The sequence below is a fragment of the Actinomadura roseirufa genome (genome assembly GCF_900659635.1).
Lineage (GTDB): Bacteria > Actinomycetota > Actinomycetes > Streptosporangiales > Streptosporangiaceae > Spirillospora > Spirillospora roseirufa.
In genome coordinates this window covers 1-56,967 of the sequence record NZ_CAACVB010000021.1, presented here as the reverse complement: position 1 = coordinate 56,967, position 56,967 = coordinate 1, and the positions used below count along the sequence as shown (strand labels likewise).

Here is a 56,967-nt window from a genome sequence, read left to right as displayed (position 1 = left end):
TGAAACGATTTCCGCGAGCGCGCGGGGGGCCGCCGCTCGCGGTGTTCGTGACGGGGTGGGGTGCGCCGATGGAGCCGCTCGGGCCGGGGGATCCCCGCGAGGTCGGCGGTTACGCGCTGGCCGGGCTGCTGGGCGAGGGCGGGATGGGCCGGGTGTTCGCCGGCCGGTCGCCGGGCGGCCGCGCCGTCGCGGTCAAGCTGATCCACCCCGGGTACGCCCGGGACGCGTCGTTCCGCCGCCGGTTCCGCGACGAGGTGGAGGCCGCCCGCAAGGTCGGCGGATTCCACACCGCCCCGGTGGTCGACGCCGACCCCGACCCCGAAACCGGCCCGCCGTGGATGGTCACCGCCTACATCCCCGGGCCCACCCTGGCGGACGCGGTCGCCGAGCACGGGCCACTGCCCGCCGGCTCGGTCCTGACGCTCGGCGCCGGCCTGGCCGAGGGACTCGCCGCGATCCACGCCTGCGGCCTGGTCCACCGCGACCTCAAGCCGAGCAACGTCATCCTCGCGGCGGACGGCCCGCGCGTCATCGACTTCGGCGTCGCCAAGGCCCTGGACCGCACGGCCGTGACCATGGCCGGCGCGGTCGTCGGCACCCGCGCGTACATGCCGCCCGAGCAGGCGCGCGGCGCCGGCGTGGGCCCGGCCGCCGACGTGTTCTCCCTCGGCGCCGTCCTGGCCTTCGCCGTGTTCGGGGAGGGGCCCGGCACCGACGCCGGCGCGATGGCCGCCCGCCTCCTGGCGGGCGGGCCGCCGTCGTCCGCCCTGCCGGTGGAGGCGCGGCGGCTGATCGCGTCCTGCCTCGCCGACGACCCGGACGCCCGGCCGGGCGTGGCCGAGCTCCTGGCGGCCCTGGCCGTGATGAGGACCGGCGCGGCGCCGTCCGACGTGTGGCTGCCGCGGCCCGTCCTGCGGATGGTCGAGGACCGGGAACGGGACCTGGGCAGCCCGCCGCCCGGCCCGGACCGGCGGTGGTTCCTCGTCGCGGCCGCCACCGCCGGGGCCGCCGCGCTCGCGGGCGGCGGGATCTGGCTCGGCCGGAGCGGCGGGGGCCCGGAACGGATCTTCGGCGGAGGATGGGCGGACCTGTTCGCCGACAGAGGGATCCGGAAAGTCCTGCGCGACTACGGGCTCCGCGTCGGCGTCAACAACCTCTCCGGCATGGACATGACCGAGATCCACGGCGCGGAGCTGGAACGGTACGACTTCTTCCTCAGCCCTGCCGACAGCGTCACCGAGACCGTCAGGGAATCCTTCAGAGCCGCGGGTCACACGCCCCCCAACCCGGTACCGATCTTCGAGGACCGGATGGTCGTGCTCGTCCACCGGACATTGCTGGACTGCCTCGCCGAGCAGGACATCGTGCGGGCCGAGCACGGCTACCACGTCTTCGACGTCTGCAACTATCTGGACAAACGCCTGAACGAGTCCGGCTGGACGTGGGGCGCCATCGGGGGACCGGCGGGGGTCACGCAGAAAGACGCGAAGGTCGAGGTGGTCTCGGGCGCCCCCTGCCACGCCGGTGGCGGCGACCTCTTCCTGAGTCTGCTCATCCACGCCCACGAGAAGAGATACGACGTGAGCCGGGAACAGAAGGTCAGGGAGCTGGGGTCGCTGTACAAATCCAACTGGCCGATAAGCAGCTTCGACCTGCTGGGGCAATTCTTCTCCGGTTCCGAGTTCCCGATGGCCTTCGTGTACGAGCACGACGCGCTCAAGTATCTAGCGGAACACCGGGAGAACAGGCCCGTGGACTACCGGTTGCTCTACCCCGATCCGGGCGTGCTGTCCAAGCACATGTTCGTCGGCCGCGAGAGCGAGGGCGGGACGGCGCTGACCGGCAGGCTCCTGACGTCCCCACCGGTCCGGCGCGTCATGGTAGACACCTTCCACCTGCGCAGCGTCAGCGACCCCCGCCGCTTCGCGGCCGTGCTGAGGGCGCACGGGCTGGCGGCCTGTATCCGGACGGGCGGCACGGATGGCCTCCTCGATCCGCCGCCCCCATCCGACCTCGCCTCGTTCAGGCCGGCCATCATGCGTGGGCTGAGGAAGGACATCGTCGGCTGCAAACGGTGAGCCGGACGGCCTCGCGAACGGCCGGTGAACGGCGACGCCCTCAGCTGATGCGCTCGATGATGGCGGCCACCCGCGCGGGCATCGACAGGAAAGGAGAATGCGAGGAATTGAGCGCCACGACGTGCGTCGGATTCTCCGGGAAAGCGGCGTCGGCCTCGGTGATGAACCTTTCCTGGAGGCGTGGCCTGAGCGCCATGTCCTGCGCGCACGTGACATAGGTGCGCGGAATCGCGCCCCAGCCGTCCTCGGTCAGATGGGTGACGCCCCGCGTGATCTCCAACGGCGCGTCGGGGCTCAGCAGCCCCAGCGCGGCGTCGGCGGTGACGGGGTCGACGTCGCCGAGGAACGCCCGGCGGAGCTGGCGGCGGTACCCGGCGTCCGCCGAGGCGAGGTCGAGCCGCAGCGCCCCGATCACGGCGGGGTCGCCCCGCAGGGCCTCGCTCACGAGCCCGCCCGCGTTCTCGGGGGAGCCGGCGTAGACGTCGGCGGGCACCCCCGAGGCGGGCATGAACGCGGTCAGGTAGACCGCGTGCGCGACCAGGTCGGGCGCCTGCTGGGCCGCGTTCGTCAGCACGGCGCCGCCCATGCTGTGCGCCACGACCGTGATGGGCGCGCCGCGGCCGAGCCGCTTGATCTGCGCGACGAGCAGGTCACCGGCCTGCTCCAGGTGCACGTCCGAGACCGGCGACACCTCGGTGGCCAGGTCGTCCGGGTCGAACGGGCGGCTGGTCAGGCAGCGCGGCCGGCGGGCGCGCAGGCCGTGGCCCGCCAGGTCCACCGCGTGCACGGGACGTCCGGTGCTCGCCACGTGGCCCATGACCTCGGTCCAGCACCAGGAGCCGAACCAGAAGCCGTGCACGAACAGAAGCGGAGTGGAAGAGGAGGACATGCCGACTCCAGGGGGACGAAGGGGGAGCGGCGCCCGGGAGGGGCCGGGCGCCGCCCGGGACCGCTCTGCTGACGGTGACGTTCGCCAGGTCGAAATCACGTTCATGATCCTTGACAGTCGTCGTTTCGTCCGTTGACGACCGCCGTTGGGACAACACGGTAGAAGTCTCGCCCATGCCCTCCGATCCCGCTGACACGCCGAACTTCGGTACAGGAGCCTCTACCAGGCCATATCGAAGAGTCGCACAATGCATTTCCTCAGGAAATGCCAACACCGCACCGCACGCGGAGAAAGGCGAGACTCTCGGGGACGAGTGGCGCCGTGCCCCGGACCGTCGGTGGGAGGTGCGAGGATGCGACCTCCCCGAGCGATGAGGAAGATCCGTGTCCGACACCTTCTTGCTGGCCACCCGCGTCCCGATGAGCCGGGAGAACTTCGAGCGGTGGCTCGCCGCCCCGGTGCCCGGCCGGGGCGCCATCTCCAACCCGGAGGCGATGTTCGACGGCTGGCTCTGGGACGGCCGCCGCGTGGAGGGGGAGTGGGACATCGCGGCCGAGGGCGGTACGCCGCGCGAGTTCTTCGCCGACCGGGTGGAACGCTCCTGCACCGGCGACCCCGCGCTGACCGTCCTGCTGTACCGGGACGGCGCCCTGGAGGCCTACCTGGGCGACATGGGATACGACCAGTGGAGCATGCACATGGCCATGCGCATATTCGCCTCCGCCGGGCCCTTCAAGAGCGACCCCGAGGAGGACGCCGTCCTCTTCTGGGCGGAGACCGGCGGAAACCTGTGCGCCCCCGACTGGCCCGGCAGGCTCTCGGTCCTCCTGGTAGGCGAGGACCACGCCCGCTTCACTTCCGCCCTCGACCTCACCGGCCCCGTCACCGCCCTGCGCCCGGCCGAGGACGCCTTCTTCGCGATGATCGGGCAGACGGGCAAGGAGGAGGAGTCCTGGGACTGGAACTCGGGCAGCCCCTTCCGCTGCGAGGCGCCCCGCGCCCCGTCCTTCATCGACCCGTCCGTCCTCGCCTAGGCCCTCGGGACGCACTCGCATATGCAGATATGCAGCCGCATGGTTACTTTGCGTGACAGGTGGGGATGCCGTGGTGGGTCGCCGCCACCACACCCGGCCGGTGACCGGACGGTCGGCTCGCGCCCGGCGGGCCGGCGTTCGCGCCGTCTCGGCCCGCGCCCGGTGATCACGGGCCGGCACGCCGAGACGGCCCCGCACGTCCGTCCCGCCTGGTGAGCGACCGGTGACCTCGGTCGGAAGGCGGAGCCGGACGTGAGGGATCCGCGCCGGCGCCGCCGGCCGACGCCGTCCCGATGAGCGGTGCCTTCATGCGCCCGTGGCCGCGGGTGCCGGTGCCCTGTCCGCCCTTTCAGCCCGTGACCTGCTGCGTGTGGGCGGAAGCGTGCCCGGGGGCGCGCGGATCCCGAAGCGATGGTGACCGTGACACGACCTTTGGGGGATTCGACCATGACCATGACCACGACCGAGCGAGTTCGTGCCCAGCGCAGGCCGCGGCGTTCGCTTCAGCCGGCCGACGGGATGGACCTGACCTACCACCTGATGTTCGTCCGAGATGACGACGACCAGGGCTTCCAGCCGCTGGCGGGGCTGGAGCACCTGACGCTCAGCGACGGGGACCTGTACCTGGGCGAGATGCCGATCCGGACGGCGAAGTGGGACGATCACCTCGTCCGGTGGGTCCAGCAGACCCGTGGCCACTACAGCAGCGGCGTCCTCCAGTTCACCCATGGCGGGCTGCGTGTGAACGGCACGATCAGCCTGGGCACCACGGTCGAGGACGCGGTGCGGCTCACGCTGGTGGGCACCCTGCCCAAGCCGCATACGTACACCACTCAGATCACCAAGACGCGGTACCCGGAGAACCAGGACATCTCCCAGGTCCCCGAATCGGACTGGGCCGCCGGCCGCCGGCTGCGGATCAGTGACGTGATCAACGATCACGGCAGCTTCGACACGCTGATCGAGCTCACCGACGACCACGATCAGTTCCGGCCGATGAGCGAGTCCGACTTCCTCATCGAGGACGGCTTCTACGTGGTGAACGTCGTGGCCGCCGACATCGAGTGCGACGCGTTCGGCGACCCCGGCCTGTACAAGACCGCGAGCCTGCGATTCAGCACCAAGCTCGCCAACCCGCCCGGGGAAGGGGAGGTCAGCGCGCTCTGCGGCGACGAGGCCGGGACGATGGACGGGACGCTGGTGTGGCTGTGGAAGGCCGAGCTCCAGCCCGAGGCCGACCCGGCGGGCGACGGAGCCGGGGCGGAGTACCTCGCGCCGGGCCGGTTCCCCTCGCGCCCGCTGTCCTCGCAGGTGCTGCCCGGGGTGGACGCGGGCGCGGTTCTGCTCCAGGACGTCAACGACTATTTCGATGAGCTCTCATTGGACGAGCTCTATACCCTCATCCCGCCCGACGACATCGACCACGTCGACGAGAAGAGCAAGGAGAGCAGCCCGCTCAACAGCGAGATGCTCCGTGACATGAAGTGGGCGATGGGGCAGCAGGCCCCGGAGAGCGAATGGCTGTCGAAGTTCCTGCGGGAGGGAGCCCCCGTACTGGACGACGACCAGCGCAAGCTCGCCGAGAAGAGCGCCGACTGGTACCGCAAGTTCAGCAAGGCGTATCTGACCAAGTCGTTCGAGGAGTACAAGCGCAAGGACGGGCAAGGCTGGCTCAGCGACGCTCAGTACAAGAAACTGGACAACTACTTCAAGACCGGAATCGCCAAGGAGAAGGACTTCACCGTCCAGAACCAGGGCCTGTACATGGAGGCGTACATGCGCCTCGTCACCCGCCTCAGGGACTACACGGCCAATGGGGCCGGACCCGGCTGGGCCGCCAGGCTCCTGCCCTTCATCATCAACAGCTCGGGCTACTTCCAGCTGTTCAACAATTACCACAACCCCAAGAGCATGGAGGCCGCACTCAAGATCATCCGTAAGCAGGCGCTGCTTCTGCTGGCGCTCAATCCCGAGGGCACCGAGGCAAAGGAGTACTACCGGAAGATCACCGCGGGGCTGATGGGCAAGCTCCAGCCCGACGGCGTCAGCACCGACCGCGACCTGATCCAGAGCTGGCTGCCCACCACCCTGCTCCAGCTCCTCCAGAAGATCGCCGATGGCACCATCAAGGTCGAGGGCATCGACGCGGTCGAGGCCAAGGCGATGTACGACTACTTCCAGCAGCACATGGCCGAGGTCTCGGCCGACGTCGCCGACGTCCTCGTCATCTTCACGTCCGCGAAATCCATGTTCGACCAGGCCGCGCACCTCGAAGAGAGCTGGACGAACGGCAAGCTCTTCCAGAAGTGGCCGAAGCTGTCGCAACTGGGAAGACTGGCGTTCGCGGTCGTGTGGTGCGGGGCGCTCTACCAGATCATCACCACCCTGACCAGGGGTGACTGGAAGACCATGACCGACAAGGAGCGCGCCGAGACCGTCATCGAGGTCGTCGCCATCGCCCAGTCGGCGTTCAAGACGATCCCCCAGTTCTACAAGTTCACCCAGTTCGTCGCCGAGAAGATCTACGACATCACCAAGTGGTTCTGCTCGGAGGAGTCGCTGGCGAAGATCGACGCACTCGCCGGCAAGGTCAGCAAGGCCATCGACGGCTGGATCAGCAAGATCGGCGAGGTGCTGAAGCCGCTGCTGAAGGACAGCAAGATCCTCGAAAACAGCGTCTTCAAGGCCGTCTTCTCGGTAAAGGCCTTCAAAATCGCCATGAAGGCCCTCGGCGCGGCGGTCGCCTCGGCGCTGGCGATACTGGCGCTCCTGGACCTCATCGACGCCATCAACAAGGGCACCGCCATCGACATCGTCTGGAAGTCGGTGGACTTCGCCGTGGCCTTCCTGCTCGCCGCGGTCTTGATTCTCGACCTGTTCGTCGCCAGTACCATCATTCCCGTCATCGGTGTCGTGCTCGCCGTCGTCGGCGTGGTCCTGCTGATCCTCGAATGGTTCTTCGGCCCCAAGCCCGACGACCCGCTGGACGATTTCATGAAGGACTACGGAATCCCGTTCGTCAACAGCCTTCCCGAGCCCGAAAAGACCTCCAGGCCGTTCTTGTCGCGGCGGCAACTGCTACGCCCGGTGACGGTGTGAGCGGGCAACGCGGGAATCCCGGCCCCGGGGCCGCCACCGGAGCCGCCCCGTCGGCGACCTCGCGGGCGGCCCAGGCCACCATCGGCGGTCCCGGCGACACCAAGTCCCGCTACGTCACCACCCGGTCCACCACCCGGGGCGGCAGTGCCTTCACCGGCGGGCTCGACCTGACCCTGGTCAGCAAGGTCGGGCCCGATCCCGCCCGGCACGGCCCGGACGGCCAGGCGGACGGGGAGCCGCCCGGTCTCCCGGATGTGCGGGTCTTCCTCGGCGACCAGGAGATCAGCGGATGGTCGGAGTTCCACCTCGAAGACGACGTCCTGGTCCTGGGCTTCGATCTGAGCGCCGAGGCCGACGCGCTGTGCCCCGCCATACCGGGGCTGTACCTGACCGGTGAGGCCAGGTTCGAGAGCGCCGGGCACACCTTCACCGGGACCCTGTCCTCGATCTGCGAGGACCAGGACGGCACGCCCGCCTACAACTGGAAGGGCACGGGCACCGACCCGGCCGAGGGCGCCGTGCTCACCACGGCGATCACTCGCGGGCTACGGGGGACGGCCGTGCGCGGGCACGGCGGGGACGGCGTGGCCGCACGAAGCTCCGGCACCAGGTCGGCCGACGGCGCGAGATTCGGCGACGACGACTACGACCAGCAGCTGAGCAAATCAGTCGGGGACTACAGCGACTCCATCCATCTCACCGAGGAGGACCGGCAACAACTGGAGATCGCGCTCCGCCTGAGCGACGAGCCGAAGCTTCTCGACTACGTTCACAAGCAGCTCCAGGACGACGCGGCCGGTTACTCGTCCTTCCTGTGCTACTACGACCATTCGTTCACCATGTGGGAGCTGTCAAAAGATCCGACCGAGAGCGAGAAGTTCTGGGCGGAGATGGGGCGCATCCTGACCGGGCTGGCCCTGATGCGAACCACGAATTCCGACTGGCGCATTCTCGATGTGCAGAGGATGCACCAGGATCTCGACCGGCTCCTGAGGAACGAGAATCCGGCATTCGCGCACCTCGCCGAGGGGTACTACAGACAGTACGACATGGGCGGGCTATGCCTGCCCAAAGATACGGACACAACCTTCACCAAGGTGTTCCCGGAGAATTCCAGGCACACCTGGCAGCAGTGGGGCGAGCGTCTGGCCGGGCTGATGACCAGCCCGGAGTACACCGCCGTCGAGCAGGCCAGGCGGCAGGCGGGCGACGAGAAATGGTATCAGCGGCTCCACTGCAATCTCGTCAAGCTCGAAATACTCTACTGGGCGTCGCGAGAACCGGTGGAACAGTACTGGAAGAAGCAGCTCGGCGGATCGATACCGCAGCAGTGGCAGCCGGGAAGAAGGGCCGTCGCCCTCTACTTCCCGGACGACACCTACAGCTACGAGATCGATCTCGACAAGAGCGGCGACTGGGACTGGACCAAGCAATGGATCGACAAGTACGTCCCCGACTACAAGAAGTGACCGCGGCGGCCACCTGACCGTCCGGCAACGCAGGTCACGCGGATGACCGGTATCGGCGACCGTCCACCGGACGGTCGCCGATACCGAAGCACCCACCTTGCGAGGCGAACCCTACGACATAAAGGATCTCGGTTCCCGGCCGGGACGGCTTGCAAACTCGGCTCATTGGCCGAGGTGTTTCCCCTCTGAAGGGCGGCGATGAAGCCGCGGACCCTCGTCACGGATGGCGTGGAGGTGGATGTCACGCCCAATCTCGTAGAGATTCGCATGAGGTGTGCACGCAAGTGCCCTCGGGTAGTGATGCCTGACGAGGAGCCAGGGGGAAGGGAGAGGTCATGGTCGATCGAAAGTGCCGTATCGCTCTGATTACCGGAGTCATGTCGGCGACAGGTCTTGTCGCTGAGAATGCGGCGACGCCGGCCAGTGCGCAAAGTGCGGTGCAGGCGTCATCTCTCGGCTCATATCAGGGGTCCGACCCGCCATGTCCCTGGAAGCTGGGGTGCGAGAGCAGCGAGGACCGTAAAGTCGTGAAGAGGAAAATCCTACTCAACAATGAAGGCGACTTCACGTACGGATGGTGGGACTTTACCAGGAGCAATAGAGACAATTTCTGTGCAAATCTGAAGATGCAAGATAATATGGAACAATATTATGGCAGTTATTGCGACTATGATAGTCCGCCGATGTGATCTCCCGGCCGGCGACGTGACCGATCGAGACTAAAGGGCATGCCAAAATGTTCATGTAGCGCGACCGAATGCACTCGCGAGCCGTCCTTCGACCTCTACGTGATCGACGCGGCCCCGTTTCCGGCGGCCAGCAGTTCCCGGTAGCCGAGAACGACCGGTTCGGCGCGGCTCCGCGCCGGGACGGCCTCGGCGACCTGGCGGGCCAGGCTGCTCACCATGAGGGTCCGCTGCTCGGCGGGCTGGGCCTCATAGACGGCGTGCGCTTGCCGGACGCCCTCGCTCGTGTCACCGGCCCGCACATGCCCTGCCGCGCGCATCAGTTCGAGTTGAGCGTGGACGCGCCCATCGTCGGCGGGAAGCATCTCCCGGCCACGGGCGACGGCGGCATCGAGTTCGCCCTGCTCGCCGCTGTACGCGTGGCACCATGCCTGGGTGTAGCGCAGACGGTGCTCGGACCATCCGTAAATTGACCGCGTCTCACGGGTCACCGACGCGGGCAACCGCTGGAAGATCTCCCCGCACGCCCGCAGTTCGGCCGTCGCCTGGCTGGATGCCCCCTCCTGCGCAAGCATCTGCGCATGGGCGGCACGGACGTGGATCAGCCCTCGGCGAGGAGCGGCCGGTGCGCGGTCGATGATGCGGCTCGCCTGCCGCATCAGGACGACGGCGGGCCGACGCTCGTAGAGGCCGTGTATGAGCCGCTCTCCGCTGACCCACAGACTGAGGTCGGGGTCGCGCGAGGAGTCGGCGGCGTGCTGCGCGGTGGTCCACCAGTTCCGTGCCAACTGCGGTTGGTCCATGTTGCTCAGCGTCTTGGCCATGGGCAAGGCCAGGCCACCGGTCACCCGGTACCAGTCGGGCAGGTGTCGCAGGGCCGGGCGGCGGGAGGTGGTCCGCTGGATGGCCACCAGATCGGACGAGAGGTTCTTGAGCAGTTCGGCGGGCGGCACCAGCCGATAGGAGTGACCGTACTCGGCGACGGTCTCCTCCCATTCGTCGAGGTGGCGGTCCTCGCCGAGGCCGATGGCGTGATCGACTCCATCGCGGATCTGGTGAATGGCCTCCGCTGCCGGAGCCATCGTCACGCCGAGGGTCGCGAGAGCTTGCAGGAGGCGGCGTCGCTCCATTTCGTCGTCCTCATTCAGGGGGTGAGGGACTTCACTCCCCACGGTACCCACCGGGACGGCCTCTTTGGCAGTTGTCCTTAGGAGTTCCACGAGGCGGCCCCCGCCGCCGAGGATCTCGTCGAAGCGCTTGGCCGTTCGCTCCGAAGTGCGCTTGCGGTCAAGGCAGATCTTGGAAAGGTGCGAGGCGTCGCAAGGCACCTCCCTTGCCAGCGCGCGGACGCCGATCCCACGCTCGATCATGAGTTCACGGAGTGCCTTGTCGAACGTCTCGGGCATCGTTTCCCACCGTTTCGCGCTGGTGTGGACCGTTATGGGAAGCGGTCCGGGACCATTTCGTCCGCGCTAACGCCGTATGGGTTCTCGTGGTGAGCGGATGGCATCAAAGGGTGACCTGAACCCCCGGCCGGGCCCAATTCGCCGGGGCCCGGCCGGTGGCGACCTGCCGATCAAGGACGTGAATTCGTCACGTTTCTCGGGGATTCAGGCGAGGTCGAGTATGGGGATCAGTTGCTCTTCCTCATATGTCAGGTGCGCTTCGAGCTCGTCGACGAGCCGTTCGAGCTCGGTTCGCACCGCCTGCGGGTCCTCACCGGAGAGGGCCTGCTTCAGCTCCTCCACGAGTTCGGCGACACGCTCATGTTCTCTGGCCAGCCGCTCCAGGACGGGAGCGAGCGAGGGATGCCGCTCGGCCAGTCCGGGGAACATCAGGGTGTCCTCGCCCGTGTGGTGATGGTGCAGCCCCTGGCAGACGGTCAGGCAGTTGATCCGCAGCTGCACGCCCAGGCCGGGACGTCCCGAGTCGGACAGTTCCTTGCGGATCAGTGCCAGCTCGCGGCGGAAGCCGTCGTGCACCAGCTTGAGGTAGGCGCCGCCCGATGGGGCGTTGTCCCGGGGCGGACCGGCCACGCGAAGTGCGACGACCGGGATGGTGCGCGTCGTCTTGGCCTGGTATTCGGCCCAGCCGGGGTCGCTTTCCACCGCGCGGGCGAACGCCGCGTCGCGCTCGGCGCCCTCCAGGATCTCCGCCTCGACATCGAAGATCAGGACGCCGGTCTCCACGGTGGCGCGCGGGTCGGCCTTCAGATTGTGGTACCAGGCCGGGTCGTTCGGCGCGCCCCCGGCGGAGGCGATGACCAGCATGCGTTCGACGCCGTCGGCGAGGAAGCCGAGCGGGGTCGTGTGCGGCCTGCCCGAGCGGGCGCCCGTGGTGGTGAGCAGGAGCAGTCTCGCTCCCTCGAAACGCCCGCCGACGTGGCCGTTGCCGGCGCGGAATTCATCGATGACCTGCTGGTTGAAATTCACTCTTCTCCATTGGTGGTTTCGTTCGCCCTGCTGAATGGAGAAGAGGCTGGCGGGCCGCGCGCCCGCCCGGCGATCACGCCAAGGCCGGGCTGCTCTCTGGTGCGTGGCCCAAGGCCGACCCGGCAGTCACGCGAGGAAAGTTACTTCATCAAGATCTTTTCCACAAGATGGACGCCCTCTGATCTTCTGACGCGTTCGTCCGCCGCCTCGCCGGCGGACCGCCCCGCCGTTCAGAACACGGGTGGGCGGGGCGGCCCGCCGTCCGGAGGCCAAGGCCGGAGGCTCAGCGCGACGACTCCGGTCGGCTCGGCACGGAGATCGCGTTGTACGGCGTGTCGGGAGTCGGGGTCGTGTTGAAGCGGGCGTTGGGGAGGTACAGCCGGGATCCGAAGGCGGCCACGGTCGTCGGCACGTCGAACCGCGCGTCGGTCAGCCGCCGTACGAGGTGGGCGTCGGTCCCCTCCTCGTTCAGCCGCAGGACGGCCACGGTGTTGAGGCGGTTCTGCACCGCGAACAGCGTCCGGCCGCGCAGCAGGAGGCCGTCGCCGGCGGGCAGCGACTCGCCGTGCAGGTCCACCCGATGGGTCACGCCGTTCCGCTCGACGCGGAACAGCGAGCCGGTGTTCGACTGGATGACGATCAGGCCCTCGCCGTCCGGGGTCGGCGTGATCCCGTTGGCGTTGATGCCGGCGCCGTACACGATGTCGCCGGTGAGCGGGACCTTCTCCGCCGCGTCCGGCAGCTTGCCGTGCAGCGGCAGCTTGTAGAGCGCCGGGTTGGTGGAGTCGGTGTACCAGGCGGCGCCCCCGCTGAGGATGACGTCGTTGACCAGCGCCGGACCGGTGGGCGGATGGTAGGACGCCAGTACCTTGCCGTTCTCGTCGTCGACGACGCGCACGTCACCGCTCGATCCGCCCGCCACGAACAGCCGTCCGTGCCCGTCGTTCTTCAGGCCGGTGGACGACTTGCCGGGGCCGGGGCCGAGGATCGCGCCCTTCCCGGTGCGCAGATCGGCGCGGTAGATCGCGCCGTCCTTCAGGGACCCGAAGTAGGCGACGGGCCCGGGGCCGATCGTGATGCCCTCGGGGCGGAACCCGTTCGGCAGCGGAATGGTGGTCGGGAACCCCTCCGGATCGGCACGGGAGGCGGCGGGATGAACGGCGTCCGCGTGGGCCGGCACGCCCGTCACGGCGGCGAGCCCGATCCCGATCCCGAGCGCGGCCAACAGCTTCCGACGTCGCATGATGCTTCCTCCTTCGCCCCTGGACGGGGCCTGAGCAGCAATCGAACGAGCGGACCGATCACCTGGAAGCGGCCCGCCGGGGCCACCTGGGAGCGACCAGGCGGAGCCGCACCGGCCGGCCCGGGCGGAACCGGCCGGAGCGACCACCCCAGTGTGAGCCGGGGAACGCGCTCCGGCGTTGTCATGCCCTGCCGACCTCGCGGCGAGCAAGGTTTTATGGCGTCGTGGACAGGCCCAGGGCCCGCCCGATCTCCTCGGCCGCCTCCTCGGCGGTCGTGCCGATCTGCGCGCCGTGGTCGGGTTCGCAGTACCAGGTGTAGGCCGAGTGGTGGCGGGACCAGATGACGTAGCGCGGCCCCTTTCCCCGTCGGATCAGATGCAGGATCGCCGTGCCATGGGGGAGCATCGGTGCGACGTCGGGGAAGCGTCGGCGTAGGAGCAGCGCCAGTTCTTCCAGCCGCTCGGCGCTCATGAGCCGCCCATCCGCTCGGCCGCGTCCCGCCAGGGCTCGGCAACATGGGCGGGGACGAACAACTCGCGTTTCTGACCACGTGGCGTCCGGCACCGCCACCACCCGCCGCCGAGATCGACGAGCGTGCCACGAATGTCGCGCGTCGTCGGATCGACGAGGAAGTACAAGCCGTCACCGCCCTCGACGTCCAGGCGCGCTTCTTCGCCGTGGGGAGAACCGTCCGCGCAGCGGCTCTCTTCGAACCCGCGCTCTTGGGCGCTCATCAGACCCGCTCCGATACACGATCCAGGCCCGGGCGCCACAGGCAGCGGCGCCGTGTCGTTCTGTGCGGCATGCGATCTCCGAGACGAGAAGTCGAAGGGACGGACGGGAAGGTGAAGCGGTCAGGAGGGCGGTTCGGTGACCGGAGCCGCAAGAGCTGCGGCGATCAGTCCGGCCGTGTCCTCGGGGTCGTGGCCGAGCAGAGGACCGTTACCGGATGTGATGAGGCGGCGGTACTGGTCGGCAACCAAGTCCCAGACGATGGAGAACGGACCGCGCCGCCGGTAGGACGCCCGCACGCACTGGTGGCGCGGGCGAAGCGCCCGCCCCCCAGGCCGGTCACGTCGGGCAGGTCGGGCACAGGAACCTCCTTGATCGTCACGAACAAGGGAAGGGCGGGACGCACCGCGCGTCCGCGAGGTTGAGAAACCCGTGAACGCGCGGTGCGAGCCCATGGGCGCGGAAGCTGCCGCTCTCCCACGCCCACGCTGGAAACGGGGGGACGCGCTGGGACGTCGCCCCAGGTTCATGCAAGTCAGCCGAAGGGCGACGGATCGAAGGCGCGGTCGATCGCGTTGACAAGGTCGTCCCTGGTGGGAGCCTCGATCAGCCGGGCGCCGTGCGCGGCGCCCGGCCAGGGCACCATCGCCCACCACGAACCGGTCGCCAACCCCTGCCAGCACGGCACGCCTCGGTATCGCCCCCGCGACGCCCGCGACCGCCCCGGCCGCAGTGGCAAAACCGAGGTAGCCGCGACGATCGGAGCGGCCGGAACGACCGGCAAGTCCATGACGGTGTCAGCCGAGCCATCCCACAGACGCGGCACCACGGATCGGCGCTCGGAGGTCATCACGAGCACACCCGCCCGACCGCACCCAGCAACGGCAACCCCGCCGCCTCACCCGTGACCAACCCGTTCTTCCAGGCAGCGGCGGCCACCAGCCCCGGCGGCGCCAGTTGCAACCCCGTCATGAGGCCGGCGATCTCCTTACGGGAACGAGGCACACCGACCTCCAGGCCCTCCCGACACACCGGCGCAACATCCGAGCCACCGGCCTCGCCGTGCGTCACCACCACAAAGCTCCCGAACGCCAGCTCCTTCACCAGCTCGCGGACGATCCGCCGGGCATCACGCGTGAGGTCCAGAACTGCGACGAGCATCACCGCCACCGGCTGATCGAAGTCCAGCAACCCCCGCGCCGCATCGATTACCTCGGCGACGTGGTGCATGTCCGCCCGCGCGACCTGGGTGCGGCCATCCCTGACCAGCGTGCGGGCGTGGCTGACCACCAGCGGGTCATGGTCGATGTACACCGTCCGCGCCCAGGGGATCATGGTCTGGGCGGCGTGATGTGTACTGCACCGCGTGGGCAGCCCCGACCCGACGTCCAGGAACTGGGCGACTCCCCGCTCACCCGACAAGTAATGCACCGCCCGCCTCAAGAACGCCCGATTCTCCAGGGCGATCGCACGAGCCTCCGGTACCACCCGCAACAGCTGATCTCCAGCCTCCCGGTCAACGGCACAGTTGTCCCGGCCGCCGAGCAGGTAGTCATGGACCCGACCCGCGCACGGACGCCCATCGAACAGCGACGCCTCAGCGCCGTCGCCGCCCTTCACCGCTCTCCGCCCAGCGGCCGAGTGATCGCCACAGCCGCCCGCACCGAGTCGCCCACCGGCGCCAAGTCCGTCCCGCCGACCGACCGGTACATCCCCTCCGCGACCACCACGTCCACGCCCTGCCACGGCGGGTTCGGGTTCATCAGGCAGAGGACGAGCAACCCACGCGGCCACCGCTCCAGTTCTCCGACCCACCCACGCCCGACCACCGCAGCCCGCAACTCGAACAGCCCCCGCTCTTCCTCCCCGGGCAATTGCTGCGACTTGCCCATAACCAGACCCCCCTTCCGATAAAGTCCGGATCTTTCCTGCGCTCGCGCACCAGCGGGAGCAGCATCTATGTCCTGTGACACCGACCGACGCGAGAGCCCGCCCCGGCGTCCGGTCGAAGACGAAGCACGGGCTCGCGTCACCCTCACGGACCGCCAGCTCGCCCTCACCCTGAGGGCCACCAAGCCCATGGGACGGTCCCACCCACACCGCCCACCCCAATCACCCCCGAGCGGGCCGACGACCCCGACGCCCTCGTACACCCAGCCACGAGCCTTGAGCGCCTGGGTCAGTTGGCGCACGGTCTGCCCCAGATACGGGGGGGTTGCGGTCTGCCGACACTGTTCCGACTCCTGACCAGCCACCGATGAACTTGCGTCCCCCATAGTCAACGCTCCGTCATCGCCAGGGCGCGAGGTGTAGTGGACGTAGAGAATCTGCGACTTGGTCATGCTTCTGACCTGCAAGAACGATGAGGGCGAGGCCCTTTTCTTCGGGACCTCCGCAGAAATGTGCGGCGAAGGAGATGCGATCAATGGAGTCGTGCGGCGTAATGGACGCGGGACGAACGCTCATTGCAGGATGGCCAAAAGGAGTGAAATGGCCGAACCTCGCATAGCCGACCGGAGTACCAAGGCCGAGCGTGACGCGCTGCGCGAACGACTGCTCGCCGCCGGAGCGTCTCGCCGAGTGATCAAAGACGAGATGATGCGACGATGGGGATTGCGACCCCGGAGCGCGTGGCGGTACGCCCACGGGCTGACCCAGGCGGCGCTGGCCGCCAGGTACAACGCCCGTTTCGCTCCCGACGGGACGGCACCCATGTCAGGCAGCCGTGTCGCCGCGTACGAGCGTTGGCCGCGAAGAGGCGAACGGCCGAGCGTGCAGTACCTGGTCAGGGTGGCGGAACTCTTCGATACCGGGCTGGACCAAGTGGTCGATGGCGATGATCTCGCCCGGATGCCCGACTCTGATCGGCGTGCGCTGTGCCACCAGGGTGCCCCCGCTTCTCAGGCAGAGGAGTGCGAAGCAGTTAGCGGACCGGCATCTGGGCACAACACCTATGGCGATTGGGAGGAAACGGGCGTCCCGGGCGACCGGGATAACCTGCAAGAGGTGGTGGTGATGGCTGCGCACGAAGGCAGTGAGCACGCCGAACAAGCTGAACGGCGTGATATCGGCGAAGCGACCCTTGCGCAACTGCGTGCCGATGTCGAGAGGTTGTCCCTTGAGCACATGACTGGTGATCCTTTCCAGGTATTTCAGGACATGCGCAGGGTGCGGCAACGTATCTGGGATGTACTGGACCGGCGGCTATGGCCGCGTGACCAGACGGAGTTGTACTTCCTGCTCAGTGTTCTGCACGTCTTGATGGCTGCCGCAGCCAATGGTCTGGGCAACCGCCAGGCTGCCGAAGAACTGGTCCGCACCGGCTGGGCGTACGCCACAGCGATCGACCATCGGGGTTTGATGGGCCATCTTCGTCTTGAACTGGCCAACATCGTCTTCTGGCTGCGGCCGCGTGGCAGCCTAGAGTTGGCGCGCACCGGACTGGCGTATCTTTCCGACGGCCAAGGTGCCGCGCAGCTTCACCTCCGGCATGGCAGGGCGGCGGCCCGTCTGGGCGATGCTCACACGGCGCGCCGGGCCATTACCGCCGCACACGAGGCCCGCGACCGTCGCTACAGCGATGACGTCTTGGAGATCGGTGGCGAGTTCGGGCTTTCAAGGGCGACCGAACACTTCCTCGCCGGAGCCACACTGCTCGAACTTCCCGGCCAGGATGCACGCACAGAGGCGATCGGAGAACTCCGCCAGGCCGCCGACCTCTATGCGGCCGGCCCAGGCACGGGCGAAGACCACTACGACGGATACGTCACCTGCACCAATATCGACCTCGCCACGGCGCTGCTACGTGACGGAGAGCTTGAACACGCCGCCGCAGTCCTCGAACCGGTGCTTTTACTGACACCCGATAAAAGGATTGAAGCCGTACTCCGCAGAATTCAGCGGATGCGCCCGGAACTATCCGGGCAAATCTATGCTGGTCAGCCACTCGCCGCCTCGCTGGACGAGCGCCTTGAAGCTTTCAGCGCCCAAACCATCGTTGGTGAGTTGGGCGGCGGATCTGTATGATGCGCTCATCCTGAATGCATCGCGGGCTATGCGAGTGATGTCGGCGAAAGTAACGTCGCAGGCATGAAGGAAAACATGAAGTTCAAGCGTCACAACGCCGCGCAGGCGCGAAAGATCCGCGAAACGGTCGAGCTGGTGTATCGCGACGCTTACGCTGCGGCCATTGCCTCCGCAGACCCCTTCGATTCACCCGAGAGCTTCATGGAGCGCTTCGACGCCTACACTGCTTCAGACCGGGGGCTCGACCTTGTCATGGCTTACCACGCCAGCACCGAAGAGCCCATAGGGCAAACCTGGGGCTGGCCCCTCGGCCCGGAGACCGCCTGGTGGCGTGGCCTGATCAGCGAACCCGAACCAGGGTTCACTGTGGAAACAGGACACCGCACTTTCGCCCTGTCAGAGATCATGGTGCGGCAGGAGTGGACCGGCCACGGCATCGCCCACGCGCTGCACGACGATCTCCTCAAAGGGCGCACCGAACAACGGGCGACCCTTCTGGTCGAGGCCGACAACCACACCGCATACCGCGCCTACAGCGCTTGGGGCTGGGAGAAAGTCGGACAACTGCGACCGGCTTGGCCCGAAGCACCATTGTTCGACGCCCTGATCCTCCCCCTACCTATCGACCTAGGACACTAGCCAGCGATGGAAACCGAGTCCTGCTCCGTTCTCGCCGCTGGTCGATAATGTCAGGAGCACGGAGGCGGTGATCCAGTCACGGCCGGCTGGCCGTCGACGCCCAGCATCCCGGGCAGTCCAGCGCCCAGCTCGGCTTCGCGTTGCGCGCAGACCAGTGGGGTCGTGGTCTGGGTATCGAAACGGTACGGCTGCTGCTGCGCTTGGGATTTGAAGAACTGGGGCTGCATCGACTCTGGGGAGCCCGCAGTCCCGACAACACGACATCAGCACGGCTGATGGCCAAGCTGGGGATGATAGAGGAAGGAAGGATTCGTGATCACCTGAAAGTACGCGGAGCCTGGCGCGACTCGGTCGTGCATTCCATCCTGGAAGCCGAGTGGTACTCGGCGACGCCCACGCCGGGAACTTGAGCCCTACCTCTAGGGGCCCGTGGTCTGCGACTGGGACTCGGTCAGCCTCGGTCCGCGCGCCCAGGAACTCGTTCCCAGTTTCTACCGCGTCGTTCGTCTAGGCTGCCCACGAACCGACTGGCTGGACATGTGCTCTGCCTACGGCATAGACCCCGGCATTAAAAACATCACCCCGCTCTCCGGCAGTTGGAACAGGCCCTGAGGTGCGAGCGCTGGCCGTTTATATCCGCGCCGCCGGGCATTCAGTGGCGGTTGGATTCAGACCGAGAGGGCTGGTCCCTGTGTGGGCAGTGTCCAGGCGGTCTCGTCGAGGGTGATGGTCTGGGTGTCGCCGTTAATGTGTATGCGGAATTGGTCGGTGTGCGGGCTGCCGGCGTCGTGCCAGGTGCCGACGGCTCGTTCGATGTCGTCCCATAGCCGTACCGGGCCGGTTTGGCGGACGCTCCAGCCCCCGCCGGGGACCGGGGTGAGAGCGGCGGCCGATCGGGTGACCGGGTCGATGTAGTAGTCGATCCAGGGACCGCCGTCGGTGCGGCGGGCCTGCCACTGCGCGCCGGGCGCGGCCAGCTGGGCGACGAACACTCCCGTCCAGTCCCGGCGGACGTCGCCGCCCACGCTCGCGGGCCGGGCAGGTGCGTCGCCGAGTTCGGCGGTCAGCTCGTCGTAGAGGCTGGAAGGGATGGCCGGTGCGGCGTGGGACCGGGCGATCATGAAGGAGATGGTGCCGGGCAGGAACCGCCCGTCGGCGGTGCCATCGGGGTTGACGGTCAGCAGTGCCAGGCCGTGGCCGTGCAGCCATCCGGACACGGTGACGAGGATGCGGGCGCCGGGCCGGGCCTGGGCGAGCCACGCGGCCGGGATGTGCCGGACCGAGCAGGTGGCGATGATGCGGTCGAAGGGCGCCCGGCCGGGTGCTCCGTCCAAGCCGTCTCCGGTGATCAGGTGTGGGCTGTGGCCGGCGCGGGTGAGCGCGGCGGCGGCGCGGGCGGCGACGTCGGCGTCGTATTCGATGGAGGTGACCTGGTCGTCGCCGAGGCGTGCGGCCAGTAGGGCGGTGGAGTATCCGGTGCCCGTGCCGATCTCCAGCACGTTGGCGTCTTCGCCGACGTCCAGGTTCTCCAGCATGCCCACGACCAAGCTGGGCAGGGTCGACGACGAGGTCGGCTCACCCGTGACGGGCCCGCTCACCTGCCCGGGGGTGACGTGGCGATCCAGCTGGGTCACCCACGTCTGATCCTGATAGGCCAGTTCCAGCCACCGGCCCCTCTCGGCGGTACGGGTCACCGGCTCCCACATCGTGCCGCGCTCGGTATCGGTTCGCTGGAAGAACTCTGGGATGAACTCGTGCCGAGGTGTGCTCTCCACCGCCGCGCGCCATGCCGGGGAACGCAGCGCACCCGCGCGTTCCAGGTGGTCGGCCAGTTGGCGCGGGAGGTCGGCGGGGTGTGCGGTCATGGCAGTCCCTGTGCGAGTAGGTCGGCGACGGCGGCGGTCATGGGCAGCCCGGTGTGTTCCTGTAGCCAGGCGAACTGGCCGTTGGCGTTGCACTCCAGGAACTCGACGGCTCCGTCCGGGCGCAACGCCAGGTCGAAGCACCCGAACACTAGGTTGAAGCGGGCTAGGAACGCCCGGATTGGGGCGGTGACATCGGCGGGCGTCGGTACGGCAGCATAGGTGAGGGCGCTGTAGTCGTAGCGCCAGTCCAGCAGGTCCGAATCGATCCGCACGCAGAACAGCCGCTCGCCGACGGCGGTGACGCGCAGGAACGCGGTCGTCGGCACGCGGGCCTGGAACAGGTGGGCGGTACCGCGTACCGACTCGTCCAATTCGGCGGGATCAACCTCGGTGACCCAGATCGTCCGCGGCCGCCCGTCCTGGCGGTAGGGGCTGTTGTGCAGCGGTTTGTAGACGACCGGTGCGTGCTCGGCGGCGAACGCGCGAGCCTGCCCCGGATCATTGGTGATCAGCGTGGCGGGCACGGAGAAGCCCACCTCAGCGGCCGCCGCGAGCTGCGCGGGCTTGAATTCGCAATCGGCGATCGCATGCGGATGGTTCACATACAGGCAATCCGGCAGCGACGCCAGAACACCACCGAACCCGTATCGGGCCTGCAGGACCGCGAACCGGGCGTCCTGTCTGTCCGACCCGCGGAAGCGGAACCCACGCGGCCGCCGGTAATACAGCGACCGCACATTCTCCAGCTCCGCACACCGCGAACCGGTCACCACAGTGCCGCGTACCCCTGCGTTATCGATCCGCGCCGACAGCGTCACCGTGTGCGGGAAGTCCGCGGAGTCCAAGCGCACGACGCCGACCTTGCGCCGGTTGAGTTCGTCGATGACCATGTCCGCGGTCAGGTCATCGGGCTGAGTGACCACCAGCACGGGACGCGGCGCCGCCATCAGTCCTGGTCGCTGTCCTGCTGATGGTCCTCGTCCCCGCCCTGCTCGCTGCCGTCGCCGCCTCCGGTCGCCGTGCTGCCCTCGGTGCCGGTATTGGACCGGCGGTGCTTGGCCTGTACGGGCTCACCGTCCGGCCCCGCGCCCAACTGCGTGCGTGGATCCACCTGCACGGCCACCACCCCCACATCGACCGTGCTCAGGTAAGGGGCCATCCGACGCAATCCCCAAGGACGGACCGAAGGCGGCTCACATGGCGCGTCGGCGGACGACTCAACCGACTGGGACGCAGGCGGCAAATCCTCGGCCGGTAATCTGTCTGCGTGCTGGAACATCTCTGGCACTCCACAGAGGCTCGAGCGGAAACGGCGCAGGCGGACACCTCTCATCCTGCCGCACGCTCGCCCTGGGTGTGATTGACATCACCGAAACTCTCCGGCATCGCGCCGAGCTGTGCGGGCCCGGATTCACGTGAGGGCGTTTCACATGTCCCGTTCATGGCGACATGAAACGTGATCGCCGCAGGTCGGTACCACGGCGGCCATCACCGTGCCCACGCCCTGGGCGTTCACGGCCGCGAGGCTCAAGTTCGGCGGTCCGCCCTCACCGGTGCGCGCGACCGCAGGGCGTTAGTCCGCTGGTTCGGGGGTGAGGGGTGGGGGTGCCAGGGTGGGGCGGCGCAGGATCGTCGCGGCGGCGATCACTCCGGCGGCCAGGAAGGTGGCCGTGAAGGTCAGGGCCGGGCCGTGGGCGTCGAGGAGGAGGCCGGCTAGGGAGCTTCCGGCCGCGGCTCCGCCGTTGTTGGCCGTGGACACCCACGTGTTGGCCTCGGTGGGAGAGGAGCGGGACGCGGTGACCAGGTCGTTCACCAGAAGGTAGGCGGAGGTGAACAGGGGTGCGACGGTCAGGCCCACGATGAAGACGGCCGCGCCGGCCCTGACGGGGGTGTCGGTCAGGCAGAGCGGAAGCAGCGTCAGGGTGAACACGATGATCAGCAGCACGAAACGGTTCGGGAGGGCGCTGCGCCACTGCTTGCGGCCGTACCAGATGCCGCCGATCGCACTGCCCGCCGAGAGCAACGCCAGCAGAACCCCGCCCGCGCTGGGGGAACCGGCCCGGTCGGCGATGTAGGGGAGGCCGACCTCCAGGGCTCCGACGACCAGGCCGACTCCGGCGAACGACAGCACGATGGTCTGGATTCCCGGCAGGGAGAGCGGACGGCCGTGGACGTGATCCCGGTCAACGTCGGTGGCGGTGGTGTCGCGGGTGGCGTCCGACAGCAGGAAGCAGGCGCCGCCGAGCGCGATCAGGGCCATGACCGTGATCATCGCCGCCAGTGGGGCGGCGACGGCGATGAGGCCCCCGGCCACCAGCGGCCCGGCGGTGAACAGGATCTCCTCGGTGACGGAGTCGAGGGCGTAGGCGGTCTGTAGCAGAGGTTGCCGGCGCCGGAGAATCGTCGACCACAGGACCCGCATGGTCGGGCCGAAGGGCGGGGCGAAGGCGCCGGCGACCGCGGCGGTGACGACGAGTGCGACGGGGCCCGCGCCCAGCTCGGCCAGGACGACCAGCACGGCCAGCCCCAGCAGGTAGAGGACCGTCAGCCGGCGCAGCCCGTACCGGGCGCCGCGGCGGTCGATCAGCCGCGCACGGGCGGGCGCGAGCAGCGTCAGGGTGCACGACAGCGCGCCGGAGGTGAACCCCGCGACGGCGAACGACCCGGTGGAGTCGCGGATCAACAGGATCAGGGCCAGCGGCAGGACGGCGAAGGACAGCCGGGCCGCACAGCTGCCCAGGAAGGGCCACCGTGCCTCGCCGACGGCCAACACCGCGCGGTAGGTCGCCGGAGTATCGAAGGCCTCTGTCACCACTGCTCCTAATCCATTCCGGGGAACATGTCCGCCGTTGTCCGGGGACGCTCGGATCGATGGAGAGGGGCAGCGGATTACATCGGCGCGGAACTCCTGGGTGGAAGCGGTGGTCACGGGTGGGTGCCCGCCCCATCAGATCATGAGTGGGGCGGGGTCGCATGAATCCCGTCCGGCGCGACCTGCAACCGGACCGGGGCTTCAGAAGGTGAGCAGGATCTTGCCGATCGTGCCGCCTGCTTCGAAGCGTTCGTGTGCGGCGCGGGCCTGGTGAAAGGGGTAGCGGTGCGCGATGCGCAGCCGGAGTTCGCCCCGCTCCACCAGTGAGACGAGGTGGGCGAGCTGGTCCCGGTCCTCCTGGACGTAGCTCTTGACCGCGCCGGGAACGTCCGGGAGGGGGTGGTCGGCGATGGAGACGTACCGGCCGCCGGGTGCGAGGATGTGGCCCGCGTCCAGGCCGGCGGTGTCGAGTACGACGTCGTAGGCGCCGGCGGGCGGCTCGGCAGGGGTGTGCCAGACGCGGTCGGCCCCCAGGGCACGCGCCTCCTCATGGTGGGCGGGCCGGGATACCAGTGCGTCGACGACGGCGCCCGACCGGCGGGCGAGCTGTACCGCGATGCCGCCCACGGCACCGGCCGCACCGATGACGAGGAGGCGTCCGCCGCTGGTCAACGCCGCCTTGCCCAGTGCTTGCAGGGCCGACAGGCCGGCCAGCGGCAGTGCCGCGGCGTCGGTCAGGGGCACGGTCGTGGGGGCTTTCGCCAGCAGCCCGGCGGGGAGCGCGACTCGCTCGGCCCATGTGCCGCGTCCGGTGGCGATCTGCGCGGACATCGCGACGACGTGGTCGCCGGGGCGGAACGCGGTGTCGCCACCGGCGATGACGACTCCGGCGAGGTCCCAGCCGAGAGTGGCGGGGAGTTTCGGGCCGACGTTCCACACCCGGGTCTTCCAGTCCACCGGGTTCAGGCTGCTGGACGTCGAGCGGATGAGGACCTCGCCGTCCTCGGGGACGGGTTCGGGGACCTCCCGGACGGTGAGGACCTCCGGGCCGCCGTGGCGGTCGATCTGAATGGCGCGCATGAGCCGTCTCCTTCGGGAGTGATCGATGGCTGGTCAGATGGTGGCCGGGACCTTGTCGTCGGCGGGCTCCGCGGCGGAGGTCCGGCGGGGGAGGGCGAGGTAGGTCAGGGCGAGGCCCGCCAGGCTCAGCGCCGCGCCCGCCATGCCGGACCAGCGCAGGGCGCCCGCCGAGACCATGACGCCGCCGATGGCCGACCCGGCGGCCGCGCCGAGGTTGAAGGCGCCGACGTTGGCGGAGACGGCCAGTGTGGGGGCATCGCCCGCATGACGCAGGATCAGCCCCTGCAAGGGCGCGATGGTGGCGGTGGCGAGCAGGCCGAGTACCAGGACCGCCGCCACGGCGGACGGCTGCCGGACGGCGGCGAACGGCATGAGGACGAGCACGCCCGCCAGCCCGCCGAAGACGCCGCGGATGGTGGCGCTCATGGACTTGTCGGTGAGCCGGCCTGCGAGGAGGTTGCCGAGGAAGCTGCCCGCGCCGTAGGTGAGCAGGAGCCCTGAGACGGCCGTGGAGGAGAAGCCCGACACGCGCGTCAGCAAGGGGGCGATGTAGGTGAACACCGTGGCGATGCCGGAGAATCCGACCGCGGTGGTGGCGATGGCCAGCAGGACCGGGCGGCGGGTCACCACGCGGATCTCGTCCCGCGGCCGCGTGGCCGGGGCCGGTCGCCGGGGCAGGACGGCCGCGAGCAGCACGACTCCCGCCAGCGCCAGGACGGTCAGGACGGCGAACGGGGTGCGCCATCCGGCGCCTTCTCCGAGCAGCGCGCCCAGAGGCACGCCGAGCAGGGTCGCCACGGTGAAGCCGGAGGCGACCGTGGAGATCGCCGTGCCGGTCTTCTCCGGCGGCACCACGCTGGTCGCCATCACCAGCGCCAGGGCGAGGAAGGCGGCGTGGCTGAACGAGGAGACCAGGCGTCCCACCAGCAGCAACTCGTAGGAGGGGGCCAGGGCGCAGATCGCGCTGCCCGCCGCGAACAGCAGCATCAGGCCGAGCGCCAGCCCCTTGCGGGGCAACCTGGCGGTCAGCATGGCCACGACGGGGCCACCGACCACGACTCCGAGCGCGTAGACGGTGACCGCCTGCCCGGCCGCGCCCACCGAGACCTTCAGGTCCGCTCCGACCTGGGGCAGCAGCCCCGAGATCAGATATTCCGACGTCCCGACGACGAAGACGCTCACGCACAGGGCGGCGAGCGTCGCGAAAGTCCTTCCCATGGGAAGGACGCTAGAGTCTCACATAGATGTCAGAGTCAAGTCGGGCCGGCGGCTTCCTCGCGGCGGACCAGGCGGACCAGGGGAGGGGCCATGCGCATCGGTGAACTGTCGCGGCGGACCGGTGTCCACGAGCGCCTGTTGCGCTACTACGAGGAACAGGGCCTGCTCCACCCCGAGCGGCGGCCCAGCGGCTACCGGGAGTACGGCGAGGGGGACGTCGACATCGTCCGCCGTATCCGCAGCCTTCTGGCCGCCGGTTTGAGCACCTCCACCATCGCCACGATCCTCCCCTGCCTGCGCGATGACGGCGACCGGCTGATCCCGACGTGCTCGGACCTGCTCGCCGACCTTCATCGGGAACGAGCGCGGATCACCCGGTCGATCACGGACCTTCAGACGTCCCTGGGCGCGCTCGACAGTGTCATCACCGCGGCTCCGCCCGATGTCACGCGCCGTGCGCTCGGCGTCCTCGACGGTTCGACGCCGGCGATGTCCGCTCAGGCGGACGGCCGGTAGGCGGGCCTGAACGAGCCGCCGAACCGCCGCTGATCAGGCCCGTTTCCCGAGGGAAGGGCGTCCTGACTCGCCGAGGCGCACGCCGACGAGCTTGATGAGGAAGCGGTCGACCTGCTCCTCCAGGGGCGGCAGCGCCAGAGCCGGTTCGTTCACCCGGATGGACACGGCGCCGTGCACGGCCGCGCGCAGGTCGAGCGTGACCGTGGCGGCGTCGTCGGCGGGCGCGAGCCCCGCGTCCATGCAGCGCTGGACGGCGGCGGTGGTGCGCGCGGCCAGCTCCTCCTTGAACGCCAGATGCGTCCGCTGGTTGAGGGTGCTCTCGTGCAGCACCTTGTACAGGCCCCCATGGTCGCGGACCCACGCGCCGAGGAACAGCAGGCGCGCTCGTAGCCGTGCCACCGGGTCGCCAGGCGCGGACTCGGCCTGGTCGAGGCCGCGGACGAGGTCGTGGGTGCACTGCTCCAGAGCCGCGATGACCAGGGCGTCCCGGTCCGGGAAGTGAATGTAGACCGAGGTCGCCGCGATCCCCACCTCGCGCGCGACGGCGCGCAGGGACAGCGCCTCGTCGTCCCCGAGGTCGTTCAGCATCCGCAGGGTGGTCCCGATGATGTCGCGCCGCAGCCGTTCTCCCTGCCCACGCGGGTTGCGGCCCCGCGCGGGGGTGGTCGAGGAGGTCGTGTCCATGACACCGGATTGTATTGCAACGACCGTTGCCTTACAGTCTTAGCGCTACGGCTGTTCACTTAGGAGGGCGACATGGAGCCCGAACGCGATAGGCAGAAGGACTTCACGGCGGCGTCGAGGCTCATCGGCGACCGGTATACGTGCGGCACGACCCCCGGATCGCGGACGGGGTGTGCTGACCGTGACCACGAACGGCTCGGCACCGCGGGTGCCCGCCGCGAGCCGGCACCCTGACGGCGGTCCGTCTCCGCACGCCGGCTCGCCCGATCCTCGGCGCTGGTGGGCGCTGGCCGCGGTCGCGACGGCGCAGTTCATGATCGGCATCGATTTGACGATCATGAACATCGCGCTGCCCTCCGTGCAGCGCTCCCTGCACCTGTCGGACTCGACCCGCCAGTGGGTCATCACGCTGTTCGCCCTGGCCTACGGTGGCCTGCTGCTGCTCGGCGGGCGGCTGTCGAACCTCGTCGGCCGCAGGCGCGTCCTGATGGCCGGGCTGATCGGGTTCGCCGCGGCCTCGGCGCTCGGCGGCGCCGCCACCGGCCCGGCGATGCTGCTCGTCTCCCGGGCGCTGCAAGGCGTTTTCGGCGCTCTGCTCACCCCGGCCGTGCTGGCCACCCTCGCCGCCACCTTTCCCGCGCCGGCCGAGCGCGGCAGGGCCTTCGGCGTCTACGGCACCGTGATGGGCAGTTCGTCCGGCATCGGGGTACTGCTGGGCGGCGTGCTCACCGACTCTCTCGACTGGCGATGGTGCATGTACGTGAACCTGCCCTTCGCCGCCCTGGCCGCGGGCGGGGTGCTGTTCGCCGTACGGCCCGTGCCGCGCACGGCCGGGGCGCGCATCGACGTCACGGGGGCGGTCCTGGCCACCGCCGGGCTGATGGCCCTGGTCTTCGGGTGCGCCCGCGCCGAGCCCGACGGATGGGACTCGCCCCGCACCTTCGGGCCGCTGGCCGCCGGAGTCGCGGCGCTGGTCGCGTTCGCCTGGGCGCAGACCCGGGCCGAGGCGCCGCTGCTCCCGCCGCGGGTCGTCCTGGACCGGCGCCGCGGCGGGTCCTACCTGGCCGTGCTGAGCCTGGCGGCCGGCATGTTCTCCGCGCTGTTCTTCCTGACCTTCTACCTGCAGAACGTTCTGGGCTACTCACCGGTGCGGGCGGGCCTGGCCTTCCTGCCGCTGACCGCCGGCCTGATGGCGGGTGTGCGGGCGGTCAGCCGGCTGCTGGCACGCGCGCCGGTATGGGCGCTGCTCTGCCCCGGGCTCCTGACGATCGCCGCGGGCCTCGCCCTGCTCGGTCTCGTCGAGCCCGGCAGCGGCTACTGGCTCGGCGTTCTTCCGGTCTTCCTGCTGGTGGGGCTCGGCACCGGGTGGGTGCTGGTCACCGCCAACAGCACCGCGACCCTCGGCGCGGGCGCCGACAGCGCCGTGGCGGGGGCCATGGTCATGACGTCGCAGCAGGTCGGTGCCTCGCTGGGCACCGCGCTGCTCAGCACGATCGCCGGGACGGCCGCCGCCCGCTACCACGGCCGCACTCCCGCCGAGGCCACCGTCCATGGCCTCAATGTGGCGAGCCTCGGCGCGGCCGGGTTCCTGTGCCTGGCCGCGCTCGTGGTCTTCCTCATCGCTCGTCCGAGCGGAGCCCGTCCGAGTGCGGCCCGTCCGGGCGCACCGCAGGGCGCCGGGCGGAGTTGACGGCGGGTGCCATGAGGGGCCTCCTGGGTCCCCGATGCGGGTCTCGCAGCCGCGCCGAACCCGGAGGCCCTCCCCCCACGTCAGGTTTCTTCGCTCGTCTCCCCGGTGGCCCGACGGGAGATCTGCGGCTCCGCCTCGACTCGGCGTTCCCCATCGCCGACATCCGCAAGGCGTACGAACGCCTTGAGGGTGGCGGGCTCTCCGGAAAGGTCGCCCTGCTGTTCTAGGTCGCCCTCGGCGCCCGGGCCGGCTGCGTCGGCGGCGCTGTTCGTGCCGGTTACCGGGTGGTGGGGAAGCCGAGATCGACCCGGGACGTGGCGGGGTCCGGCCACCGGGAGGTGACGACCTTGCCGCGGGTGTAGAAGTTCACGCCCTCGGGGCCGTACATGTGCGTGTCGCCGAACAGCGAGGACCTCCACCCGCCGAACGAGTAGTACGCGACCGGTACCGGTATCGGCACGTTGATCCCGATCATGCCGGCCTCGGCCTCGAACTGGAACCGCCGCGCCGCGCCGCCGTCCCGGGTGAAGATCACCGCGCCGTTGCCGTACTCGTTGCCGTTGACCAGGTCGAGCGCCTCGTCGTAGGTGCGGACGCGCACGACCGAGAGCACCGGGCCGAAGATCTCGTCGGCGTAGACGCTCATCTCGGGCGTGACGTGGTCGAGCAGCGTCGTGGCGAGGAAGAAGCCCTGCTCGGGGGTGCGCTGGCCGGATTTGCCGGGGCGGCCGTCGACGACGACGGTCGCCCCGTCCCGCTCACCGGCGTCGACATAGCCCGCCACCCTGTCGCGGTGCTGGGCGCTGATGAGCGGTCCCATGTCGCTGCCGCCGTCGGCGCCGTCGCCGATCCTGAGCCGGGGGATCCGGGCGCTGATCGCCTCGACGATCTCGTCGCCCACGTCGCCGACCGCGACCACCACCGAGACCGCCATGCATCGCTCGCCCGCGGAGCCGTAGGCGGCGCTCACCGCCGCGTCCGCGGCGACGTCGATGTCGGCGTCGGGGAGCACCACCATGTGGTTCTTCGCACCGCCGAGGGCCTGCACGCGCTTGCCGTTCGCCGTGCCCGTCTCGTAGATGTGCTTCGCGATCGGGGTCGAGCCGACGAAGCTGACCGCCGCGACGTCCCGGTGGGCCAGCAGGGCGTCGACCGCCTCCTTGTCGCCCTGCACCACCGAGAAGACGCCGTCCGGCAGCCCGGCCTCCCGCCACAGCCGCGCCAGCAGCAGGCTGGCGGAGGGGTCCTTCTCGCTCGGCTTGAGCACGAACGCGTTGCCGCAGGCGATCGCGTTGGCGCACATCCACAGCGGCACCATCACGGGGAAGTTGAACGGGGTGACGCCGGCGACGACGCCGAGGGGCTGGCGGATCGAGTAGACGTCCACGCCGGTGCTCGCCTGCTCGGAGAAGCCGCCCTTGAGCAGCTGCGGCACGCCGCACGCGTACTCGACGTTCTCCAGCCCGCGGGCGATCTCACCGTGCGCGTCGCCGAGCACCTTGCCGTGCTCGGCGGTGATGATCTCGGCGAGCTCGCCGGCGCCGCGGTGCAGCAGCTCGCGGAAGGCGAACAGCACCGAGGACCGCTTCGACAACGACGCGCCGCGCCACTCGGCGGCGGCGGCCTTCGCGGCGGCCACCGCGGTGCCGACCTCCGAGGCGGAGGCCAGATCGACCTCGCCGGTCAGCAGGCCGGTCGCGGGGTTGTGGACGGGGGCGGTGCGGCCGGAGGCGCCGGCGACCGCGGCGCCGCCGACCCAGTGCGAGATCCGTGGCAACATGCCGACCAACGTAGCATAATGTCGATTACCCTGATACAAATCGATTTATGGAGACTATATCGAGTTCGGACGACCGCGGGTCGGCCGAACGCCGGACGGGCGCGTACTGGATCGGCGTCGCCGCCGGACTCGGCCGGGAGCTCGCCGGGCGTTCCGGCGCGCCGGGCGAAGCGTCACCGACCGAGGTCGGGGAGGCCCTCAAGGCCGGCGGGCTGGTGACGCTGATGGGGCCGCCGGCGGACGGAGGCGGGGGCCGGCCCTGGTCCGTGGCTCACCGCGTCGTCCGCACCCTCGCGGCCGCCGATCTCCGGGCCGCCCAGGTGCTGGCCTACCACTATCTGTGGAGCCGCCTCGCCGACTTCGTCGGCACGGACGAGAAGGTCGCGCACGTCGCCGAGGTCAGTGCGCAACACCGCTGGCTGTTCGGCGGCGACGCGGGAACCGGCCGCGCCGGGTTCACCGTCACCGATCGTGGTGACGACATCGTGTTCACCGGGACCATGGAGTCGCCCGTCGCCGTGGACGCGGCGGACGTCATCCTGTTGAGCGGCCGGTTCGCGGGCACGGGAACGCTCGTCTCGGGCATCGCGCGGTGGGACAACCCGGCGCTGGAGCCCGCGCGCCGTCACCTGTCCTCCGGCCTGCCCGGACCGGTCCGGATCGAGGGCCTGGAACTGCCCTGGAGCGGAGCGCAGGGCTACGTCGGCAAACGGTTCGCCGAGCGCGCCTACAACTATGCCGAGGCCCCCGTGGCAGATCTCTTCGTCACGCACCTCTACCTGGGGCTTTACGATGCGTCGCCGAGCCGAATCGGGGAAGTGACCGATCGTGCCGAGGCGCTCGACGCGCGGCTGGGCCCGCTTCTGGAGAGGGGGGACGAGCTCCATGCCGGGTTCCGGGAGGTCACCCTTGACGAGGTCCTCGCATTCCAGGAGCGGGCCGCGGCCGTCCGTGCCGAGGCGCGCGCGGTCGCGCTGGCGGCCGCGCGGGAAACCGATGACGACGGGCTCCGCGCACGGCTGGAGACCTTCGCCGCCGGTGACGACCAGGCCGGTCTCGTGAGCGGGATCGCGGACGGGCGGCCGGGCGCCGTCACGTCGCCGATCCCGTACGGGACCCGGCCGTTGCCCCGTGGTGTCCGATAAAAATCGATTTGCCTCTTTCAAATCGACTTGACCTGTCTTAGGCTCTGGGGACTCGGCGGGAGCGGACGTCGCTCCAGGTCCGGCCTCGCGGTCACTCTCATCCAGGAGGTGCGTTCATGAACCCGGCTCGTGTCGTACGCGCGGCGGACGGTGAGACCTTCGGAGACGCGCCCTGGCTGTTCAAGGCGACCGGTGCGCGCACGGCGGGGCACTTCGACTTCATGGTCGGGGAGGTCGCCCACTTCTCCGGCCCGCCCCTGCACACGCACCACGCCCAGTACGACAGCTTCTATGTGCTCGAAGGCGTCCTCACCGTGCAGGTCGAGGACGAGATCATCGAACTGGGTCCCGGTGACTTCGTGTCGGTGCCGCCGCGCGTGCCGCACACGTTCGACAACGTCGACGCGGACCAGGGCCCCGTGCGCGTCGTCAATCTGATGACCCCCGGTGGACTCAACGAAGTGTTCGCCCTGGCGGCCGACCCGGCGCTGACGCCGGAGGAGCGGGCCGCCCGCGCGTCCGAGTACGGCACCCGCGAGGGTGATCCGCTTCGGGTGCGCCTGGGCCTCGCCGCCTCCTGACGCACTCTCCACATTCGCGCACCTCCCCGTCGTGGGAGTGAACTCGGTACTAAGGATCGATTTCAGCTAATCAAATCGATTTCTACTGTCGCTCTCTGAATACCCTCCAGGTCGTCGCCGCCACCGTGCGCCGCGGGCCTGGCCCACCCCAAGTTCGGAGGACCACATGACACGGATCAGACTCGCACGGCACGGGGGCGGCGCCCGGACGGGAGCGCGCACGCGCCTCACGGTCCTGGCCGCCTCCGCCGTGCTCCTCGCGGGCATGGCAGCCGGCTGCGGCGGCGGCAAGGACGACGGCGACGCGGCGGGCGGTCCCGCCGTGAGCCCGGCCGCCCCCGGAACACCGGCGACCGGCACGCCGATCAAGCTGGGCGTCCTGCTCACCGGCCCCTCGCTGCCCGACAGCCCGGGACGGGTCCTGCAGGCGTGGCAGGCGGACGTCAACTCGCACGGCGGCGTGGCGGGTCACCCGGTCACCTTCGAGTTCGTCGAGACCAACGGCGACGCGCCCACCGCCACCGCGAAGATCGCCCCCGTCCTGCGGCAGAAGGACCTCGCCGGGTTCGTCGTGCTCGAACCGATCACCGAGGCGGTCGTCGCCGACGCGATCACGAAGGCGGGCGTCCCGGTGATCGGCGGCGAGGGCTACACGCCCACCGCGTGGGGCAAGATGCCGAACTGGATCTCGCTGTCCACCTCGTTCCCGGCGGTCGCGGCCGGCGTCATCACGATGGCCAAGCAGAACGGCGCGAAGAAGCCGGCCATCGTCGTGTGCTCGGAGATCCCGAACTGCGCGCTGGTGGGGCAGCTGACCGAGGGGACGGCGAAGACCCTGGGGCTGACCTACGGCGGCACGCTGACCGCCTCGGCCACGGCGCCCGACTACACGGCGCAGTGCCTCAAGCTGATCTCCGACGGCGTCGACTACGTGATCCCCTCGATGAACACCGTCGCGGCGGACATGAAGCTGATCGCCGACTGCCAGCGGCAGGGGTACACCGGTCAGTGGGGCATGTTCGACGGTTCCGTCCAGCCCCGCGAGTTCAAGGCCAACGACCCCGGCGTCCCGATCAACCTCGGCCTCACCAACCCGCCGTGGTTCACCGACGACCCGGCCGTGCGGCGGTTCCGCGACATGATGCGCCGGCAGGGCGTCAAGGACGCCGACTGGGCCTTCCCCCGCGCGATGGCGACCTACACCACGCTGACGCTCTTCAAGAAGACCATCGAGGCCCGCTCGCCGGCCCCGTCCGCCCGCGTGAGCCGCGCCGACATCATCGCCGCCTACGGGGCGGTCAAGAACGAACGGCTCGACGGCCTGCTCGCCCAGCCGCTCAGCTTCACAGCCGACAAGCCCTCCGGGCCGGTCAACTGCTTCTGGACGGCCAAGTACGAGAACGGCAAGTTCACCGACGGGGGCCTGAACAAGACCGTCTGTCACGGCGGCTGACCCGGGGCGGAGCGAGATCATGAACGAGTACCCGGGGCCCCTCGGCCACGACGGGAGGGCCGGCCGATGAACGGTCTGCTGCCCTTCATCATCAGCGGCGTACCGGTGGGAGCCGTCTACGCGCTCGCCGCCACCGGACTGGTCGTCACCTACAAGACATCGGGCGTCTTCAACTTCGGGCACGGGGCGCTCGCCACCGCGGCCGCCTACCTCTTCTACTGGCTGCACGTCGACCACGAACTCGACTGGCGGCTCTCCCTGATCCTCAGCGTCGGCGTCTTCGGACCGGTGCTCGGCCTGGTCATGGAGCGGTTCGCGCGCGACCTCAGCAGGCAGCGCACGATCCACAAGGTGGTCGGCACCGTCGGCCTGCTCCTGGTCGTGCAGGGGCTCGGCACGATCATGTACGGCACGACCACCAAGCCCGTCCAGCAGTTCCTCCCGGGCGCCCAGAGCAGGCGCACGATCTCCGGGGTGGTCATCACCGACGACCGGCTGATCCTCATCGCCATCGCGCTGGGTGGCATCGCGGCGCTCGGGGCGTTGTTCCGGTGGTCGCGGACGGGGCTGGAGATGCGCGCCGTCGTCGAGGACCCGGACCTGCTCGCGGCGCGGGGGACCAGTCCCGTCCGCGTCCGCCGCACGGCCTGGATCATCGGATGCACCCTCGCGTCGCTGTCGGGCGTGCTGATCCTGCCGCTGATCGGGCTGAACGCCACCGCGCTGACCTTCCTCGTCGTGCAGGCGTTCGCCGGCGCGGCGGTGGGGCGGCTGACGTCGATCCCGCTCACGCTCGCCGGCGGCCTGTTCGTCGGCATCGGCGCGAGCGTGCTCACCAAGTTCTCGCTGAACGCCAAGGCGCTGTCGGGCCTGCCCGCCTCGCTTCCGTTCCTCGTGCTGCTGGCGGCGCTGCTGCTGTACGGCCGCCGGCTCGTGCCCCTCACCCGGCACGAGGCGCGCCCGGCGCCGCGGTACACGGCGCCGCCGAGAATCCGGCTCGCCGCGGCCGTGGTCGTGCTCGGCGCCCTGGTCGCGATACCGGGCGTCGCCGGGGACCGCATGCCGTACTTCACGTCCGGCGTGATCTCCGCGATCATGCTGCTGTCCATCGGCCTGCTCGTGCGCACCTCCGGCCAGGTCTCGCTGTGCCACGGCGCCTTCGCCGCCATCGGCGCGGTCTCCTACTCGCAGCTCCATCTGGACGCGGGCCTTCCGTGGATCGTGGCGCTGCCGCTCGGGGCGCTGGTGGCGGTGCCCGTCGGCGCCCTGATCGCCCTGCCCGCCATCAGGCTCTCCGGGCTGTTCCTCGCGCTGGCCACGTTCGGCTTCGGCATCCTGGTGCAGCAGCTGCTCTATCCGCAGAGCTGGATGTTCACCAGCCTCGCGCAGGGACGGACGATGCCGCGCCCGGGCTTCGCGACGAGCGAGCGGGCCTTCTACTACGTCGCGCTCGCCGCGCTCGTCCTGACCTCCGTCGCGATCGTGCTCATCCAGCGGAGCCGGCTCGGCCGGATGCTGCGCGGCATGGCGGACTCACCGGTGGGCGTCGCCAGCATGGGGCTGGACACCAACGTCACCAAGGTGATCGTCTTCTGCCTGTCGGCGTTCATCGCCGCGCTCGCCGGGGCGCTGTTCGGGATGTCGCGCCACTTCGCGGCGGGCGGGGACGCGTTCTTCACGCCGCTGAACTCGCTGACGCTCGTGGCGATGCTCGTCGTCGTCCCCTTCGCCGAACCGTGGTACGCCGTCGTCCTGGCCGTGAGCTCGGTGATCCCCGGGTACCTGCCGGACGCCGACGTCCCCTACTGGCTGAACGTCATGTTCGGCGTGTCCGCGATCGCGGTGGCCAGTGCCGGCGGCAATCCGCCGATGCCCGAGCGACTGCGGCGGCTGCTCGACAGATGGGGAGGGCGAACGCCCGGGAGCCATGACGCCGTCCGGGGCGACGTCCCGGCCCGGCCGGAGAAGGCGGACGGCCCCGCGCGTCGCGGCACCGGGCGCCCCGGGCTGGGCGTGCGCTCCCTGGACGTCGCGTTCGGCGGCCTGCACGCCGTCCGCGACCTCACGCTGACGGCGCCCACCGGGCAGATCACCGGGCTGATCGGCCCGAACGGCGCGGGCAAGACGACGACCTTCAACGCGTGCAGCGGGCTGAACCGCCGGGTGCGCGGCGAGGTGTCCCTGCACGGACGGTCCGTCGCGGCCATGGGCCCGTCCGCCCGCGCCCGGCGCGGGCTCAGCCGGACCTTCCAGTCCGTCGAGCTGTGCGACACCCTGACCGTCTTCGACAACGTGTGGCTCGGGTCCGAGGCGGCCCGCGCCGGGGCGCGTCCCTGGCGCCAGCTGGCCGCCTCGCCGTCCGCCCGGCGCGACACCCGCCGCGCCGCGCTCGACGCCATCGCCCTGTGCGGCCTCGGCGACATCGCCGGCAGGCAGGTCGGGGAGCTGTCGACCGGCCAGCGGCGGCTCGTCGAGCTCGCGCGGTGCATGGCGGGGGACTTCGACGTCCTGCTGCTCGACGAACCGTCCTCGGGGCTGGACGTCGCCGAGACGGAGGCGTTCGCCGACCTGCTCCGGCGGGTCCAGCGGGAGCGCGGGACGGCCATCCTGCTCGTCGAGCACGACGTCGACCTCGTGATGCGGCTGTGCTCCTACATCTACGTCCTGGACTTCGGCGAGCTGATCTTCGAGGGCACGCCCGAGGCGGTCCACGGGAGCGAACTGGTGCGCGACGCCTACCTCGGCGCGGCGCCGGGCGACGGGCCCGGCGACACCGTGCTCGGGTCCGCCCGCGGGGCCGGCCGATGAGCGCCGCCGGGACGGCCGCGCCCGCCCTCGAACTCGCCGGCCTGACCGTCGCCCACGGCTCCACCGTCGTCGTGCGGGGGGTCTCGCTCACGGTCCCTCAGGGGGCCGTGGTCGCCCTGCTCGGCGCCAACGGCGCGGGGAAGACGACCTTGATGAGGGCGGCGGCCGGCCTGCTGCGGGCGAGCCGCGGGACGGTGCGGCTCGACGGCCGCGACGTGACGGCGCGCCCGGCCGACCTGCGAAGCCGCGCGGGGCTGTGCCACGTCCCCGAGGGCCGGGGGATCTTCCGCGGGCTCACGGTGCGGGAGAACCTCCAGCTCCAGGTGCCCAAGGCCAGGGCGGCGGAGGCCGTGACCGAGGCGGTCGAGTTCTTCCCCCAGCTCCGTGAGAAGCTGAAGGTCCAGGCCGGGACGCTCAGCGGCGGGCAGCAGCAGATGCTCGCCCTCGCGGCCGGGCATCTGCGGCGTCCGACCGTGCTGCTCGTGGACGAGCCCTCGCTCGGGCTGGCGCCGCTCGTCGTCGACGAGATCTTCGAGTTCCTGGCCCGGCGCGCGGCGGCGGGCACCGCGATCCTGATCGTGGACCAGTTCGTCGACCGTACCCTCGCGATCGCCGACACCGCGCACGTGCTGCGGCGCGGCGAGATCGTCCACTCGGCGCCGGCGGACGAGCTCGACCAGGCCGAGGTCTTCGACCACTACGCCGGCACCGACCGGCGCTGACCCCACCGATCCAGCACAGGAGAGACACGCAGATGGCAGCGAGCACGGAGGCCGAGGCCGCCAAGCGGCGATTCGTCGACGCGCAACCGAGTCCCACCACGTCGTCGATCGAGGAGCTGCGCGCGAACGACGACAGGCTGTTCCTGTCGCTGGTGCCCGCGGACGCCGTCATCGAGCCCGCGGCCGGATGCCCCGTGCCCGCCGACTGGGTGCACGTGCCGGGGGCCGACGGCGACGTCACGGTCCTGTACTTCCACGGCGGCGGCTACTTCATCGGCTCCAAGGAGGGCAGGCATTCCCTGGCCGCGGAGATATCGCGGTACAGCGGCGCCCGCGTCCTGGTCGCCGGCTACCGCCGGGCGCCGGAGAACCGGTTCCCCGCGGCCGTCGAGGACGCCCTCAGCGCCTACACCTGGCTGAGGGGGCGGGTCCCCGCCTCCTCGATCGTCCTCGGCGGCGACTCGGCGGGCGGCGGGCTCGCCGCCATCGTCGCCTCCGCCGTCAAGGACGACCCGGAGACCCGGGCCGCCGCGGCGGTCCTCTTCTCGCCGTTCGTGGACTTCACCACGCCGGGCGCGAGCTGGAAGGCCAACAGCGAACGGGACCCCATCTCCAACGGGGAGATGATCCCGCTGCTGATCGAGCACTACCTGGGGGACGGTGACCCGCGCGACCCGCGGGCGTCTCCGACCTACGGGGACCTTCACGGCCTGCCGCCCGTCCTGATCTTCGTCGGAGGCGACGAGGGGATGGTGGACGACGTCGCGGACTACGCCACGCGCGTGCGAGAGGCGGGCGGGGACGCCGACCTCCAGCTGTACCCCGACATGTTCCACGTCTGGCCCGCGTTCGCGTCGATCCTCACCGAAGGACGCACGGCGCTGGCCCATGCCGGCGCCTTCATCCGCAGGCATGCCGGCACTCCGAGCCAAGGGCAGTGAAAAACATGACCTCAACGAAGACAGTCGTGAACCACGAAGGCGGATACCGTTTCCTTCCTGGCAGCGTGTTCTGCAGCAAGGCCGTCGCAGCCGAGCCCGGGTACGGCCTCGTCCACGCGGAGTTCGAGAAGCCACTGGATCTGGACGCGGGCTTCGAGCGGATCCAGAAGCACCTGGACGAGGCGGGGCGCCCCCGCGACGCGCTGAGCGGGCTCGACATCAGGATGCCCGCCCCTGTCGACGTGCAGGACTTCCTCGTCTTCAACGCCGACTACATCGCCCGGCTCGACGCGTGGGACCTCCGCCGCGACGGGCACGTCCCGACGACCCGCACCAACGTCGCGCCGGTCGCCGACCCACCGGGCGTGTCCACGCTGAGCGGGTTCACCTACACCGTGCACAGCGACGCGCAGGTTCCGACGTTCCTGGTGTCAGGCGTGGCGGAGCTCCCCGACGGGGAGTCCTACCCGGAGGGGCTCACCAGATTCGGTGAGACGACGCCCGACGCCATCGCGGACAAGGCGCGGACGGTCATCGACCTCCTGGCCGGGATCACGGCGGATCTCGCCGTGACGTGGGACCCGGCCACCGAGGTGCACGTCTACTCGGCGCACGAATCGGCCGCGACGGCGGGCCTGCTGGTCGCCGCGCACGGCGTCGCGCCCGCCCGCGGGGTCACCTGGCATCGCACCTACCCGCCCGTGACGCACCTCGAACTCGAGATCGACCTGCGCCGGTTCGAGCGCGCCGAGCGGCTATAATCGATTTTATTCGTTAAATCGACTCTTTCTCGGAGGTCACCGTGACGGACCGGACCCGGGGCCCGAGGGCCGCCTCCACCAGGACTGAGAGATAGGAGAACCCCCGTGCGGATCGCCAACTCCGGTGATCGTCTGTACATCGTCCGCGGCGAGCGGGCGCATGACGTCGCCGAGATCTCGCAAGGCCGTTTCTCGCCCGACCCCCAGGCGATCTACGAACGCTGGGACGAGTTCCTCGGCTGGGCCGACGCGCTGCCCGCCGACCCGCCCGGGGTGCCGCTGGCGGAACTGCCGCTCGGCGCGCCGGTGCCGCGGCCCCGTCAGGTGTTCGCGATCGGCCTGAACTACGCCCTGCACGTCGCCGAGGCCAAGAAGGACCTCCCGCTCCCGGAGTTCCCCTCCACGTTCACGAAGTTCCCGGCCTGCCTCGCGGGCCCGGACGACGTCGTCGAGCTGTCCGGGGACACGGTCGACTGGGAGGTGGAGCTGGTCGCGGTGATCGGGCGCCCCGCGCACAGGGTGGCGGAAAGCGACGGGTGGTCCCACATCGCCGGGCTCACGGTGGGGCAGGACATCTCTGACCGCACGGTCCAGCTGCGACCGCCGACGCCCCAGTTCAGCCTGGGCAAGTCGTTCCCCGGCTTCGGTCCCACCGGCCCGTACGTCGTCACGCCCGACGAGCTCCCGGACCGCGACGACCTCGCGATCGGCTGCACGCTGAACGGCGAGGAGGTCCAGTCCAGCCGGACCGGCCACCTCATCTTCGGCATCCCGGCGCTGGTGGCCGAGCTCTCGGCGGTCACTCCGCTGCTGCCCGGGGATCTCATCTTCACCGGGACCCCCTCCGGGGTCGGCGTCGCCCGCGAGCCGAAGCGGTTCCTGGGGGCCGGCGACGAGCTGGTCTCGACCATCGAGGGCATCGGCAGCATCCGGACCCGTTTCGCCGCGCGCCGGTCCGCCGCGCTCGCCGACATCACCCACTGACCACATGACCCGGTAAGGCCGGACGCAGCCCGTCCGCATGCCCGCACGTAATCGATTTTATTAGTAGAAGTCGATTAGGCTTGAGGAGACAGCCACATGAAGACCCAGGAAGCCCTCGCCACCATGCTCAGCGAGAGCGGGGTGACGCACTTCTTCCACGTCCCGGTGTTCGGGCACGAGGCGATGAAGCGCCTCATCCGGCTCGGCGTCACGCCGGTCGTCGCGCACGGCGAGAAGGCGGCGGTCTACATGGCGGACGGCTACGCGCGCGTCAGCGGCCGGCCGGGCGTGTGCGGGGCCCAGGCGATCGGCGGGACCAACCTGGCGGCGGGCCTGCGCGACGCCTACCTGGCCAAGTCGCCCGTCGTCGCCTTCACCGGCGGGCCGGAGCCCGACACGCGTCACAAGAACGTCTACCAGGAGCACGACGACATGCCGATCTTCGATCGGCTCACCAAGTTCAACACCGTCGTGGACGACGGGCGGCGCCTCCCCGAACTGCTGCGGCAGGCCTATCGGGCGGCGACCACCGGGGCCCCGCGCCCCGTCCACCTGGAGCTGTACGGCCCCGGCGGGAAGGCCAGCTCCGCCGAGATCGCCGACGACGAGGTCGTCATCGAGACCCGCCACACACGGGCCCCGGCGCTGCGGCCCCTCGCGGACACCGAGCTCGTCAAGGCGGCGGTGGAACTGCTGTCCACCGCGCGGCGTCCGATCCTCCTCGCCGGGGGAGGGGTCAAGCGCTCACGGGCGGAAGCGACCCTGCGCCGGTTCGCCGAGCGCCTGCAGATCCCCGTCGTCGCCTCGCTGAACGGTCTCGGCGTCCTGCCGGAGGCCCACCCGCTCTGGGCGGGGGTGGTCGGCGGCTACGCCCGGGACCAGGCGAACGCCGCGGTGCTCGAAGCCGACCTCGTGCTCGTGGCAGGGAGCGCCCTCGGCAGCATGACGACCCGCGACTACACCGTCCCCGGCCACGACACCACCATCATTCACATCGACATCGACCCCGAGGAAGTGGGCCGGAACTACCGGGACTCGCTCCCGCTGGTCGGCGACATCGACGCCGTGCTGAACCAGCTCGAAGCGGCGGACGCGGCCCCCCGGCAGCGGCCCGAGTGGCTCGCGCGGATCGCCGGGCTGCAGCGCGAGTGGTACGCGGAGGCGGACGAGGTCGAGCTCGCCGAGGCCCCGCTCATGCGCCCCGAGCGGCTGTGGCGCGCCCTGTCGGACGCGCTTCCCGACGAGGCCATCGTGGTCGGCGACACCGGCCACGTCGGCGCCTGGTCGGCCCGCCACCTGAAGCTGTCGGAGGGGCACACGTTCATCCGCGCGGCGGGGTCGCTCGGCTGGGCGCTGCCCGCCTCCATCGGCGCCAAGTGCGCCGCCCCGGACCGGCCCGTCGTCTGCCTGACCGGCGACGGCGGCTTCTACTACCACGTCGCGGAGCTGGAGACGGCGTGCCGCTACGACATCCCGGTCGTCGTGGTCGTCAACAACAACGCGGGGATGAACCAGGAGGCGATCCTCTGGGAGGCGGGCACCGACGAGGACCGCAACTGGCAGTTCACCCACGTCGACCTGGCGGCCGTCGGCGCCGCGCTCGGCTGCGGAAGCTGGGTGGCCCACTCCGGCGCGGAGCTGCAACAGGCCCTCAAGGAGGCCGTCGCCTCCGGGAGACCGGCGGTCATCGACGCCCGGACGGACCGCGCCGCGATGGCGCCCACGATCTACGCGGAGGCTCCGAAGCAGTCATGACACCTCCATCGTCCGACGGCGCGCTCGCCGTCGAGAATCCCGCGACCGGCGAGATCGTCGGCTACGCGCCACAGAGCGGCGCCTCCGACGTCGCCGCGGCCTTCGACGCGGCCTCGGCCGCGTACCCGCGGTGGCGGCACGACGAGCAGGCACGGCGCGACGCCCTGGAGCGGGCGGCGGCGCTCCTGCTCGGCGCCGTCGACGAACTGGCCCCCCTGCTCACCGCCGAGCAGGGCCGTCCCCTGGAACAGGCCCGGCATGAGGTCCGCCGGAGCGCGCAGTGGTTCGAGTACTTCGCGCGCCTCGCGGTCGATCCCGTCGTCGTCCAGGACGACGAGACGGCGCGCGTCGCCGTCCGGCGCCGTCCGCTCGGCGTCGTCGCGGCGATCACGCCGTGGAACTTCCCGCTGCTGCTGGCGGCCTGGAAGATCGCGCCGGCCCTGCGGGCGGGCAACACCGTGGTCATCAAGCCGTCCCCGGTGACCCCGCTGAGCACGCTGCGCATGGTCGAGCTGCTCGGCCGGGTGCTGCCGCCCGGCGTGCTGACCCCGCTGTCCGGGGACGCCGAGGTGGGCGGGCTCATGGTCGCCCACCCCCTCGCCAGGAAGATCAGCTTCACCGGGTCCACGGCGACGGGGAAGCGGATCGCGGCCGCCGCCGGGGCGAACCTCTCGCGGCTGACCCTGGAGCTCGGCGGGAACGACGCCGCGATCGTCCTCGACGACTGCGACGTGCCGGCGGCCGCGGCCAAGATCTTCGCCGCCTCGTTCATCAACGCCGGCCAGGTCTGCATGTCGGTGAAGCGGGTCTATGTTCCCGAGCGGGCGCACGACGAGTTCGTCGGCGTCCTGGCCGACCTCGCGCGGCGGACCCGGGTCGGGGACGGCGCGTCGCCCGAGACGCAGATGGGTCCGCTCACCACCGCCGCCCAGCTGGAGCGGGTCTCGGAGCTGGTGGACGGCGCCGTGGCCGGGGGCGCGACCGCCGTGACCGGCGGTCGGCGGCTCCCCGGGCCGGGGCACTTCTACCCGCCGACCATCGTCACGGGCGCCTCCGACGACAGCGGCCTGGTCGCGGAGGAGCAGTTCGGTCCCGCGCTGCCCGTCCTCACCTACACCGACGTCGACGACGCGGTGCGCCGCGCCAACGCCGGGCCCTACGGGCTGGCCGGCTCGGTGTGGGGCAGGGATCTCGAACGCGCCCGCGCCGTCGCCGGTGACCTGGACTGCGGCACGGTCTGGCTCAACGCCCACCTGCCGATCGGCCCGCACCAGCCCTTCGGCGGCGTCAAGGACAGCGGGCTGGGCGTCGAGAACGGCCTGCCCGGCCTGGAGTCCTTCTCCGACGCCCAGACCTACTACGAGCCCAACACCACCGGGACGAACACGTGAGCGCACGGGTCACCTTCGCCGACGGCGTCGGGGTGGTCACCATGGACTGGCCGCGGCAGCGCAACGCCCTCGGCCCGGCCGAGGGCGAGGAACTGCTCGCCGCGCTGACGCGGGCCGACCAGGCGGACGAGGCGGCCGTCGTCGTCCTCACCGGCAACGGCGCGTTCTGCGCCGGCGGCAACCTGCCCGCGATCCTGGAGGTCGTCGAGCAGGGGCCGGACGCCGTCCGCGATCTGCTGTACGACACCTTCCACCGCGTCGTCCGGCTCCTCGTCCGGACGCCCAAGCCGGTGCTCGCGGCCATCGACGGCCCGGCCGTCGGCCTCGGCATGGACCTGGCCCTCGCCTGCGACTGGCGCGCGATCGGACCGCGCGGGTGGCTGCGGCAGGGGTGGGGCACGCTGGGCGTCATCCCGGGGATCGGCGGGGAGCTGCTCCTGCGCCGCCTCGCGCCGGGCCTGCTCTGGAGCGTCCTGGCGAGCCCGGGAAGGATCACCCCGGCCGAGGCGGCGCGTCTCGGCCTCGCCGTGGAGCACCCCGAGTCGGCACTGGACGCCGCGCTCCAGCGCGCGGCCGAACTGGCGGCGCTTCCGCGGGACACGCTCGAAGGCTACGCGCGGCTGCACCGGGAGAGCCTGCGGGACGCGCTCGACGGCCATCTCCGTCAGTGCCTGGAGATCCAGACCCGGCTGCTCTGCGCGCCGGAGTTCCGCCGCCGCGCGGCCGAGGCGCTCGCCGGAAACGGCGCGGCCGGCGACCGGGCACCCGACGAGAGGACGACCTGAGATGTACGACTTCACCCCCGAGGCCGGGAAGATCGCGGAGTTCGCGCGGGCCACCGGGTCGGCCAACCCGGCCTACACCGGCGACGACGCGGTCGTCCCGCCGACGTTCCTGACGACGGCCTTCCTCATCGCGCAGCCGCCCGGCGAGTTCGGGATCGACGATCTCGGCTTCGACCTCAAGCGCCTGCTGCACGGCGAGGAGGAGTACGTCTTCCACGGCCCGCCGCCGGCCGCCGGGACGCGCCTGAGCGTGACCAGCAGGCCCGGCCCCGTCTCGGAGAAGGAGGGACGCCGCGGCGGGCGGATGCGGTTCGCGGCGATCGTCCACGAGTACCGCGACGAGACCGGCCGGCTGCGCGTGGAGCACCGCACGACCCTGATCGAGACCGAGGAGAAGCCATGACGGGAACCGCGAGGTACGCGGTCGGCCACACGCTCGCCCCGCGCACCATCGGACCGGTGACGCGGACGGACATCGTGCGGTACGCGGGAGCCTCCGGCGACTTCAACCCGATCCACCACGACGAGCCGTTCGCCCTCTCCGCCGGATTCCCGAGCGTGTTCGCGATGGGCATGTACTCGGCGGGCCTGCTCGGGACCTACCTCACCGACGAGTTCCCGCCGTCGGCGCTCAAGCTGTTCCGCGTCCGGTTCAAGGAGCAGGTCTGGCCCGGCGACGTGCTGGAGTGCTCCGGGACGATCACCGTCGCGGACGGCGCGGACGTCACCGTCGACCTGACCTGCACCCGGCAGACCGGCGGCACCGCCGTCCAGGGCACGGCCGTTGTGAGCGTGGCGCCGTGAGCAACATCGTCTCGGCGGCCGCCTACCTGCCCTCGCACCGCCTCAACCGCAAGTCGGCCCTGGCCGGCGGGCGGGGCACCCGTTCGGTCGCCGCCTTCGACGAGGACAGCACGTCCATGGCGGCCGAGGCCGCGCGCAGCGCGCTCGCCGATCTGCCGCTCTCCCCGGACCAGCTGCTGTTCGCCACGACCAGCCCCGCCTACGCCGACAGGACCAACGCCTCCGTCGTGCACGCCGCCGCGCTCCTGTCCGACGAGTGCGCGGCCTACGACTTCGTCGGCGCGGTGCGGTCGACCTGCGCGGCGCTGCGCGGCGCGCTCGACGCCGCCGCGGCGGGACGCAGCAGCGTCGTGGTGGCCTCCGACATCCGGGTCGGCCTGCCCGGCTCGGCCGACGAGAGCGACGGCGGCGACGGCTCCGCGGCCCTCGTCGTCGCACCGCAATCGGACGACCACCTCGCGGAGGTGGTCGCCGTCGCGGCGCGGACGTCGGAGATCTTCGACCGGTGGCGTCCCCCGCTCGAACCGTACTCGCGGGTCTGGGAGGAACGGTTCGGCGAGACGGCCTACGCTCCGCTCGCCGCCGCCGCGCTCCAGGACGCCCTCGGCCGCGCCGGCGTCACGGCCGCCGACGTCGATCACCTGATCGTGACCGGGCTCCAGGCCCGCGCGGTGCGCGCCGCCCGCGCGGCGTCCGGCGTCGAACCGTCGGCCTACGCCGACGACCGCTCGGCGTCGCTCGGCGTCACCGGCGCGGCCCACCCCCTGCTGCTCCTGACGGACGTGCTGCAGCGCGCCGAACCGGGTGCGACCATCGTGCTGCTCGTCCTGGCCGACGGCGCCGACTGCTTCGTGCTGCGAGCGGGGAACCTCGCCGGAACGTCCCACCGCGGGCCGGTGATCGCCGACGCGCACGACGGCCCGTCCGCGGACTACCTCGACATGCTGACGTGGCGCGGCGTGCTGCCGCGGGCCACCCCGCGCCGCCCCGACCCGGACCGTCCGGCGGCTCCGCCGTCGCTGCGGAACTCGGAATGGAAGTTCGGGTTCGTCGGGTCGCGCTGCCTGGAATGCGAGACCCGCCATCTCCCGCCGGAGCGGATCTGCCTGAACTGCCGGGCGCTGGACCGGATGGCCCCCGAGCCCCTCCAGTCGGTGCGGGGGACCATCACCACCTTCACCGTCGACCATCTGGCCTTCTCCATCGCGCCGCCGGTGCTCGTCGCCGTCGTCGACCTCGACGGCGGCGGGCGGTTCCAGTGCGAGCTCACCGACGCCGACGCCGGCTCGATCGCCGTCGGCGACCGCGTCGAATTCACCTTCCGCCGCTTCTACACCACCGCGGACGGCGTCCACGACTACTTCTGGAAGGCGCGACCGGCTCGCGCGGAGAAGGGCTGACCATGGCATCCAACGGAATCCGTGACCGCGTCGCCATCGTGGGCATGGGCTGCACCACCTTCGGCGAACACTGGGACCGCGGCGTCGACGACCTCCTGGTCGACGCCTCCACCCAGGCCCTGGAGTCGGCGTCGGCCACCAGCGACGGCGTCGACGCCTACTGGCTCGGCACGATGGGATCGGGCATCTCCGGTCTCACCCTGTCCCGTCCTCTGAAACTCGACTACAAGCCCGTCTCGCGGAACGAGAACTACTGCGCGACCGGGAGCGACGCCTTCCGCAACGCCTGCTACGCGGTCGCCTCCGGCGCCTACGACACCGCGATGGCCATCGGCGCGGAGAAGCTCAAGGACTCCGGCTACTCCGGCCTGGTGACCGCGTCGGCCGCGCACGACGGGACGAAGGTGCCGCTCACCGGCCCGTCGATGTTCAGCCTGCTCTCGCCCGCCTACGCGCACCGGTACGGCCTCGACGCGGCCACGATGGGCGACGTCCAGGCGCGGATCGCCTGGAAGAACCACTACAACGGCGCCCGCAACCCCCGCGCCCAGTTCCAGAAGGAGGTCTCGATCGAGAAGATCAAGGCGAGCCCGCGGGTGTCGGGCTCGCTGGGGGTGTACGACTGCTCCGGCGTGAGCGACGGAGCGGCCGCCGCGATCATCGTGCGGGCCGAGGACGCCTACCGCTACACCGACCGTCCCCTGTTCGTGAAGGCGCTCTCGTTCGTCGCGGGGCCCGCCTCCGGCCCGATGGACAGCGGGTACGACTACACGACGTTCGAAGAGGTCGTCCGATCCTCGGCCGAGGCCTACCGCCAGGCCGGGATCACCGACCCGCGCGCCGAACTGGCCCTGGCCGAGGTGCACGACTGCTTCACGCCGACCGAGCTTATCCTCATGGAGGATCTCGGGTTCGTCGAGCGCGGCCAGGCGTGGAAGGACGTCCTGGCCGGCGCCTTCGACCTCGACGGCGACCTGCCCGTCAACCCCGACGGCGGGCTGAAGAGCTTCGGGCACCCGATCGGCGCCAGCGGGCTGCGCATGCTCTTCGAATGCTGGCTGCAACTGCGCGGCGAGGCGCCGGCCGACCGGCGGCTCGCGACGGTCGAGGCGGGACGCACGCTCGGCCTCACCCACAACCTCGGCGGCCAGCCGGGCGCCTGCGTCAGCTTCGTCAGCATCGTGGGGAGCGAGCCCGCATCGTGAACCAGCCCCCCAGCGGACCGCTGGCCGGTCTGCGCGTCGTCGAGTTCGCGGGCATCGCGCCCGCGCCGTTCGCCGCGCTGATGCTCGCCGACCTCGGCGCGGACGTCCTGCGGATCGACCGTGCCACCGGCGACGGCCCGTCGGCGCGCCCCGCGCCCGCTCCGGCGCGCACCCAGATCCTCGGGCGAGGACGGCGGTCCGTGGCCATCGACCTCAAGACCGGCGGCGGCGCCGCGCTCGCGCACGCCGCGGTGACCCGCGCGGACGTCCTCATCGAGGGCAACCGCCCCGGCGTCATGGAGCGGCTCGGTCTCGGACCGGACGCCTTCTCCGAGAGCAACCCGGGCCTGGTCTACGGACGTCTCACCGGCTGGGGGCAGGACGGCCCGTACGCGCACAAGGCCGGACACGACCTCAACTACATCGCGGTGTCGGGCGCGCTCGGCCTCATCGGACGGGACCCCGAGCGGCCGCCGGCGATCCCGGTGAACCTGCTCGGCGACTTCGCCGCCGGCGGCATGCTCCTGGTGATCGGGATCCTGGCGGCGCTGGCCGACCGCGCCCGGTCCGGCCGCGGGCAGGTCGTCGACGCCGCGATGGTCGACGGCGCCGCGCTGCTCACCACGTTCATCCACGGCCTGCACACGGACGGCCACTGGTCCGGCCCGCGCGGGACGAACCTGCTCGACGGCGGCGCCCCGTTCTATGACACCTACCCCACCGCGGACGGCCGGCTGCTGGCCGTCGCCGCGGTCGAGCCGCGGTTCTACACCGAGCTGGTCCGGCGGCTCGATCTCGACCTCGACCCGGCGGACCAGCACGACCGGTCGACGTGGCCGAGGACGCGCGACGCCTTCGCGCGGCGGATCGCGTCCCGCACGCGCGCCGAGTGGGAGGACGTCCTGGCGGACGCGGACGTCTGCGTCTCGCCCGTGCTCTCCCTCGACGAGGCGGCCCACGACCCGCATCTGGCGAGCCGCGGCGTCATGATCGACGTCGCCGGAGTGACGCAGCCCGCCCCCGCGCCCCGCTTCAGCCGCACTCCCGCCGGGCGCCCGGCCGCACCACCGCCGCTCGGCGCGCACGGGCCGGACGCGCTCCTGGACTGGGGCGTGCCGCCGGCGCTCGTCCGGCGCGCGACGTCCGACGGCGCCGTCGCCGTGCCCGCCACCACCCCTGCGAACCTGACGGAGGAATCCGATGAGTGAGGACCTGAACTTCGCCGGCCGCGTCGCCATCGTGACCGGCGCCGGCGCCGGGCTCGGGCGCGCCTACGCCCTCGAACTGGCGCGCCGCGGCGCCAAGGTCGTGGTCAACGACCTCGGCGGCGCCCCCGACGGCAGCGGCGGCGCCTCGACGGCCGCGGAACGGACCGTCGCCGCCATCACCGAGAACGGCGGTGAGGCCGTCGCCAACGTCGACTCCGTCGCCGACGCCGAGGGCGGCGCGCGCATCGTCCAGACGGCGCTCGACGCCTTCGGACGGGTCGACATCCTGATCAACAACGCCGGCATCCTGCGCGACCGCTCCTTCGAGAAGCTGTCCGCCGACGACATCCACCGCGTGATCGACGTCCACCTGCACGGGGCCTTCAACGTCACCCGGCCCGCGTTCACCGCGATGAAGGCGAACAAGTACGGCCGGATCCTGTTCACCACCTCGGCCGCCGGACTGTGGGGCAACTTCGGGCAGGCCAACTACGCCGCCGCCAAGCTCGGCCTGCTCGGGCTCGCCAACGTGCTCGCCATCGAGGGCGCGCGGAACGGCATCACCGCGAACGTCATCGCGCCCTTCGCCCTCTCCCGGCTCACCGAGAACATGCTGGGCGGACTCGAAGCGCGGCTCCTGCCCGAGCACGTCGTCCCCCTGGCGGTCGCCCTCGTCTCCGAGCAGTGCGCCCTCACGCACGAGATCTTCTCGGTCGGCGGAGGCCGCTACGCGCGGGCCTTCATCGGCCTCAGCCCCGGCTGGGTCGGCGACACCACCGAGCCGGCGAGCGCCGAGAGCGTCCTCGCGAACCTGGACAGCATCCGTGACCTGGACGGCTACGTCGTGCCCACCGACGCGCAGACCGAGCTTGAGCTGGTGCGGGCAGCTCTGGACCGATGAGCGCGGTCGCGGGACGGCCGTTCTCCCTCGCGCGGCCGGGCTTCGACGCCTCGCACGACCTGTTCCGGCAGACCGTGCGCGCCTTCGTCGAGCGTGACATCGTCCCGCGGCACGAGGAGTGGTGCCGCGCGGGCATGGTCGACAAGGAGCTGTTCGCACGGGCCGGCGCCGCCGGGCTGCTCGGCATCGACGTCCCCGAGAGTCACGGGGGCGGCGGCGTCCCCGACTTCCGGTACAACGCGATCATCACCGAGGAGGGCGCGCGGGCGCACGTGGCCAGTAGCGTCGCCGGGCTGCACCTGCACATCGACGTCTGCGTCCCGTACTTCCTGGACGCGGCGACCGACGCCCAGCGCGACCGGTGGCTGCCGGGAATCTGCGCCGGCACGCTGGTGACCGCGCTCGCGATGACCGAACCGTCCTGCGGGTCCGATGTCGCTGCCATGACGACCACCGCGACGCGCGACGGGGACCACTACGTCATCAACGGCGCGAAGACCTTCATCAGCAACTCGCAGAACTTCGACCTGCTGCTGCTGGCCTGCAAGACGGACCCGACGCAGCGGCACCGGGGGATCAGCATCATCGTCGTCGAGGCCGACCGCCCCGGCCTTGAGCGCGGACGCAGGCTCGCCAAGGCCGGGCAGCACTCGGCCGACACGGGCGAGCTGTTCTTCACCGACGTCCGCGTGCCGGTCGCCAACCGGCTCGGTGCGGAGGGCGGCGGCTTCGCGCAGCTGATGACCAAGCTGCCCCGCGAGCGGCTGTCGATCGCCGTCGGCGCCGTCGCCCAGGCGGAGGCCGCGCTGGACCTGACCCTCGGCTACGTCGGGGAGCGCCATGCCTTCGGCCGCCCGATCGGCTCGTTCCAGAACAGCAGGTTCCGGCTCGCCGAGATGCGGACCGAGATCGACATCGCGCGCGTCTTCGTCGACCGCCAGATCGAGGCCCTCAACGCCGGCGAGCTCACGCCGGAGGCGGCGGCCGAGGCCAAGTGGTGGACGACGGAGATGTGCCATCGGGTCGTGGACGGCTGCGTCCAGCTCCACGGCGGCTACGGATACATGGACGAATATCCCGTCTCGCGGGCCTGGCGCGACACCCGGGTCATGCGGATCCTCGGCGGGACCACGGAGATCATGAAGGAAGTCATCGGCCGAGGGATGGGGCTATGACCGGGAACAGGACCGTGCACGGGGCCGTTCGGCCCGAACTCGGTGAGGGCGTGCTCTCCGGGGGACGGTTCGTCCCCCTTGAGGAACTGCGGCGGCGGGCCGGCAGAGTCGCGTCCGCGATGACGGCGATGGGCCTGCGCCGCGGCGACACGGTCGCGCTGCTGCTGCGCAACGACCACCCGTTCTTCGAGATCTCCTTCGCCGCGGCCGCGCTCGGCGTCAACCCGGTGCCGATCAACTGGCACGACTCCGCGGCCGACGTCGCCTACATCCTCGACGACTCCGCCGCCGCCGTGCTGTTCGCGCACGAGGACCTGCTCGTACCGCTGCGAGGCGCGCTCCCCGCGCGGGTCACGGTCGTCGCCGTCCGCACGCCGGCGGCGACCTTGAAGGCCTACGGCGCCCGGCCCGGCCCGGAGCACCGGCCGCCGGGGGAGGAGATCTACGAGCGATGGCGGGACGAGGCGCCCGAACGCGACCTCGGGCGGGTGTCCTCGCCGCTCTCGATGATCTACACGTCGGGGACGACGGGACGGCCGAAGGGCGTTCGCCGGCTCGCCTACGACGAGACGGCCGAACAGGCCGTCGCCTACACCAGGGACAAGTTCGCGGCGCTCGGCCTGCACCCGGAGATGCGGACCGTGATCACCGGGCCGATGTACCACTCGGCGCCGAACCTGTACGCCCTGTCGGCCGCCCGCCTCGGCGGTTTCCTGGTGCTGCAGGACCGGTTCGACGCCGAAGGGCTGCTGCGCCTGGTCGAGGAGCATCGGATCACGGCGCTGCACCTGGTGCCGACGATGTTCGTCCGCCTGCTGCGCCTTCCCGAGGAGGTGCGCGCGTCCTACGACGTCGGCAGCCTGCGCCACGTCGTGCACGCCGGGGCGCCGTGCCCGCCGGACGTCAAGCGCGCGATCATCGACTGGTTCGGGCCGATCGTGCACGAGTACTACGGCTGTACCGAGGCCGGGGCCATGGTCGGGTGCGACAGCCACGAGTGGCTCGGTCACCCGGGGACGGTCGGCCGGCCCTTCGCCTCCTGTACCGTGCGCATCCTCGACGACGACGGCAACGACCTGCCGCCGGGCCGGGTCGGCGACATCTACATGCGCTCGGCGGGCTTCGGGGACTTCACCTACCAGGGGCGGCCGGAGGAGCGCGCCGCCGCGGAGCGGGCGGGGCTCCTGACCGGCGGGGACGTCGGCTACCTGGACGCCGACGGCTACCTCTACCTGTGCGACCGCAAGCGCGACATGATCATCACCGGTGGCGTCAACGTCTACCCGGCCGAGATCGAGGCCGCCATCCTGCAGCTCGCGGGCGTCCGCGACTGCGCGGTCTTCGGAGCCCCGGACGAGGAGTTCGGCGAGTCCATCGCCGCGGCGATCGAGGTCCAGCCGGGCGCCGTCCTGACGGAGTCTGCGGTCCGGGCGCACGTCGCCGGCACCCTGGCGAGGTTCAAGGCGCCGAAGCTCGTCACCTTCCATGACCGGCTGCCGCGCGAGGACTCGGGCAAGGTGTTCAAGCAGCGGCTGCGCGAGCCGTACTGGCGCGATGCCGGCCGGGCGATCTGACGCGGTGCCCGCGTCCCTAGCTCCGGCCGGCGCCGTCGCGGTCCGCGCCGGCGGCCTTCGCCCGCGCCAGCAGCGCGTCGGTCGCGTGCTGGATGTGGGTGACCATCAGCTCGACCGCGAGGTCGGCGTCGTGCGCCAGCGCCGCGTCGAGCAACCGCTGATGCTCTCCCGCGACGCGTTCGCGCGTCCTCTTCGGGACGGCGGGCAGCGCCGACCAGTAGCGATACAGCTCGGAGTTGCGGAACAGCTGCTGGCGGATCTCCTTGAGCAGCGGGCTCGTGCACGCGGACGACAGCGCGTCGTGGAAGGCGTCGTGCGCCCTCATCGCGTCCAGCGAGGGAACCCCCTCCTCGGCGCGCGCCTGCATGGCCGCGAGGCGGTGGTGCGCGGAGACGAGCTCGCTCTCCCAGTTCAGGTCGCCCATCGTCACCGAGTCATGGACCGTCAGCGACTCGATCTGCACACGGACCCGGGTGATGTCGTTCAGGCCGTCGGCCGACAGCGGCCACACGGAGAAACCCTGCTGGGGAACCGACTTCACCAGCCGCTCGGACGCGAGCCGCGTCACCGCCTCCCGCACCACCGTGAGGCTCACGCCGTAACGCGCCCGCACCTGCGCGAGATCGATCTGCTGGCCGGGCTGCAGCGTGCCGAGCCGGATCTCGTCGCGCAGACCGTCGCACACCACGGACACGCGGGTCTGTTTCGGGTTCATGCGGACCATCGTATCGAAAAAGAAGGGCAAAAAATCGATGTCAGAAAGTGAAATCGACTTCATTACGGGACCCGCGCCGGACCCGGCGCGAGCGGCCATCACGGCGGCCGTCGGGCGCTATCTCGAAGCACTGGCGGCACAGGACATGGACGCGCTGGCCGCGTTCTACCACCCGGACGCCGAACTGATCGACCCCATCGGGAGCCCGCCGGTTCGGGGGGCCGCCGCGATTCGTGCCTTCTACCTGCGCACACGACCCGCGGCGGTGACGGAGGTGACCCGCGTCGGTGAGATCACGGTTCACGGCGACCACGCCGCCTTCCAGTTCCGGGTTGTCGTCGAGGACTCCTCCGGCGCCACCATCACGGCCCTGGTCACCGAGATCATGAGCTTCGACTCCGAGCGGCGCATCAGGTTCATGCTCGCGGTGCCCGAGATCAGCGTCGACCGCACCTGAGGGCGGAGGAGAGCGAGCGGGGCGAAGGGCTCGCCGGTCGTCACCGCCCGGACCGGCGGGCGAGATACTTGATGGTCATGTGCAGATGATCGCGGAACTGGTCCACCGCATCCGCCTCGTCCGCCGTATAGCGATGACCGTCTACGCCGACATAGCCGCCTCGAACAAATGTGTTGATCATCCACACGAGCATTCGCAAAGTCATCGCCGCGTCCATGTCATCGGCGACGATCTTCTCGATCTCTGCGGACCATTGCTTGAAGACCGGGACTCCGCCGAAACTCTGCTCCATGTTCGGGAGATCGCTGGCGTCCGCCATCCACCGTTGCATCCAGAGACCGGCGATCTGAGGGTTGGCGATGGAGTAGTTCAGGTATTCGTCGAACAAGAACATCGCGCGTTCCGGTCCCTGGACGGGCCTTGTCATGGCGGCTTCCATATGATCAAGACATGCGCCCGCCGCGTGCACGAAGGCGGCTTGGTAGATGCGGCGCTTTCCTCCGTATTCGCGGTTCAGGGCGTCGGCGCTGATGCCCGAGGCGCCGGCGAGCATCTCCGTGTCGACCGTGTCGTACCCCAGGTCGCTGAAGAGGCGGACGGCGGCGGCGAGCAGGCCGTCGTCCATCGGCATCCCGTTGTCCTCCGTCATCCCGTTGTCCTCCGTCATCTGGCCCACTCCAGCCGACGCCTCTTGCAGACCTACACCGCACTGGTCACGGAGAACATGAGCTTCGACTCTGAGCCGCGGATCAAATCCATGCTCGCCGTGCCCGGCATCAGCGCGTTCCGTCCGAGCGGGTGAAGGCGTCACCGCTCGGGTCGACGAGCGAGATTCGTGATCGTCTTGTGCAGATGGTCGCGGAGCTGCTCCACCGCCTGTGGTTCCTCCGCCGTATGGCGGTGGCCGTCTATGCCGACGAAACCGCCCCGAACGAAGTTATGGATCATCCACACGAGCATCCTCACGGTCATCGCCGAATCCATGTCCTCAGGGATGACCTTGTCAAGCCTCCCGGACCACTGCTGGAGGACCGGCACGCCTCCGAAACGTTTCTCCATGTTCGGGATATCACTGGCGTCCGACATCCAACGCTGCATCCAGAGACCGGCGATCTGAGGGTTGGCGACGGAGTAGTTCAGGTATTCGTCGAACAGGAGGATCGCGCTTTCCGGCCCCTGGGGCGCCCTGGCCAGGGCCGCCTCCATATATTCCTGACATGCTTTCGCCGCGTAGTCGAACGCGGCCTCGTAGAGGCCGCGCTTGCCTCCGTACTGAGTCAGGGCATCGGCGCTCATGCCCGAGGCGCCGGCGAGCATGTCCGTGTCGACGGTGTCGTACCCCAGGTCGCTGAAAAGGCGGATGGCGGCGGCGATCAGCCCGTCGTCCATCGGCCTGCCGTCGTCCTCCGTCATCTGGTCCACCTCCAGCCCGTGCGTCTTATAGACCTACCCGACGGGCGTGGGGGAAACGTGCCGAGGATCTGGTGGCCGGTAAGTCGAGTATTGACTGGGCAATCGATTTTGTAGTGCCGCTCGCGGTAGGCTTGCCGCCATGGCGCAGCGCGGTGACGCACGGACGAGGGCGCAGGACGTCTACCGGTCGGTCAAGGACGACATCCGCGCCGGCCGGCTCGCCCCCGGCGACCGCCTCAACCTCGGCGAGATGGCCAAGGGATACGGCGTCAGCCTGACCGTGGTCCGCGAGGCCGTGACCCGCCTGTCGGCGGAGTACCTCGTCCAGGCCACCCCGCAGCGCGGCTACCGCGTGACCCCGCTCTCCGAAGCCGAGCTGCTCGATCTCACCCGGGTGCGGATCGAGATCGAGCGGCTCACGATCGGCGAGTCGGTGACCCTGGGCGGGCTCGACTGGGAGACCCGCCTCGTCGCGGCGCACCACCGCCTAAAGAGCGTGGCTCCCGCGTCCGGGACGTCCGAGCGCGGCGCGGGCGTGAACCCGCAGTGGGTGCAGGCGCACTCCGATTTCCACGAGGCGCTGTCGGCCGCGTGCACGAGCCCCCTGCTCAAGGGGATCCGCCAAGAGCTGTTCGAGGGCGCCGAGCTGTACCGGCACTGGACGCGCGCGCTGATCCCCGCCGACGCGCGCGACGTGATCCGGCGCACGCTCGACGAGGACCACGCCGCCCTGCTCGAAGCGGCCCTGGCCCACGACGCCGGGCGCGCGGTCGACCTCGCGGTGCCGCACATCCAGCGCACGACGGACCTGCTCCTGGAGTACCGCCGGGACGAATCGGGCGGCAACCGGTAGTCGTGGCCGCGTCGCCCACCGGGCCTCCGGTGCGTCGCGCGACATCACTCCCCATCCGCGACCGGTGAAGAACCGGATCGCGCTAGCTCACCACGCCCGCCGGCGAACGTCCGCCCGGCACGGGAGTCGCTCGGTTTCTCCTGCTCAGGCTCTTGACGGGGGCGAATGAGGACGCTTACGGTACCAAAGTCTCCTCTCTGGTACCGCTCCTGAATCGCGCGACGTCACGCGGTGTCGCGAGGCACTAGGTGAGGGGATCTGGTCGGAGCGACGTGGCAAGGAGTGGGCATGACCAAGATCGGCATCATCATCGGCAGCACCCGTCCCGGACGCAACGGTGAGGCCATCGGCCGCTGGGTGCACGAGGTGGCCGCGCGGCGCGCGGGCGCGGAGTTCGAGCTGGTCGACCTGCTGGACTACAAGCTCCCGCAGCTGGACGAGATCGTCCCGCCCGCTCTGGGGCAGTACGCCCAGCCGCACACGCTGGAATGGGCGGAGAAGGTCGCCTCGTTCGACGGGTTCGTCATGGTGACCCCGGAGTACAACCACTCCACGTCCGGCGCGCTGAAGAACGCCATCGACTTCCTTTCCGCCGAGTGGCAGAACAAGGCCGTCGGCTTTGTGAGCTACGGCTCGCACGGCGGCACCAGGGCGGTGGAGCACCTCCGGCTGATCACGGGCGCGATGATGATGGCGGACGTCCGCTCCCAGGTCGCGCTGTCGCTGTTCCATGACTTCGAGGACTTCACGAAGTTCAAGCCCTGCGACTTTCAACTCGAAACTCTGAACACCACCCTGGACCAGGTGGTGGCCTGGAGCGAGGCGCTCGCCCCGCTGCGCGTGCGATAGAGCCGGAGGGAAACGGGGGAGTGCCATGCTCGACCCGGAGGCCATGGCAGGCCCGGCCGGAGCCGCCGAGCCGGTCGACCGCGTGACCGATGGTCGTTCCGCGCTCGCCGTCCGGGGGCACCAGGTCCGTCCCGCGAACCCGAAACGGCTACTGTGAGGCCGGTGTCCGACACCGACTCAGAAGCCGTCGGGTCGCGGGCGGGTACGGCGCCTCCGCGGCTCGGACCGCCCTCGTCGCAGCTCAGCGCCCGAGGCCGCGAACTCCTGGACGAGCTGGAAGCCCTGTTCCTGGAGGAGGGGTTCGCCAAGTTCACCGTCGCGCAGCTGGCGGCCCGGCTCCGCTGCTCACGCCGGACCCTCTATGAGCTGGCGCCCTCCAAGGGGGAGCTGGTGCTCATCGTGCTCGACCGGCGGCTGCGACGTTTCGGGCGCATCAGCGAGCAGAAGGTCGCCGGCATCGACGACCCGCTGGAGCGGATCGACGCCTTCCTGCACGTCGGAGCGTCAGAGCCGAAGAGGTCCACGCTGCGGCTGCTGGAGGACATCGAGGGATTCCCCGCGGCACGGCGCCTGATGGCGGACCACTACCGCCGCACGACGGGGCTGCTGCGCGAGCTGCTGGAGGAGGGCATGCGCCGCGACCGCGTGCGCCCGCTGCGCGCGGCGGTCGTCGCGGAGATCATCGACGCCGCGCTCGACCGCCTGCAGGACCCGGGCCTGCTGAGAAGCCAGGGCATCACCTACCAGGAGGCCGTGATCGAACTGGCCACCCTCCTCCGCAAGGGCATCGAGCCACAGTTCTGACGCGCCCGGGGTCATTGCCCGGATACCGCCGCGCTCAGCCTCTGACCGACCTGGGCGAGCCGGTCGGCGCTGCCCTTGACCGCCTCGATGTCGGTGCCGTCCAGGGCCCTCTTCACTTCGGCGATCGCCTCGTTCGCCGAGGTTCTCAGTCCCTCGGGGAGCTTCCAGCCGTTCTCCCGCAGGACCTTCTCGGTCATATAGATGAGCGTGCCGGCCTGGTTGCGGACGTCGGCCTCCTCCTTGCGGCGGCGGTCCTCCTCGGCGTACTGCTCGGCGTCGCGCATCATCTTCTCGATGTCGTCCTTGGGCA

The 56,967-nt window shown here is 70.4% G+C and carries 54 protein-coding genes; 34 read left to right on the top strand and 20 right to left on the bottom strand.

The annotated features are described in order from the left end of the window. Positions 1-68: 68 nt before the first annotated feature. Complete coding sequence (locus E1291_RS07280) at positions 69-2,078, top strand: serine/threonine-protein kinase (RefSeq protein WP_131736960.1); 2,010 nt, start codon at positions 69-71, stop codon at positions 2,076-2,078. Positions 2,079-2,118: 40 nt separating this feature from the next. On the opposite strand, the gene E1291_RS07275 is transcribed toward E1291_RS07280, so the two are convergent. After that, the gene (locus E1291_RS07275; RefSeq protein ID WP_131736959.1) at positions 2,119-2,967 is read right to left on the bottom strand and encodes an alpha/beta fold hydrolase; all 849 of its coding nucleotides are present in this window, start codon (positions 2,965-2,967) and stop codon (positions 2,119-2,121) included. A 383-nt stretch (positions 2,968-3,350) separates the two neighbouring features. Here E1291_RS07275 and E1291_RS07270 point away from each other — a divergent pair, with 383 nt between their 5' ends. The 4 genes from E1291_RS07270 (at position 3,351) to E1291_RS07255 (ending at position 9,258) form a co-directional block, all read left to right on the top strand. Next, a complete protein-coding gene (locus E1291_RS07270; protein WP_131736958.1) occupies positions 3,351-4,001 on the top strand; it encodes a hypothetical protein in 651 nt (216 codons plus the stop codon). Positions 4,002-4,448: 447 nt separating this feature from the next. Next, entirely contained in the window at positions 4,449-7,100 is a 2,652-nt protein-coding gene (locus E1291_RS07265) for a hypothetical protein (RefSeq protein ID WP_131736957.1), read from the top strand. Further along, on the top strand, positions 7,097-8,569 hold the full coding sequence (locus E1291_RS07260; RefSeq protein WP_131736956.1) for a hypothetical protein: 1,473 nt from the start codon (positions 7,097-7,099) through the stop codon (positions 8,567-8,569). The genes E1291_RS07265 and E1291_RS07260 overlap by 4 nt, the downstream gene beginning before the upstream one ends. Positions 8,570-8,904: 335 nt before the next feature. Next, positions 8,905-9,258, top strand: a complete 354-nt coding sequence (locus E1291_RS07255) for a hypothetical protein (RefSeq protein WP_131736955.1) — start codon at positions 8,905-8,907, stop codon at positions 9,256-9,258. Positions 9,259-9,353: 95 nt separating this feature from the next. On the opposite strand, the gene E1291_RS07250 is transcribed toward E1291_RS07255, so the two are convergent. From E1291_RS07250 to E1291_RS41810, 7 genes are all read right to left on the bottom strand, one after another. Then, complete coding sequence (locus E1291_RS07250; RefSeq protein WP_131736954.1) at positions 9,354-10,661, bottom strand: helix-turn-helix domain-containing protein; 1,308 nt, start codon at positions 10,659-10,661, stop codon at positions 9,354-9,356. A 204-nt stretch (positions 10,662-10,865) separates the two neighbouring features. Further along, complete coding sequence (locus E1291_RS07245; RefSeq protein ID WP_131736953.1) at positions 10,866-11,687, bottom strand: nitroreductase/quinone reductase family protein; 822 nt, start codon at positions 11,685-11,687, stop codon at positions 10,866-10,868. A gap of 283 nt (positions 11,688-11,970) precedes the next feature. Further along, complete coding sequence (locus E1291_RS07240) at positions 11,971-12,930, bottom strand: NHL repeat-containing protein (protein WP_131736952.1); 960 nt, start codon at positions 12,928-12,930, stop codon at positions 11,971-11,973. Positions 12,931-13,144: 214 nt separating this feature from the next. Further along, on the bottom strand, positions 13,145-13,402 hold the full coding sequence (locus tag E1291_RS07235) for a hypothetical protein (protein ID WP_131736951.1): 258 nt from the start codon (positions 13,400-13,402) through the stop codon (positions 13,145-13,147). Continuing rightward, positions 13,399-13,665 (bottom strand): hypothetical protein, encoded by a 267-nt coding sequence (locus tag E1291_RS07230; protein WP_131736950.1) that lies wholly within the window; start codon positions 13,663-13,665, stop codon positions 13,399-13,401. Before E1291_RS07230 ends, E1291_RS07235 begins: the two co-directional genes overlap by 4 nt. An 847-nt stretch (positions 13,666-14,512) precedes the next feature. Beyond that, complete coding sequence (locus tag E1291_RS41815; RefSeq protein WP_165494995.1) at positions 14,513-15,283, bottom strand: SAM-dependent methyltransferase; 771 nt, start codon at positions 15,281-15,283, stop codon at positions 14,513-14,515. After that, entirely contained in the window at positions 15,280-15,555 is a 276-nt protein-coding gene (locus E1291_RS41810) for a hypothetical protein (protein ID WP_165494994.1), read from the bottom strand. The genes E1291_RS41815 and E1291_RS41810 overlap by 4 nt, the downstream gene beginning before the upstream one ends. 448 nt (positions 15,556-16,003) lie before the next feature. Between E1291_RS41810 and E1291_RS07220 the strand changes: the two genes are divergently transcribed. The 3 genes from E1291_RS07220 (at position 16,004) to E1291_RS07210 (ending at position 18,738) form a co-directional block, all read left to right on the top strand. Further along, positions 16,004-17,689: an NsdA family TPR-like regulatory protein gene (locus E1291_RS07220; protein WP_503108237.1), complete on the top strand. Its 1,686-nt coding sequence runs from the start codon at positions 16,004-16,006 to the stop codon at positions 17,687-17,689. Positions 17,690-17,752: 63 nt separating this feature from the next. Next, complete coding sequence (locus tag E1291_RS07215; RefSeq protein WP_131736947.1) at positions 17,753-18,328, top strand: GNAT family N-acetyltransferase; 576 nt, start codon at positions 17,753-17,755, stop codon at positions 18,326-18,328. A gap of 86 nt (positions 18,329-18,414) precedes the next feature. Further along, entirely contained in the window at positions 18,415-18,738 is a 324-nt protein-coding gene (locus tag E1291_RS07210) for a GNAT family N-acetyltransferase (protein ID WP_131736946.1), read from the top strand. Positions 18,739-18,996: 258 nt separating this feature from the next. Here the strand turns inward: E1291_RS07210 and tgmC are convergent, their stop codons facing one another. The 6 genes from tgmC to E1291_RS07180 all read right to left on the bottom strand — a co-directional run bounded on the left by tgmC (position 18,997) and on the right by E1291_RS07180 (position 25,303). Continuing rightward, complete coding sequence (gene tgmC / locus E1291_RS07205) at positions 18,997-20,193, bottom strand: ATP-grasp peptide maturase system methyltransferase (protein ID WP_131736945.1); 1,197 nt, start codon at positions 20,191-20,193, stop codon at positions 18,997-18,999. Then, positions 20,190-21,140: an ATP-grasp ribosomal peptide maturase gene (tgmB, locus tag E1291_RS07200; protein ID WP_131736944.1), complete on the bottom strand. Its 951-nt coding sequence runs from the start codon at positions 21,138-21,140 to the stop codon at positions 20,190-20,192. Before tgmB ends, tgmC begins: the two co-directional genes overlap by 4 nt. After that, positions 21,140-21,472: a putative ATP-grasp-modified RiPP gene (tgmA, locus tag E1291_RS44540; protein ID WP_131736943.1), complete on the bottom strand. Its 333-nt coding sequence runs from the start codon at positions 21,470-21,472 to the stop codon at positions 21,140-21,142. Before tgmA ends, tgmB begins: the two co-directional genes overlap by 1 nt. A gap of 294 nt (positions 21,473-21,766) precedes the next feature. Further along, entirely contained in the window at positions 21,767-23,005 is a 1,239-nt protein-coding gene (locus E1291_RS07190) for an MFS transporter (protein WP_131736942.1), read from the bottom strand. A gap of 201 nt (positions 23,006-23,206) precedes the next feature. After that, positions 23,207-24,085 carry an NADP-dependent oxidoreductase gene (locus tag E1291_RS07185; RefSeq protein WP_131736941.1) on the bottom strand — a complete coding sequence of 293 codons (879 nt, stop codon included), beginning with the start codon at positions 24,083-24,085 and terminating at the stop codon, positions 23,207-23,209. Between the two features lie 33 nt (positions 24,086-24,118). Next, complete coding sequence (locus tag E1291_RS07180) at positions 24,119-25,303, bottom strand: MFS transporter (RefSeq protein ID WP_131736940.1); 1,185 nt, start codon at positions 25,301-25,303, stop codon at positions 24,119-24,121. Positions 25,304-25,393: 90 nt separating this feature from the next. On the opposite strand from E1291_RS07180, the gene E1291_RS07175 reads away from it, so the two are divergent. Next, positions 25,394-25,819: a MerR family transcriptional regulator gene (locus E1291_RS07175; RefSeq protein WP_131736939.1), complete on the top strand. Its 426-nt coding sequence runs from the start codon at positions 25,394-25,396 to the stop codon at positions 25,817-25,819. 33 nt (positions 25,820-25,852) lie between these two features. On the opposite strand, the gene E1291_RS07170 is transcribed toward E1291_RS07175, so the two are convergent. Further along, on the bottom strand, positions 25,853-26,503 hold the full coding sequence (locus E1291_RS07170) for a TetR/AcrR family transcriptional regulator (RefSeq protein ID WP_131736938.1): 651 nt from the start codon (positions 26,501-26,503) through the stop codon (positions 25,853-25,855). 172 nt (positions 26,504-26,675) lie between these two features. Between E1291_RS07170 and E1291_RS07165 the strand changes: the two genes are divergently transcribed. Beyond that, positions 26,676-28,193, top strand: coding sequence for an MFS transporter (locus E1291_RS07165; RefSeq protein ID WP_242613993.1), 1,518 nt, complete (start codon positions 26,676-26,678; stop codon positions 28,191-28,193). Positions 28,194-28,470: 277 nt separating this feature from the next. Here the strand turns inward: E1291_RS07165 and E1291_RS07160 are convergent, their stop codons facing one another. After that, complete coding sequence (locus E1291_RS07160; RefSeq protein WP_131736937.1) at positions 28,471-29,973, bottom strand: CoA-acylating methylmalonate-semialdehyde dehydrogenase; 1,503 nt, start codon at positions 29,971-29,973, stop codon at positions 28,471-28,473. 47 nt (positions 29,974-30,020) lie between these two features. Here E1291_RS07160 and E1291_RS07155 point away from each other — a divergent pair, with 47 nt between their 5' ends. The 19 genes from E1291_RS07155 (at position 30,021) to E1291_RS07065 (ending at position 51,566) form a co-directional block, all read left to right on the top strand. Beyond that, positions 30,021-31,118 carry an acyl-CoA dehydrogenase family protein gene (locus E1291_RS07155; protein WP_131736936.1) on the top strand — a complete coding sequence of 366 codons (1,098 nt, stop codon included), beginning with the start codon at positions 30,021-30,023 and terminating at the stop codon, positions 31,116-31,118. Positions 31,119-31,234: 116 nt separating this feature from the next. Then, entirely contained in the window at positions 31,235-31,699 is a 465-nt protein-coding gene (locus E1291_RS07150; protein ID WP_131736935.1) for a cupin domain-containing protein, read from the top strand. 166 nt (positions 31,700-31,865) lie between these two features. Continuing rightward, on the top strand, positions 31,866-33,152 hold the full coding sequence (locus E1291_RS07145; RefSeq protein WP_165494993.1) for an ABC transporter substrate-binding protein: 1,287 nt from the start codon (positions 31,866-31,868) through the stop codon (positions 33,150-33,152). A 66-nt stretch (positions 33,153-33,218) separates the two neighbouring features. Beyond that, positions 33,219-35,960, top strand: coding sequence for a branched-chain amino acid ABC transporter permease/ATP-binding protein (locus E1291_RS07140; protein ID WP_131736933.1), 2,742 nt, complete (start codon positions 33,219-33,221; stop codon positions 35,958-35,960). Further along, complete coding sequence (locus tag E1291_RS07135) at positions 35,957-36,682, top strand: ABC transporter ATP-binding protein (RefSeq protein WP_131736932.1); 726 nt, start codon at positions 35,957-35,959, stop codon at positions 36,680-36,682. Before E1291_RS07140 ends, E1291_RS07135 begins: the two co-directional genes overlap by 4 nt. A 32-nt stretch (positions 36,683-36,714) precedes the next feature. Next, positions 36,715-37,623 (top strand): alpha/beta hydrolase, encoded by a 909-nt coding sequence (locus E1291_RS07130; RefSeq protein WP_131736931.1) that lies wholly within the window; start codon positions 36,715-36,717, stop codon positions 37,621-37,623. 26 nt (positions 37,624-37,649) lie between these two features. Then, entirely contained in the window at positions 37,650-38,384 is a 735-nt protein-coding gene (cnbZ, locus tag E1291_RS41805; RefSeq protein ID WP_165494992.1) for a 2-amino-5-chloromuconate deaminase CnbZ, read from the top strand. A 105-nt stretch (positions 38,385-38,489) separates the two neighbouring features. Then, complete coding sequence (locus tag E1291_RS07120) at positions 38,490-39,368, top strand: fumarylacetoacetate hydrolase family protein (protein ID WP_131736929.1); 879 nt, start codon at positions 38,490-38,492, stop codon at positions 39,366-39,368. A 96-nt stretch (positions 39,369-39,464) separates the two neighbouring features. Next, positions 39,465-41,123 (top strand): thiamine pyrophosphate-binding protein, encoded by a 1,659-nt coding sequence (locus tag E1291_RS07115; protein ID WP_131736928.1) that lies wholly within the window; start codon positions 39,465-39,467, stop codon positions 41,121-41,123. Next, a complete protein-coding gene (locus E1291_RS07110) occupies positions 41,120-42,514 on the top strand; it encodes an aldehyde dehydrogenase family protein (RefSeq protein ID WP_131736927.1) in 1,395 nt (464 codons plus the stop codon). The genes E1291_RS07115 and E1291_RS07110 overlap by 4 nt, the downstream gene beginning before the upstream one ends. Next, the gene (locus E1291_RS07105) at positions 42,511-43,299 is read left to right on the top strand and encodes an enoyl-CoA hydratase/isomerase family protein (RefSeq protein ID WP_131736926.1); all 789 of its coding nucleotides are present in this window, start codon (positions 42,511-42,513) and stop codon (positions 43,297-43,299) included. The genes E1291_RS07110 and E1291_RS07105 overlap by 4 nt, the downstream gene beginning before the upstream one ends. 1 nt (position 43,300) lies before the next feature. Further along, positions 43,301-43,702, top strand: a complete 402-nt coding sequence (locus E1291_RS07100; protein WP_131736925.1) for an FAS1-like dehydratase domain-containing protein — start codon at positions 43,301-43,303, stop codon at positions 43,700-43,702. Then, positions 43,699-44,103, top strand: coding sequence for a MaoC/PaaZ C-terminal domain-containing protein (locus tag E1291_RS07095; RefSeq protein WP_131736924.1), 405 nt, complete (start codon positions 43,699-43,701; stop codon positions 44,101-44,103). The genes E1291_RS07100 and E1291_RS07095 overlap by 4 nt, the downstream gene beginning before the upstream one ends. After that, entirely contained in the window at positions 44,100-45,503 is a 1,404-nt protein-coding gene (locus tag E1291_RS07090; protein ID WP_131736923.1) for an OB-fold domain-containing protein, read from the top strand. Before E1291_RS07095 ends, E1291_RS07090 begins: the two co-directional genes overlap by 4 nt. A 2-nt stretch (positions 45,504-45,505) precedes the next feature. Beyond that, entirely contained in the window at positions 45,506-46,708 is a 1,203-nt protein-coding gene (locus E1291_RS07085) for an acetyl-CoA acetyltransferase (protein ID WP_131736922.1), read from the top strand. Further along, positions 46,705-47,916, top strand: a complete 1,212-nt coding sequence (locus tag E1291_RS07080) for a CaiB/BaiF CoA transferase family protein (protein WP_207400604.1) — start codon at positions 46,705-46,707, stop codon at positions 47,914-47,916. Before E1291_RS07085 ends, E1291_RS07080 begins: the two co-directional genes overlap by 4 nt. Further along, positions 47,909-48,817, top strand: coding sequence for an SDR family NAD(P)-dependent oxidoreductase (locus E1291_RS07075; protein WP_131736921.1), 909 nt, complete (start codon positions 47,909-47,911; stop codon positions 48,815-48,817). Before E1291_RS07080 ends, E1291_RS07075 begins: the two co-directional genes overlap by 8 nt. After that, the gene (locus E1291_RS07070; protein ID WP_131736920.1) at positions 48,814-49,992 is read left to right on the top strand and encodes an acyl-CoA dehydrogenase family protein; all 1,179 of its coding nucleotides are present in this window, start codon (positions 48,814-48,816) and stop codon (positions 49,990-49,992) included. The genes E1291_RS07075 and E1291_RS07070 overlap by 4 nt, the downstream gene beginning before the upstream one ends. Then, the gene (locus E1291_RS07065) at positions 49,989-51,566 is read left to right on the top strand and encodes an acyl-CoA synthetase (protein WP_131736919.1); all 1,578 of its coding nucleotides are present in this window, start codon (positions 49,989-49,991) and stop codon (positions 51,564-51,566) included. The genes E1291_RS07070 and E1291_RS07065 overlap by 4 nt, the downstream gene beginning before the upstream one ends. A 16-nt stretch (positions 51,567-51,582) precedes the next feature. On the opposite strand, the gene E1291_RS07060 is transcribed toward E1291_RS07065, so the two are convergent. Continuing rightward, on the bottom strand, positions 51,583-52,281 hold the full coding sequence (locus tag E1291_RS07060) for a GntR family transcriptional regulator (protein WP_165494991.1): 699 nt from the start codon (positions 52,279-52,281) through the stop codon (positions 51,583-51,585). Positions 52,282-52,318: 37 nt separating this feature from the next. Between E1291_RS07060 and E1291_RS07055 the strand changes: the two genes are divergently transcribed. Beyond that, complete coding sequence (locus tag E1291_RS07055; protein ID WP_165494990.1) at positions 52,319-52,738, top strand: nuclear transport factor 2 family protein; 420 nt, start codon at positions 52,319-52,321, stop codon at positions 52,736-52,738. 40 nt (positions 52,739-52,778) lie between these two features. Here E1291_RS07055 and E1291_RS07050 read toward each other — a convergent pair whose 3' ends face one another. Together E1291_RS07050 and E1291_RS07045 are read right to left on the bottom strand one after the other, a co-directional pair. After that, positions 52,779-53,405: a TetR/AcrR family transcriptional regulator gene (locus E1291_RS07050; RefSeq protein WP_131736916.1), complete on the bottom strand. Its 627-nt coding sequence runs from the start codon at positions 53,403-53,405 to the stop codon at positions 52,779-52,781. 140 nt (positions 53,406-53,545) lie between these two features. Continuing rightward, positions 53,546-54,151 carry a TetR/AcrR family transcriptional regulator gene (locus E1291_RS07045; protein ID WP_131736915.1) on the bottom strand — a complete coding sequence of 202 codons (606 nt, stop codon included), beginning with the start codon at positions 54,149-54,151 and terminating at the stop codon, positions 53,546-53,548. 139 nt (positions 54,152-54,290) lie between these two features. On the opposite strand from E1291_RS07045, the gene E1291_RS07040 reads away from it, so the two are divergent. The 4 genes from E1291_RS07040 to E1291_RS07030 all read left to right on the top strand — a co-directional run bounded on the left by E1291_RS07040 (position 54,291) and on the right by E1291_RS07030 (position 56,657). Next, the gene (locus E1291_RS07040) at positions 54,291-55,004 is read left to right on the top strand and encodes a GntR family transcriptional regulator (protein WP_131736914.1); all 714 of its coding nucleotides are present in this window, start codon (positions 54,291-54,293) and stop codon (positions 55,002-55,004) included. 288 nt (positions 55,005-55,292) lie between these two features. Next, entirely contained in the window at positions 55,293-55,853 is a 561-nt protein-coding gene (locus tag E1291_RS07035; RefSeq protein ID WP_131736913.1) for an NADPH-dependent FMN reductase, read from the top strand. Positions 55,854-55,878: 25 nt separating this feature from the next. After that, the gene (locus tag E1291_RS44535) at positions 55,879-56,010 is read left to right on the top strand and encodes a hypothetical protein (RefSeq protein ID WP_278045237.1); all 132 of its coding nucleotides are present in this window, start codon (positions 55,879-55,881) and stop codon (positions 56,008-56,010) included. A gap of 5 nt (positions 56,011-56,015) precedes the next feature. After that, the gene (locus E1291_RS07030; protein ID WP_131736912.1) at positions 56,016-56,657 is read left to right on the top strand and encodes a TetR/AcrR family transcriptional regulator; all 642 of its coding nucleotides are present in this window, start codon (positions 56,016-56,018) and stop codon (positions 56,655-56,657) included. An 11-nt stretch (positions 56,658-56,668) separates the two neighbouring features. Here the strand turns inward: E1291_RS07030 and E1291_RS07025 are convergent. Further along, on the bottom strand, positions 56,669-56,967 hold a 299-nt coding region (locus tag E1291_RS07025), incomplete at its 5' end, for an Hsp70 family protein (protein ID WP_165494989.1).

Excerpts from the sequence above, each read along its gene's own strand:
- E1291_RS07240 (WP_131736952.1), bottom strand. The coding sequence starts at position 12,930 with ATGCGACGTCGGAAGCTGTTGGCCGCGCTCGGGATCGGGATCGGGCTC.
- E1291_RS07085 (WP_131736922.1), top strand. The coding sequence starts at position 45,506 with ATGGCATCCAACGGAATCCGTGACCGCGTCGCCATCGTGGGCATGGGC.
- E1291_RS07215 (WP_131736947.1), top strand. The coding sequence starts at position 17,753 with ATGAAGGAAAACATGAAGTTCAAGCGTCACAACGCCGCGCAGGCGCGA.
- E1291_RS07265 (WP_131736957.1), top strand. The coding sequence starts at position 4,449 with ATGACCATGACCACGACCGAGCGAGTTCGTGCCCAGCGCAGGCCGCGG.
- E1291_RS07100 (WP_131736925.1), top strand. The coding sequence starts at position 43,301 with ATGTACGACTTCACCCCCGAGGCCGGGAAGATCGCGGAGTTCGCGCGG.
- E1291_RS07055 (WP_165494990.1), top strand. The coding sequence starts at position 52,319 with ATGTCAGAAAGTGAAATCGACTTCATTACGGGACCCGCGCCGGACCCG.
- E1291_RS41810 (WP_165494994.1), bottom strand. The coding sequence starts at position 15,555 with ATGGGCAAGTCGCAGCAATTGCCCGGGGAGGAAGAGCGGGGGCTGTTC.
- E1291_RS07040 (WP_131736914.1), top strand. The coding sequence starts at position 54,291 with ATGGCGCAGCGCGGTGACGCACGGACGAGGGCGCAGGACGTCTACCGG.
- E1291_RS07075 (WP_131736921.1), top strand. The coding sequence starts at position 47,909 with ATGAGTGAGGACCTGAACTTCGCCGGCCGCGTCGCCATCGTGACCGGC.
- E1291_RS07140 (WP_131736933.1), top strand. The coding sequence starts at position 33,219 with ATGAACGGTCTGCTGCCCTTCATCATCAGCGGCGTACCGGTGGGAGCC.
- E1291_RS07065 (WP_131736919.1), top strand. The coding sequence starts at position 49,989 with ATGACCGGGAACAGGACCGTGCACGGGGCCGTTCGGCCCGAACTCGGT.
- E1291_RS07160 (WP_131736937.1), bottom strand. The coding sequence starts at position 29,973 with ATGTTGCCACGGATCTCGCACTGGGTCGGCGGCGCCGCGGTCGCCGGC.
- E1291_RS07250 (WP_131736954.1), bottom strand. The coding sequence starts at position 10,661 with ATGCCCGAGACGTTCGACAAGGCACTCCGTGAACTCATGATCGAGCGT.
- E1291_RS07170 (WP_131736938.1), bottom strand. The coding sequence starts at position 26,503 with ATGGACACGACCTCCTCGACCACCCCCGCGCGGGGCCGCAACCCGCGT.
- E1291_RS07145 (WP_165494993.1), top strand. The coding sequence starts at position 31,866 with ATGACACGGATCAGACTCGCACGGCACGGGGGCGGCGCCCGGACGGGA.
- E1291_RS07220 (WP_503108237.1), top strand. The coding sequence starts at position 16,004 with ATGCTTCTGACCTGCAAGAACGATGAGGGCGAGGCCCTTTTCTTCGGG.
- E1291_RS44535 (WP_278045237.1), top strand. The coding sequence starts at position 55,879 with ATGCTCGACCCGGAGGCCATGGCAGGCCCGGCCGGAGCCGCCGAGCCG.
- E1291_RS07110 (WP_131736927.1), top strand. The coding sequence starts at position 41,120 with ATGACACCTCCATCGTCCGACGGCGCGCTCGCCGTCGAGAATCCCGCG.
- tgmB (WP_131736944.1), bottom strand. The coding sequence starts at position 21,140 with ATGGCGGCGCCGCGTCCCGTGCTGGTGGTCACTCAGCCCGATGACCTG.
- tgmC (WP_131736945.1), bottom strand. The coding sequence starts at position 20,193 with ATGACCGCACACCCCGCCGACCTCCCGCGCCAACTGGCCGACCACCTG.
- E1291_RS07185 (WP_131736941.1), bottom strand. The coding sequence starts at position 24,085 with ATGCGCGCCATTCAGATCGACCGCCACGGCGGCCCGGAGGTCCTCACC.
- E1291_RS07050 (WP_131736916.1), bottom strand. The coding sequence starts at position 53,405 with ATGACGGAGGACAACGGGATGACGGAGGACAACGGGATGCCGATGGAC.
- E1291_RS07255 (WP_131736955.1), top strand. The coding sequence starts at position 8,905 with ATGGTCGATCGAAAGTGCCGTATCGCTCTGATTACCGGAGTCATGTCG.
- E1291_RS07130 (WP_131736931.1), top strand. The coding sequence starts at position 36,715 with ATGGCAGCGAGCACGGAGGCCGAGGCCGCCAAGCGGCGATTCGTCGAC.
- E1291_RS07155 (WP_131736936.1), top strand. The coding sequence starts at position 30,021 with ATGGAGACTATATCGAGTTCGGACGACCGCGGGTCGGCCGAACGCCGG.
- E1291_RS07175 (WP_131736939.1), top strand. The coding sequence starts at position 25,394 with ATGCGCATCGGTGAACTGTCGCGGCGGACCGGTGTCCACGAGCGCCTG.
- tgmA (WP_131736943.1), bottom strand. The coding sequence starts at position 21,472 with ATGTTCCAGCACGCAGACAGATTACCGGCCGAGGATTTGCCGCCTGCG.
- E1291_RS07280 (WP_131736960.1), top strand. The coding sequence starts at position 69 with ATGGAGCCGCTCGGGCCGGGGGATCCCCGCGAGGTCGGCGGTTACGCG.
- E1291_RS07235 (WP_131736951.1), bottom strand. The coding sequence starts at position 13,402 with ATGAGCGCCGAGCGGCTGGAAGAACTGGCGCTGCTCCTACGCCGACGC.
- E1291_RS07150 (WP_131736935.1), top strand. The coding sequence starts at position 31,235 with ATGAACCCGGCTCGTGTCGTACGCGCGGCGGACGGTGAGACCTTCGGA.
- E1291_RS07095 (WP_131736924.1), top strand. The coding sequence starts at position 43,699 with ATGACGGGAACCGCGAGGTACGCGGTCGGCCACACGCTCGCCCCGCGC.
- E1291_RS07115 (WP_131736928.1), top strand. The coding sequence starts at position 39,465 with ATGAAGACCCAGGAAGCCCTCGCCACCATGCTCAGCGAGAGCGGGGTG.
- E1291_RS07045 (WP_131736915.1), bottom strand. The coding sequence starts at position 54,151 with ATGACGGAGGACGACGGCAGGCCGATGGACGACGGGCTGATCGCCGCC.
- E1291_RS07035 (WP_131736913.1), top strand. The coding sequence starts at position 55,293 with ATGACCAAGATCGGCATCATCATCGGCAGCACCCGTCCCGGACGCAAC.
- E1291_RS07230 (WP_131736950.1), bottom strand. The coding sequence starts at position 13,665 with ATGAGCGCCCAAGAGCGCGGGTTCGAAGAGAGCCGCTGCGCGGACGGT.
- E1291_RS07180 (WP_131736940.1), bottom strand. The coding sequence starts at position 25,303 with ATGGGAAGGACTTTCGCGACGCTCGCCGCCCTGTGCGTGAGCGTCTTC.
- E1291_RS07135 (WP_131736932.1), top strand. The coding sequence starts at position 35,957 with ATGAGCGCCGCCGGGACGGCCGCGCCCGCCCTCGAACTCGCCGGCCTG.
- E1291_RS07060 (WP_165494991.1), bottom strand. The coding sequence starts at position 52,281 with ATGAACCCGAAACAGACCCGCGTGTCCGTGGTGTGCGACGGTCTGCGC.
- E1291_RS07070 (WP_131736920.1), top strand. The coding sequence starts at position 48,814 with ATGAGCGCGGTCGCGGGACGGCCGTTCTCCCTCGCGCGGCCGGGCTTC.
- E1291_RS07275 (WP_131736959.1), bottom strand. The coding sequence starts at position 2,967 with ATGTCCTCCTCTTCCACTCCGCTTCTGTTCGTGCACGGCTTCTGGTTC.